This is a genomic window from Mycolicibacterium vulneris, assembly GCF_002104765.1.
Classification (GTDB): Bacteria; Actinomycetota; Actinomycetes; order Mycobacteriales; family Mycobacteriaceae; genus Mycobacterium; species Mycobacterium vulneris.
The window spans coordinates 115,344-171,678 of record NZ_NCXM01000001.1 but is presented as its reverse complement, the minus strand read 5'-3'; the positions used below and the strand labels follow the sequence as shown (position 1 = coordinate 171,678).

54 protein-coding genes and 1 pseudogene (2 of these 55 only partly in view) are annotated in these 56,335 nt (G+C 69.1%); 27 read left to right on the top strand and 28 right to left on the bottom strand.

The window, feature by feature from the left end:
• Together B8W69_RS00770 and B8W69_RS00765 are read left to right on the top strand one after the other, a co-directional pair.
• Positions 1-1,347, top strand: partial view of an MFS transporter gene (locus tag B8W69_RS00770; RefSeq protein ID WP_085288315.1) — the 3' portion only. Its footprint begins 3 nt before the window's first position; the window shows 1,347 of its 1,350 coding nt (coding positions 4-1,350); its start codon lies off the left edge, out of view; the stop codon is at positions 1,345-1,347.
• A 57-nt stretch (positions 1,348-1,404) separates the two neighbouring features.
• On the top strand, positions 1,405-2,763 hold the full coding sequence (locus B8W69_RS00765; RefSeq protein WP_085288063.1) for an amino acid permease: 1,359 nt from the start codon (positions 1,405-1,407) through the stop codon (positions 2,761-2,763).
• A 13-nt stretch (positions 2,764-2,776) separates the two neighbouring features.
• Here the strand turns inward: B8W69_RS00765 and B8W69_RS00760 are convergent, their stop codons facing one another.
• The 6 genes and pseudogenes from B8W69_RS00760 to B8W69_RS32150 form a co-directional block, all read right to left on the bottom strand.
• Positions 2,777-3,667 (bottom strand): SDR family oxidoreductase, encoded by an 891-nt coding sequence (locus B8W69_RS00760; RefSeq protein ID WP_439330575.1) that lies wholly within the window; start codon positions 3,665-3,667, stop codon positions 2,777-2,779.
• 52 nt (positions 3,668-3,719) lie between these two features.
• A pseudogene (locus tag B8W69_RS32155) lies at positions 3,720-3,890 on the bottom strand (SDR family oxidoreductase); the annotation flags it as partial.
• Between the two features lie 21 nt (positions 3,891-3,911).
• Positions 3,912-4,919: a ketopantoate reductase family protein gene (locus B8W69_RS00755; protein WP_500684392.1), complete on the bottom strand. Its 1,008-nt coding sequence runs from the start codon at positions 4,917-4,919 to the stop codon at positions 3,912-3,914.
• The gene (locus B8W69_RS00750; protein ID WP_165762526.1) at positions 4,826-6,013 is read right to left on the bottom strand and encodes an enolase C-terminal domain-like protein; all 1,188 of its coding nucleotides are present in this window, start codon (positions 6,011-6,013) and stop codon (positions 4,826-4,828) included. The genes B8W69_RS00755 and B8W69_RS00750 overlap by 94 nt, the downstream gene beginning before the upstream one ends.
• A gap of 10 nt (positions 6,014-6,023) precedes the next feature.
• The gene (locus B8W69_RS00745) at positions 6,024-6,419 is read right to left on the bottom strand and encodes a nitroreductase family deazaflavin-dependent oxidoreductase (protein WP_085288060.1); all 396 of its coding nucleotides are present in this window, start codon (positions 6,417-6,419) and stop codon (positions 6,024-6,026) included.
• 4 nt (positions 6,420-6,423) lie between these two features.
• Positions 6,424-6,732: a hypothetical protein gene (locus tag B8W69_RS32150; RefSeq protein ID WP_181447303.1), complete on the bottom strand. Its 309-nt coding sequence runs from the start codon at positions 6,730-6,732 to the stop codon at positions 6,424-6,426.
• 54 nt (positions 6,733-6,786) lie between these two features.
• On the opposite strand from B8W69_RS32150, the gene hemL reads away from it, so the two are divergent.
• The 7 genes from hemL to B8W69_RS00705 are packed head-to-tail and all read left to right on the top strand — an operon-like array spanning position 6,787 to position 14,223.
• Positions 6,787-8,136, top strand: coding sequence for a glutamate-1-semialdehyde 2,1-aminomutase (gene hemL / locus B8W69_RS00735; protein ID WP_085288059.1), 1,350 nt, complete (start codon positions 6,787-6,789; stop codon positions 8,134-8,136).
• Complete coding sequence (locus tag B8W69_RS00730) at positions 8,136-8,744, top strand: histidine phosphatase family protein (protein ID WP_085288058.1); 609 nt, start codon at positions 8,136-8,138, stop codon at positions 8,742-8,744. Before hemL ends, B8W69_RS00730 begins: the two co-directional genes overlap by 1 nt.
• 20 nt (positions 8,745-8,764) lie before the next feature.
• Entirely contained in the window at positions 8,765-9,379 is a 615-nt protein-coding gene (locus tag B8W69_RS00725) for a TlpA disulfide reductase family protein (RefSeq protein WP_085288057.1), read from the top strand.
• A 16-nt stretch (positions 9,380-9,395) separates the two neighbouring features.
• Positions 9,396-10,187, top strand: a complete 792-nt coding sequence (locus B8W69_RS00720) for a cytochrome c biogenesis CcdA family protein (RefSeq protein ID WP_085288056.1) — start codon at positions 9,396-9,398, stop codon at positions 10,185-10,187.
• 47 nt (positions 10,188-10,234) lie between these two features.
• Positions 10,235-11,866 carry a cytochrome c biogenesis protein ResB gene (locus B8W69_RS00715; protein WP_085288055.1) on the top strand — a complete coding sequence of 544 codons (1,632 nt, stop codon included), beginning with the start codon at positions 10,235-10,237 and terminating at the stop codon, positions 11,864-11,866.
• The gene (gene ccsB / locus B8W69_RS00710) at positions 11,863-12,846 is read left to right on the top strand and encodes a c-type cytochrome biogenesis protein CcsB (RefSeq protein ID WP_085288054.1); all 984 of its coding nucleotides are present in this window, start codon (positions 11,863-11,865) and stop codon (positions 12,844-12,846) included. Before B8W69_RS00715 ends, ccsB begins: the two co-directional genes overlap by 4 nt.
• 60 nt (positions 12,847-12,906) lie before the next feature.
• A complete protein-coding gene (locus B8W69_RS00705) occupies positions 12,907-14,223 on the top strand; it encodes a MinD/ParA family ATP-binding protein (RefSeq protein WP_085288053.1) in 1,317 nt (438 codons plus the stop codon).
• Positions 14,224-14,337: 114 nt separating this feature from the next.
• Here the strand turns inward: B8W69_RS00705 and B8W69_RS29710 are convergent, their stop codons facing one another.
• Positions 14,338-14,499, bottom strand: coding sequence for a hypothetical protein (locus B8W69_RS29710; RefSeq protein WP_085977768.1), 162 nt, complete (start codon positions 14,497-14,499; stop codon positions 14,338-14,340).
• Positions 14,500-14,545: 46 nt separating this feature from the next.
• On the opposite strand from B8W69_RS29710, the gene B8W69_RS00700 reads away from it, so the two are divergent.
• Positions 14,546-14,941 carry a DUF4229 domain-containing protein gene (locus B8W69_RS00700; RefSeq protein WP_085288052.1) on the top strand — a complete coding sequence of 132 codons (396 nt, stop codon included), beginning with the start codon at positions 14,546-14,548 and terminating at the stop codon, positions 14,939-14,941.
• Here B8W69_RS00700 and B8W69_RS00695 read toward each other — a convergent pair.
• Both B8W69_RS00695 and B8W69_RS00690 read right to left on the bottom strand, forming a co-directional pair.
• A complete protein-coding gene (locus B8W69_RS00695) occupies positions 14,938-15,945 on the bottom strand; it encodes a beta-ketoacyl-ACP synthase III (protein ID WP_085288051.1) in 1,008 nt (335 codons plus the stop codon). The two genes, B8W69_RS00700 and B8W69_RS00695, sit on opposite strands and share 4 nt — an antisense overlap.
• Positions 15,946-16,043: 98 nt before the next feature.
• Positions 16,044-16,916 (bottom strand): 1,4-dihydroxy-2-naphthoate polyprenyltransferase, encoded by an 873-nt coding sequence (locus B8W69_RS00690; protein ID WP_085288050.1) that lies wholly within the window; start codon positions 16,914-16,916, stop codon positions 16,044-16,046.
• An 84-nt stretch (positions 16,917-17,000) separates the two neighbouring features.
• Here B8W69_RS00690 and B8W69_RS00685 point away from each other — a divergent pair, with 84 nt between their 5' ends.
• A complete protein-coding gene (locus B8W69_RS00685) occupies positions 17,001-17,777 on the top strand; it encodes an S-methyl-5'-thioadenosine phosphorylase (protein ID WP_245843017.1) in 777 nt (258 codons plus the stop codon).
• Positions 17,774-18,802 (top strand): NAD-dependent epimerase/dehydratase family protein, encoded by a 1,029-nt coding sequence (locus tag B8W69_RS00680; protein ID WP_085288048.1) that lies wholly within the window; start codon positions 17,774-17,776, stop codon positions 18,800-18,802. Before B8W69_RS00685 ends, B8W69_RS00680 begins: the two co-directional genes overlap by 4 nt.
• On the opposite strand, the gene B8W69_RS00675 is transcribed toward B8W69_RS00680, so the two are convergent.
• Entirely contained in the window at positions 18,799-20,520 is a 1,722-nt protein-coding gene (locus tag B8W69_RS00675) for a DUF7937 domain-containing protein (protein WP_085288047.1), read from the bottom strand. The two genes, B8W69_RS00680 and B8W69_RS00675, sit on opposite strands and share 4 nt — an antisense overlap.
• Positions 20,521-20,831: 311 nt before the next feature.
• On the opposite strand from B8W69_RS00675, the gene B8W69_RS00670 reads away from it, so the two are divergent.
• The 3 genes from B8W69_RS00670 to B8W69_RS00660 are packed head-to-tail and all read left to right on the top strand — an operon-like array spanning position 20,832 to position 23,970.
• On the top strand, positions 20,832-22,646 hold the full coding sequence (locus tag B8W69_RS00670; protein WP_085288046.1) for a DUF7159 family protein: 1,815 nt from the start codon (positions 20,832-20,834) through the stop codon (positions 22,644-22,646).
• Positions 22,647-22,648: 2 nt separating this feature from the next.
• Positions 22,649-23,311 carry a glycosyltransferase family 2 protein gene (locus B8W69_RS00665; RefSeq protein WP_085288045.1) on the top strand — a complete coding sequence of 221 codons (663 nt, stop codon included), beginning with the start codon at positions 22,649-22,651 and terminating at the stop codon, positions 23,309-23,311.
• On the top strand, positions 23,308-23,970 hold the full coding sequence (locus tag B8W69_RS00660; RefSeq protein WP_085288044.1) for a TIGR04282 family arsenosugar biosynthesis glycosyltransferase: 663 nt from the start codon (positions 23,308-23,310) through the stop codon (positions 23,968-23,970). Before B8W69_RS00665 ends, B8W69_RS00660 begins: the two co-directional genes overlap by 4 nt.
• Positions 23,971-23,972: 2 nt before the next feature.
• On the opposite strand, the gene B8W69_RS00655 is transcribed toward B8W69_RS00660, so the two are convergent.
• The 10 genes from B8W69_RS00655 to B8W69_RS00610 form a co-directional block, all read right to left on the bottom strand.
• Entirely contained in the window at positions 23,973-25,334 is a 1,362-nt protein-coding gene (locus B8W69_RS00655; protein ID WP_085288043.1) for a hypothetical protein, read from the bottom strand.
• A gap of 35 nt (positions 25,335-25,369) precedes the next feature.
• Entirely contained in the window at positions 25,370-26,464 is a 1,095-nt protein-coding gene (menE, locus tag B8W69_RS00650; RefSeq protein ID WP_245843032.1) for an o-succinylbenzoate--CoA ligase, read from the bottom strand.
• A gap of 68 nt (positions 26,465-26,532) precedes the next feature.
• A complete protein-coding gene (locus B8W69_RS00645; protein WP_085288041.1) occupies positions 26,533-26,835 on the bottom strand; it encodes a DUF3349 domain-containing protein in 303 nt (100 codons plus the stop codon).
• A 56-nt stretch (positions 26,836-26,891) separates the two neighbouring features.
• Positions 26,892-27,191 (bottom strand): hypothetical protein, encoded by a 300-nt coding sequence (locus B8W69_RS00640; protein WP_065030047.1) that lies wholly within the window; start codon positions 27,189-27,191, stop codon positions 26,892-26,894.
• Positions 27,188-28,417 (bottom strand): inorganic phosphate transporter, encoded by a 1,230-nt coding sequence (locus B8W69_RS00635; RefSeq protein ID WP_085288040.1) that lies wholly within the window; start codon positions 28,415-28,417, stop codon positions 27,188-27,190. Before B8W69_RS00635 ends, B8W69_RS00640 begins: the two co-directional genes overlap by 4 nt.
• Positions 28,418-28,514: 97 nt before the next feature.
• Positions 28,515-28,922: a VOC family protein gene (locus B8W69_RS00630; protein WP_085288039.1), complete on the bottom strand. Its 408-nt coding sequence runs from the start codon at positions 28,920-28,922 to the stop codon at positions 28,515-28,517.
• Positions 28,923-28,948: 26 nt separating this feature from the next.
• Entirely contained in the window at positions 28,949-29,845 is an 897-nt protein-coding gene (locus B8W69_RS00625; RefSeq protein ID WP_085288038.1) for an SDR family oxidoreductase, read from the bottom strand.
• Positions 29,846-29,874: 29 nt separating this feature from the next.
• Entirely contained in the window at positions 29,875-30,777 is a 903-nt protein-coding gene (locus B8W69_RS00620) for a 1,4-dihydroxy-2-naphthoyl-CoA synthase (RefSeq protein WP_085288037.1), read from the bottom strand.
• 13 nt (positions 30,778-30,790) lie between these two features.
• Entirely contained in the window at positions 30,791-31,246 is a 456-nt protein-coding gene (locus B8W69_RS00615) for a nitroreductase family deazaflavin-dependent oxidoreductase (RefSeq protein ID WP_085288036.1), read from the bottom strand.
• Between the two features lie 14 nt (positions 31,247-31,260).
• A complete protein-coding gene (locus B8W69_RS00610) occupies positions 31,261-32,202 on the bottom strand; it encodes an aldo/keto reductase (protein WP_085288035.1) in 942 nt (313 codons plus the stop codon).
• Between the two features lie 85 nt (positions 32,203-32,287).
• Here B8W69_RS00610 and B8W69_RS00605 point away from each other — a divergent pair, with 85 nt between their 5' ends.
• Positions 32,288-32,827, top strand: coding sequence for a TetR/AcrR family transcriptional regulator (locus tag B8W69_RS00605; RefSeq protein WP_085288034.1), 540 nt, complete (start codon positions 32,288-32,290; stop codon positions 32,825-32,827).
• Here the strand turns inward: B8W69_RS00605 and fadD8 are convergent.
• Positions 32,824-34,434 carry a fatty-acid--CoA ligase FadD8 gene (gene fadD8 / locus B8W69_RS00600; RefSeq protein WP_085288033.1) on the bottom strand — a complete coding sequence of 537 codons (1,611 nt, stop codon included), beginning with the start codon at positions 34,432-34,434 and terminating at the stop codon, positions 32,824-32,826. The genes B8W69_RS00605 and fadD8 overlap by 4 nt on opposite strands.
• A 132-nt stretch (positions 34,435-34,566) precedes the next feature.
• On the opposite strand from fadD8, the gene B8W69_RS00595 reads away from it, so the two are divergent.
• Genes B8W69_RS00595 through B8W69_RS00570 form a run of 6 tightly spaced genes read left to right on the top strand, consistent with a single transcriptional unit; the run spans position 34,567 to position 41,400 of the window.
• Positions 34,567-36,171, top strand: coding sequence for an amidohydrolase (locus B8W69_RS00595; protein ID WP_085288032.1), 1,605 nt, complete (start codon positions 34,567-34,569; stop codon positions 36,169-36,171).
• A complete protein-coding gene (locus B8W69_RS00590) occupies positions 36,168-37,139 on the top strand; it encodes an o-succinylbenzoate synthase (RefSeq protein ID WP_085288031.1) in 972 nt (323 codons plus the stop codon). The genes B8W69_RS00595 and B8W69_RS00590 overlap by 4 nt, the downstream gene beginning before the upstream one ends.
• Positions 37,136-37,924 carry an alpha/beta fold hydrolase gene (locus B8W69_RS00585; protein WP_085288030.1) on the top strand — a complete coding sequence of 263 codons (789 nt, stop codon included), beginning with the start codon at positions 37,136-37,138 and terminating at the stop codon, positions 37,922-37,924. Before B8W69_RS00590 ends, B8W69_RS00585 begins: the two co-directional genes overlap by 4 nt.
• Positions 37,925-37,978: 54 nt before the next feature.
• Positions 37,979-39,625 carry a 2-succinyl-5-enolpyruvyl-6-hydroxy-3-cyclohexene-1-carboxylic-acid synthase gene (gene menD / locus B8W69_RS00580; RefSeq protein WP_085288029.1) on the top strand — a complete coding sequence of 549 codons (1,647 nt, stop codon included), beginning with the start codon at positions 37,979-37,981 and terminating at the stop codon, positions 39,623-39,625.
• Between the two features lie 11 nt (positions 39,626-39,636).
• A complete protein-coding gene (locus tag B8W69_RS00575; RefSeq protein ID WP_085288028.1) occupies positions 39,637-40,194 on the top strand; it encodes a DUF3592 domain-containing protein in 558 nt (185 codons plus the stop codon).
• Positions 40,195-40,245: 51 nt separating this feature from the next.
• Positions 40,246-41,400, top strand: coding sequence for a glycosyltransferase family 4 protein (locus tag B8W69_RS00570; RefSeq protein WP_085288027.1), 1,155 nt, complete (start codon positions 40,246-40,248; stop codon positions 41,398-41,400).
• Here B8W69_RS00570 and B8W69_RS00565 read toward each other — a convergent pair.
• Both B8W69_RS00565 and B8W69_RS00560 read right to left on the bottom strand, forming a co-directional pair.
• Positions 41,374-42,657, bottom strand: coding sequence for a cytochrome P450 (locus B8W69_RS00565; RefSeq protein WP_085288026.1), 1,284 nt, complete (start codon positions 42,655-42,657; stop codon positions 41,374-41,376). The genes B8W69_RS00570 and B8W69_RS00565 overlap by 27 nt on opposite strands.
• A 197-nt stretch (positions 42,658-42,854) precedes the next feature.
• Positions 42,855-44,342, bottom strand: coding sequence for an FAD-dependent oxidoreductase (locus B8W69_RS00560; protein WP_085288025.1), 1,488 nt, complete (start codon positions 44,340-44,342; stop codon positions 42,855-42,857).
• Between the two features lie 202 nt (positions 44,343-44,544).
• Between B8W69_RS00560 and B8W69_RS00555 the strand changes: the two genes are divergently transcribed.
• Positions 44,545-47,715, top strand: coding sequence for an ATP-binding protein (locus B8W69_RS00555; protein ID WP_085288024.1), 3,171 nt, complete (start codon positions 44,545-44,547; stop codon positions 47,713-47,715).
• A 42-nt stretch (positions 47,716-47,757) separates the two neighbouring features.
• Here the strand turns inward: B8W69_RS00555 and B8W69_RS00550 are convergent, their stop codons facing one another.
• The gene (locus tag B8W69_RS00550) at positions 47,758-47,949 is read right to left on the bottom strand and encodes a CsbD family protein (protein ID WP_085288023.1); all 192 of its coding nucleotides are present in this window, start codon (positions 47,947-47,949) and stop codon (positions 47,758-47,760) included.
• Between the two features lie 141 nt (positions 47,950-48,090).
• Between B8W69_RS00550 and B8W69_RS00545 the strand changes: the two genes are divergently transcribed.
• Positions 48,091-50,760: an ATP-binding protein gene (locus B8W69_RS00545; protein ID WP_342744661.1), complete on the top strand. Its 2,670-nt coding sequence runs from the start codon at positions 48,091-48,093 to the stop codon at positions 50,758-50,760.
• Here the strand turns inward: B8W69_RS00545 and B8W69_RS00540 are convergent.
• A complete protein-coding gene (locus tag B8W69_RS00540; RefSeq protein ID WP_085288022.1) occupies positions 50,757-51,581 on the bottom strand; it encodes an SDR family oxidoreductase in 825 nt (274 codons plus the stop codon). The two genes, B8W69_RS00545 and B8W69_RS00540, sit on opposite strands and share 4 nt — an antisense overlap.
• Positions 51,582-51,637: 56 nt before the next feature.
• On the opposite strand from B8W69_RS00540, the gene B8W69_RS00535 reads away from it, so the two are divergent.
• Positions 51,638-52,330, top strand: a complete 693-nt coding sequence (locus tag B8W69_RS00535; RefSeq protein WP_085288313.1) for a demethylmenaquinone methyltransferase — start codon at positions 51,638-51,640, stop codon at positions 52,328-52,330.
• A gap of 7 nt (positions 52,331-52,337) precedes the next feature.
• Here the strand turns inward: B8W69_RS00535 and B8W69_RS00530 are convergent, their stop codons facing one another.
• The gene (locus tag B8W69_RS00530; RefSeq protein ID WP_085288021.1) at positions 52,338-52,748 is read right to left on the bottom strand and encodes a DUF732 domain-containing protein; all 411 of its coding nucleotides are present in this window, start codon (positions 52,746-52,748) and stop codon (positions 52,338-52,340) included.
• A gap of 113 nt (positions 52,749-52,861) precedes the next feature.
• The gene (menJ, locus tag B8W69_RS00525) at positions 52,862-54,100 is read right to left on the bottom strand and encodes a menaquinone reductase MenJ (protein ID WP_085288020.1); all 1,239 of its coding nucleotides are present in this window, start codon (positions 54,098-54,100) and stop codon (positions 52,862-52,864) included.
• Between the two features lie 22 nt (positions 54,101-54,122).
• On the opposite strand from menJ, the gene grcC1 reads away from it, so the two are divergent.
• Together grcC1 and htpX are read left to right on the top strand one after the other, a co-directional pair.
• The gene (gene grcC1 / locus B8W69_RS00520) at positions 54,123-55,130 is read left to right on the top strand and encodes a nonaprenyl/(2E,6E)-farnesyl/geranylgeranyl diphosphat synthase (protein WP_085288312.1); all 1,008 of its coding nucleotides are present in this window, start codon (positions 54,123-54,125) and stop codon (positions 55,128-55,130) included.
• Positions 55,131-55,234: 104 nt separating this feature from the next.
• Positions 55,235-56,098, top strand: a complete 864-nt coding sequence (gene htpX / locus B8W69_RS00515; protein WP_085288019.1) for a zinc metalloprotease HtpX — start codon at positions 55,235-55,237, stop codon at positions 56,096-56,098.
• Between the two features lie 115 nt (positions 56,099-56,213).
• Here htpX and B8W69_RS00510 read toward each other — a convergent pair whose 3' ends face one another.
• Positions 56,214-56,335, bottom strand: the 3' portion of a protein-coding gene (locus B8W69_RS00510; RefSeq protein WP_085288018.1) for a SulP family inorganic anion transporter. The gene runs 1,399 nt beyond the window's last position; only the last 122 of its 1,521 coding nucleotides appear in the window; the start codon falls outside the window, past its right edge; it ends in the stop codon at positions 56,214-56,216.

Genomic DNA, 56,335 nt, shown 5'->3' with positions numbered 1-56,335 from the left:
GCAGCGACCTTGCCCGCCGCCGCGCCCGACGCCGGGATTGCGGTGCCCGACGCGGTCGACGAATCCGCCGAGCAGCAGCGCCGGCGGTTGCGCATCGTCGTCGCGGCGAGCCTGCTGGGCACCACGGTCGAGTGGTACGACTTCTTCCTGTACGCCACCGCGGCCGGCCTGGTGTTCAACAAGGTGTTCTTTCCCAACGAGACTTCTTTGGTGGGAACACTATTGGCGTTCGCGACCTTCGCCGTCGGGTTCGTCATGCGGCCCATCGGCGGCCTGGTGTTCGGCCACATCGGCGACCGGATCGGTCGCAAGCGCAGCCTGGCGCTGACCATGCTCATCATGGGCGGCGCGACGGCACTGATCGGGGTATTGCCCACGGCCGCGCAGATCGGCGCCTGGGCGCCGGTGCTGCTGCTGGTCCTGCGGGTACTGCAGGGTTTCGCGCTCGGCGGCGAGTGGGGCGGGGCGGTGCTGCTGGCCGTCGAACACAGCCCCGGTGACCGGCGCGGCCGCTTCGGGGCGATCCCGCAAATCGGTTTGGCGCTGGGCCTGGCCCTGGGCACCGGCATATTCGCTTCCCTGCAAGTCGTTTTGGGGCCGGCGCGGTTCCTCTCCTACGGCTGGCGCATCGGCTTCCTGCTGAGTCTGTTGCTGGTCGTGATCGGCATCCTGGTCCGGCTACGGGTCGACGAGACACCGGCGTTCCGCGAACTGCAGGACCTGCAGGCCGCGTCCACCGTGCCGATCCGCGACATCGTCCGTGAGCCGCGGTCGCGGCGCAACACCGTGCTGGGCCTGCTGTCGCGGTGGGCGGAGGGCTCGGCATTCAACACCTGGGGTGTTTTCGCCATCAGTTACGCCACGGGCGCCCTGGGGCTGAATCGGGTGTCGGTGCTGGTGGTGGTGACCATCGCCGCGCTGGTGATGGCGGTGCTACTGCCGGTGTCGGGCCGACTGACCGAGCGCTTCGGTGCGCGGCGGGTGTATCTGGCCGGCATCGCTTGCTACGGCCTGGCGGCCTTTCCGGCGTTCGCCCTTTTCGGCACCAAGGACCTGGTGTGGTTCGGGCTGGCGATGATCGTCGTGTTCGGCGCGGTGCACGCGCTGTTCTACGGCGCACAGGGCACGCTGTACTCCGCGCTGTATCCCACGAACACGCGCTACACGGGATTGTCGTTCGTCTACCAGGTCTCGGGCATCTACGCCTCCGGGGTCACCCCGATGATCTTGACCGCGCTGATAGCGCTCGGCGGCGCGCCGTGGCTGGCGTGCGGGTATCTGGTTGCGACAGCGGTCATCAGTGTGATCGCCACGGCCCTGATCCGCGATCGCGACCTGTACCTTTAGGCCACGCCGCTTGGCATCTGGGTCACCGATGTGCTGTGGTAACAAGCGTGGTCCGGAATGGCTAGCAATCCACAACTGCGCCAAGGACTGTCGCAGCGGCAGCTCAGCATGATCGCCCTCGGCGGCGTGATCGGCGCCGGCCTGTTCGTCGGGTCCGGTGTGGTGATCAAGGACACCGGCCCGGCCGCGTTCCTCACCTACGCCCTCTGCGGCCTGCTGATAGTCCTGGTGATGCGGATGCTGGGCGAGATGGCGGCCGCCAACCCGTCGACCGGATCGTTCGCCGACTACGCGGCCAAGGCCCTGGGCGGCTGGGCGGGATTCTCGGCCGCCTGGCTGTATTGGTACTTCTGGGTGATCGTGGTGGGCTTCGAGGCGGTCGCCGGGGGCAAGGTGCTCAACTACTGGTTCCATGCGCCGCTGTGGCTGCTGTCGCTGTGCCTGATGCTGTTGATGACCGCGACCAATCTGTTCTCGGTGTCGTCCTTCGGCGAATTCGAATTCTGGTTCGCCGGAATCAAAGTCGCGACGATCGTGATCTTTTTGGCGGTGGGGACGGCCTACGTCGTGGGATTGGTGCCGGGCCATCATGGCGGTCTGGCCAATTTGGGCGCGCACGGCGGATTCTTTCCGCACGGGGTCGGCGCGGTGTTCGCCGCCATCGTGGTGGTGATCTTCTCCATGGTGGGCGCCGAGATCGTCACCGTCGCGGCCGCCGAAAGCCGCCACCCCGAGCTCGCGGTGCAGAAGGCCACCCGGTCGGTCGTGGCCCGCATCGGGATCTTCTTCGTCGGTTCGGTCTTCCTGCTCGTGGTGCTGTTGCCCTGGGACTCCGTCGAACTCGGCGCCTCGCCGTACGTGGCCGCGCTCAAACACATGGGGCTTTCCGGCGCCGATCAGGTGATGAACGCCGTCGTCCTGACCGCGGTGCTGTCCTGCCTCAACTCCGGTCTCTACACCGCGTCGCGCATGCTGTTCGTGCTCGCCGAGCGGGGCGAGGCGCCGACGCGGCTGGTCAAACTGAGCGGGCGCGGCGTTCCCCACTTCGCGATCTTGTGTTCGTCGGCGGTCGGGTTCGGATGCGTCATCATGGCGCGGGTCGCGCCCAACACGGTGTTCCTCTTCCTGCTCAACTCATCCGGCGCCATCATATTGTTCGTCTATTGGCTGATCGCCCTGTCGCAGATCATCCTGCGCCGCCGCACACCGGCGGAAAAACTGACGGTGAAGATGTGGTTCTACCCGGTGCTGTCGATTCTCACGCTGACCGGAATCACCGCCGTGCTGGTGCAAATGGCGTTCGATCACACGGCGCGCAGCCAGCTCTGGCTCAGCCTGCTGTCCTGGGCGGTGGTGATCGGGCTGTACTTCCTCGCGCGATCGCGCGGCCGTGTCGGCGCGGTCTCGCGAGAATAGGTCTCTTTCCGGATTACCCCGCGTGCGCCCCGGTGCGCGTCCTCAGCAGGCCGAGCCGCTGCAGATCGGTGACGTAATTGTCGATCAGGGCCTCGGTCACGTGCGGGACGTCCTTATCGCTGCCGATGCCCGCGGATTGCACTGCCGCACAGAACTTATCGGCGGGCATGCCGGTGCCGTGCGTCGGCTCACCGGGCTTCGCATATTCATCAGCGGCAGCAGGGAGCTCTTGCGGCTTCTCCGGCAGCGCCTCCATCGCCTCGGTGAATCTGGCCAGCCACTGCCGGTAGTCGTCGATGCGCTCGATCTTGTGCCCGTCGGCGATGAGCCAGTCGACGAAGGTGTCCAGGGCGACGCCGTCGTCGTGGGTGTTGAGCACGTTGTAGGTGTGGTACCCCTGCCGGGCGCGGGCCTCGAGGGTGGTGATGGCCTCGGCGGTGAAATCGGCTGGCAGCCCGTCGTAATGGGCCCGCTGCGGGTTGCCGTACGCATCGAGTTGATAGAACGAGCGCGGTGCGATCCCGGTGGCGGCCAGGCTCAGGATCAGGCGAGTGAACATGTCGGGCACGTTGAGCTGGCCGGCGAAGTTGCTGTGCGCCAGGATCATGTCGGACCGGAACACCGCCACCGGCACCCCGCACAGGTCGTGGGCCTCGCGCAGCAGCACCTCGCGCGCCCATTTACTCGTCGCGTAGCCGCTGGCATACCACTCGTCGAGGGACCGCCACGGGCTCGCCGATCGCACGTCGACGTCCTCGCCGATGAAGTTGCCGTCCGGCAGCGCGGTCACCGCGACGGTGGAGATGTAGTTGATCGGCTTGAACCGCTTGGTGATTGCGAGTTTGACGATCTCGGCGGTGCCCACCACGTTGGGCCCGAACAGCTGGCTGTAGGGGCAGCACATGCTTGACCAGGGCGGCCGAATGTACGACGAGGTCCACCGACTCGGCGAGGCGCTGGTAGGTGGGCGTGTCCAGGCCGAGATTGGGCGCTCCCACGTCGCCGACGAGCACCCGCAGATTCTTGTCGGCCAATCGCCGGAAGCGCTCGGACAGTTCGGTGTCACCGCTGTCGATCGCGGCCTCGATGCGCTGACGCCCGGCGGTCGGGTCGGCGCCGCGGGCCACCGGGGCGCCGCGGCCGCCCAGTCAGCTCCATCGGCTTTCGATCGCTTTGATCAGCGCGGTCAGGGTCGCGTTCACCGGCGCCGCGACACCGACCCGGGCGCCCTGGCGCGGGACCGCGCCGTTGATGACGTCGATCTCGCTGACCCGGTGCGCCTCGTGGTCCAGCAGCGCCGACGGTTTGGCATAGGGCATCTGTGCGCCGAAGGCGCGCACGTGTTCGACCGCATCGGTGACGGCGACCGCGATGCCCGACGCTCGCGCGACCGTCCACGCCTCCGTCGCAGCAGCCTGGCTGACCGGTGCCACGTCCGGGTCGTTCATCACCTGGCCGACGGTCATGCCGGTCAGCGCGCACGGTGCGCTGTAGGCGGCGTTGCAGATCAGCTTCTCCCATTGCATGGCGGCGATGTCGGTGGCCGCGGCCGCATCGAATCCGGCGTCGCGCCAAGCCCGCGCGATCGACTCGACCGTGGCGAGCGGCAGCGACGAGTAGGCGCCGAACCGCATCGCTTTCATGGCGTTGTGGCGGACATGCCCGGGGGCCACGGTCGCCGCGCCGAATCCGCTGGCGATTCCGACCGCGACCCGCTCCTCGCCGACGATGCCCGCGACGGTGTCCGCCGATCCCAGGCCGTTCTGGATGGTCAGCACAGGGGTGGTGGCACCGAGCATCGAAAGGGCTTGTCGCGCAGCCATTGTCACGTCGGCCGCCTTCACGGCGAGCACGATCAGATCCATCGCCTCGTCCGGCGCGGTGGTGTTCGCCCGCAGCGGCACCACCCGGTCGTAGCCCGGACCGGTGACTCGCAGCCCGTGTTGGGCGATCTGATCGATGCCCGGCTGGTAGCGATCGACGGCCAGCACGTCGTTGCCCGCGGCGGCCAGCCTGGCGGCATAGATGGAACCCATTGCACCGCAGCCGATTACCGCGATCTTCATCCCCGCCCTCTCCCGTCGGTCAGCTCGACGATCAGTTCGGCCAGGCCGGTCTTCTGCTCGAGCCCGAAGCCCGCGGCGTCGGTCGGCCAGATCCGGCCCGCCGACAGCGCGCAGGCATCGGGGTAGCCGCCGAACGGCGCGAACACACCGGGGTAGGCCTCGCAGCCGCCCAGGCCCAGCCCCGCCGCGACGTGCAGGTTGATCAGATGACCGCCGTGCGGAAAGGCGAAGCGGCGGTCGAAGCCGTGACACGCCGCGACGTCGAGCATCCGGATGTATTCGGTCAACCCGTAGCTCAGGCCCGGATCCATCTGGAACACATCATGATTGGGTCGCATCCCGCCGTACCGCATCAGATTGGTCGCATCCGGCACCGAGAACAGGTTCTCGCCGGTGGCCACCGCACCGTCATAGCACTCCGTCACCGCCCGGTTCAGCGCGTAATCCAGAGGGTCGCCCGGCTCTTCGTACCAGCGCAGGCCGTAGGGGGCCAGCGCGCCCGCCCAACGGGTGGACTCGGCCCGGTCGAACCGGCCGTTCGCGTCGACCGCGACCCGTTTGGCGTCGCCGACGACGTCGATGACGGCCTCGATTCGCGCGAGGTCCTCGCCCAGCGCCGCGCCGCCGATCTTCATCTTGACCGCGTCATAACCCGCGTCGAGGTATCCCCGCATTTCCGCGCGCAGCGAATCGACCCCGCCGTCGGCGTAGTAGTAGCCGCCGGCGGCGTACACCGGAACCGACGCTGCGGGCTCTCGTCCGGCATGTCGGGCGATGGTCGCGCAGGCGGGCTCGTCGCGCAGTTTGGCGTTCAGGTCCCAGCAGGCCAGTTCGAGCGCGGCCGCGGCCGCCGCCCGGTCGCCATGTCCGCCGGGCTTCTCATCGGTGAGCGCGCACGCCAAAACCGCGGCGGGATCGACGTATCCGGACGCATCCAGCAGGGTGTCGGGGGACGCGGCCAGCACGCGCGGGACCATCCGGTCGCGCAGGATCCCGCTCTGGGCGAACCGGCCGATCGAATCGAAAGCCACGCCCACCACGGGCCGTCCGTGCCGGATCACGTCGGTGATCACCGCGACCAGCGAGACCGTGTGGTGGGCGAAGTTCACCACCGCATTGGCGGGCCCGCCGCGTCGGCCGCCGTCCAGGCTGACCGCTCGCTCGACGATCGCCGTGATCCGCATCACCGCGTGGTCAAGGGGTCTTCGTGAGCAATACCGCTTGCTCGAAGGGCAGCCGCGCGAAAACCGTTCGCACCCTGCGTGTTACGTGCGCCGCGGCCTCGTCCTTGGTGACCACGCGCGGATCGGCGATGCCGAAGTCCTTGCCCTTGCTGCGCAGCCGCCCGCCTCCCGCGGCCTTCAGGTTCTTCAGCCAATCCCGGTCGGGCCCATAGGTCAGCAATATGGCCACCCCGGGTTTGCCGTCGACATCGGTGCTGAACACGTTGACTGGTGTGCGGTACGGCTTGCCCGAGCGGCGCCCGACATGCTCGACGATCCCGAACGGCGGGAGCCAACCGGCCCACATCCGCTGAATCGGATTGGTGACGTGACGGTTGAAGCGGGCAAGTCCTTGTGGGAATTGCATACCGCTATCCAACTCGCATGCGCCGGGTGAGGACAACCCCGCAGCCGAACACGCCGAGCATTCTCACGAGCGCGATCAGGCGGCACATCGCCGCGGAGTGCAGCGCCATTATGAAGCCGGCGTTGCACACGAGCGGGCCGCCGAAGTCGAGGAACGTGTGGTCGTCGAGGGTCTCGGTGACTGTCGCGGCGCATCGGCGGGCGGCGGACAAAGAACACGAGGCCGCGCGCCGCAACTTCATCGCGGCCAGGAAGCCGGGGAGCAGGACGCCGATTAGCCCGGGCGCCGGGTCCCCGCCGCCCCCCTTTAGCACGTTCTGCTACACCCTGTAGTGGAAGGGTCCGCGCGGGCTGGGACACTAGTCGTCATGGGAAGCAGCGATCAGGCGACCGCGCACGCCACCGGGGCCGCGCGGGCCACGGCGGCCTCTGCGCGGTTGTTCCAGGATGCCTGCGCCGTCATTCCCGGTGGGGTGAACTCGCCGGTCCGCGCGTTCAGCGCGGTGGGCGGGACGCCGCCGTTCATCACCGAGGCGCGCGGGTGCCGGCTGACCGATGCCGACGGCAACCAGTACGTGGACCTGGTCTGCTCGTGGGGGCCGATGATCCTGGGTCACGCCCACCCTGCCGTCGTCGAGGCCGTCGGCAAGGCCGCCGCCTCGGGCCTGTCGTTCGGGGCGCCCACGCCGGCCGAGAGCGAGCTGGCCGCCGAGATGATCGCGCGGGTGGCGCCGGTCGAGCGGATCCGGCTGGTCAACTCCGGCACCGAGGCGACCATGAGCGCGGTGCGGCTGGCCCGCGGCTTCACCGGCCGCGCGAAGGTCATCAAGTTCTCCGGCTGCTACCACGGCCATGTCGACGCGCTGCTCGCCGACGCGGGCTCCGGGGTGGCGACGCTGGGCCTGCCGTCCTCGCCGGGAGTCACCGGCGCGACGGCGGCCGACACGATCGTGTTGCCCTACAACGACGTCGACGCCGTCCGACAGAGCTTCGCCCGGTTCGGCGACCAGATCGCGGCGGTGATCACCGAGGCCAGCCCGGGCAACATGGGCGTGGTCCCGCCCGCGCCCGGCTACAACGCGGCGCTGCGCGCGATCACCGCCGAGCACGGCGCGCTGCTGATCATCGACGAGGTGATGACCGGCTTCCGGGTCAGCCGGAGTGGTTGGTACGGGATCGATCCTGTCGAGGCCGACCTGTTCACCTTCGGCAAGGTGATGAGCGGCGGCCTGCCGGCCGCGGCGTTCGGCGGGCGGGCCGAGGTGATGGAACGGCTGGCACCGCTGGGCCCGGTGTATCAGGCCGGCACGCTGTCGGGCAACCCGGTGGCGATGGCGGCCGGACTGGCCACGTTGCGCAACGCCGACGCCGCCGCCTATGCCACGTTGGACACCAACGCCGATCGCCTGGCCGGGCTGTTCTCCGATGCGCTCACGAATGCCGGTGTGGCGCACCAGATTCCGCGAGCCGGCAACATGCTGAGCGTGTTCTTCTCCGAAACGCCGGTGACGGACTTCGCGTCCGCGCGGGCTACCCAGACGTGGCGGTATCCGCCGTTCTTCCACGCGCTGCTGGACGCGGGTGTCTACCCGCCGTGCAGCGCCTTCGAGGCGTGGTTCGTCTCCACCGCGCTCGACGACAGCGCGTTCGACCGGATCGCCGGCGCCCTGCCCGCTGCGGCCGGGGCCGCCGCGCAGGCCGAGGAGGGGAAGTCCTGATGGCCGAGCGCACCCGGGTGCACGTCGTGCGGCACGGCGAGGTCTACAACCCGAGCGGCATCCTCTACGGGCGCCTACCCGGCTTTTCACTCTCCGACAACGGCCGCGCCCAGGCCGCCGCGGTGGCCGACGCGCTGGCCGGCCGCGACATCGTCGCGGTGATCGCCTCGCCGCTGCAGCGGGCCCAGGAGACCGCCGCCCCCATCGCCGCCAAGCACGGCCTGGCCGTGGACACCGATCCGGACCTGATCGAATCGGCCAACTTTTTCGAGGGCAAACGAGTCAGCCCGGGCGACGGCGCCTGGCGCGACCCGCGGGTGTGGTGGCAACTGCGCAACCCCTTCCGGCCGTCCTGGGGTGAGCCGTACGCCGAGATCGCGACCCGGATGCAGACGGCCGTGGACAAAGCCCGCGCCCGCGGCGCCGGCCACGAGGTGGTGTGCGTCAGCCACCAACTCCCGGTGTGGACGCTGCGGCTGCACGTGACCGGCCGGCGACTGTGGCACGACCCGCGGCGGCGGGAATGCGGGCTCGCGTCGGTGACGACCCTGGTCTACGACGGCGACCGGCTGGCCGACGTCGAGTACAGCGAACCGGCGGCGCGTTGATCGGCTGGGGACGACAGGCGATGGCCGGGGCCGTGCTGGCGGCGCTGCTCCCCGGCCTGCTTGGCTGCTCCTCCGGGCACGACGCGGTCGCCCAGGGCGGGACCTTCGAATTCGTCTCGCCCGGCGGCAAGACCGACATCTACTACGACCCGCCGTCCCGGCGCGGCCGCCCCGGCCCGCTGGCCGGACCCGACCTGGCCGACCCCGCGCACACGCTGTCGCTGGACGACCCGATCTTCGCCGGCCGGGTCGTGGTCATCAACATCTGGGGGCAGTGGTGCGGGCCGTGCCGGGCCGAGGTCACCCAGCTGCAGCAGGTGTACGACGCCACCCGCGGCGCCGGGGTGTCCTTCCTGGGCATCGACGTCCGGGACAACAACCGGCAGGCCGCGCTGGACTTCGTCAACGACCGAGAGGTGACGTTCCCGTCCATCTACGACCCGGCGATGCGCACGATGATCGCGTTCGGCGGCAAATACCCCACCACCGTGATCCCGTCCACCCTCGTCCTGGACCGCCAGCATCGGGTCGCCGCGGTCTTTTTGCGCGAATTGCTGGCGACCGACCTCAAGCCGGTGGTGCAGCGGCTGGCCGGCGAGGCCTCGCCGACCCCGGCGGGCAGGGCGGCGCCGTGACGGGCTCGGGACCGCGATGACCGGATTCACCCAGATCGCCGCCGCCGGACCGCTTCTGGTGGCGCTCGGTGCGTGCCTGCTGGCCGGTCTGGTGTCGTTCGCCTCGCCGTGCGTGGTGCCGTTGGTGCCCGGCTACCTGTCGTACCTGGCCGCCGTCGTCGGCGTGGACGAACAGCCGCCGGAAGGCGCGAACTGTGCCTTTGCGCGCCCCGCGAGGTCCGCCCGCTGGCGGGTCGCGGGATCCGCGGCGTTGTTCGTCGCGGGGTTCACCACCGTGTTCGTGCTCGGCACCGTTGCCGTCCTCGGCATGACAACCACGCTGATCACCAACCAACTGCTGCTGCAGCGGGCCGGGGGAGTGCTGACCATCGTGATGGGGCTGGTGTTCGTCGGCCTCGTCCCGGCCCTGCAACGCCAGGCCCGGTTCAGTCCACGGCAGCTGAGCACGGTCGCCGGGGCGCCGGTGCTGGGCGCGGTGTTCGCGCTGGGCTGGACGCCGTGCCTGGGGCCGACGCTGGCCGGCGTGATCACCGTCGCCTCGGCCACCGACGGCGCCAGCGTGGCGCGCGGAATCGTGCTGGTGATCGCCTACTGCCTGGGCCTGGGCATCCCGTTCGTGCTGCTGGCGTTCGGCTCGGCGGGCGCGGTCGGCGGCCTGAGCTGGCTGCGCCGGCACACCCGGGCCATCCAGATCTTCGGCGGCGTCCTGCTGATCACGGTCGGGGCGCTGCTGGTCACCGGGGTGTGGAACGACTTCATCTCCTGGCTGCGCGACGCGTTCGTGTCCGACGTGAGGTTGCCGATTTGAGGCACCTATTCGCGTGGAGCCGCAACACCTGGCGCGCGCTGACCTCGATGGGCACCGCGCTGGTGCTGTTGTTCCTGCTCGCCCTGGGCGCGATACCGGGGGCGCTGCTGCCGCAGCGCAACCTCAACGCCGGCAAGGTCGACGACTACCTGAAGGCCCACCCGGTGATCGGGCCGTGGCTGGATCGGTTGCAGGCCTTCAACGTGTTCTCCAGCTTCTGGTTCACCGCCATCTACGTGCTGCTGTTCGTGTCGCTGGTCGGCTGCCTCACCCCGCGGATGATCGAGCACGTCCGCAGCCTGCGGTCGACCCCGGTGGCCGCCCCGCGCAACCTGGCCCGGCTGCCCAAGTACGCCAGTTACCAGGTCCAGGCCGGCCCCGACGAGCTGAACGCCCTGGCCAACACGCTCGCCGAACGGCTGCGCGGCTGGCGCACCGCCATCCGGCACCAGGACGGCGCCGAGCCGGCCGATGCCGAAGTCGCGGAGGTGTCCGCCGAGAAGGGCTACCTGCGCGAGTTCGGCAACATCGTCTTCCACTTCTCGCTGCTCGGCCTGCTGGTCGCGGTGGCCGTCGGCAAGCTGTTCGGCTACGAGGGCAACGTCATCGTCATCGCCGACGGCGGTCCCGGCTTCTGCTCGGCCTCGCCGGCCGCGTTCGACTCGTTCCGGGCCGGCAACACCGTCGACGGCACCTCGCTGCACCCGCTGTGTATCCGGGTCGACGACTTCGCGGCGCACTACCTACCGTCGGGGCAGGCCACCTCGTTCGCCGCGAACATCGACTACCAGTCCGGCGAGGATCTGACCGCCAACACCTGGCGGCACTACCGGCTGGAGGTCAACCACCCGCTGCGGCTCGGCGGCGACCGGGTGTACCTGCAGGGCCACGGCTACGCGCCCACCTTCAGCGTCACCTACCCGGACGGGCAGGTCCGCAGGGCGACCGTGCAGTGGCGACCCGACAACCCGCAGACCCTGCTCTCGTCGGGTGTGGTGCGCATCGACCCGCCCGCCGGCAGCTACCCCAACGCCGCGGAGCGCCGCAACCACGAGATCGCCATCCAGGGCCTGCTGGCCCCGACCGAGCAGCTCGAAGGCACGCTGTTGTCCTCGCGCTTCCCGGCGCTGGACGCCCCGGCGGTGGCCATCGACATCTACCGCGGCGACACCGGGCTGGACACCGGGCGGCCCCAGTCGCTGTTCACCCTGGACCCCCGCCTCATCGAGCAGCACCGGCTGACCAAGGAGAAGCGGGTCAACCTGCGCGCGGGCCAGTCGGTCCGGATCGACCAGGGGCCGGCGGCCGGCACCGTGATCCGCTTCGACGGCGCCGTCCCGTTCGTCAACCTGCAGGTCTCGCACGACCCGGGCCAGACCTGGGTGCTGGTCTTCGCGATCACGATGATGGGCGGTCTGGTGGTGTCGCTGCTGGTGCGCCGCCGCCGGGTGTGGGTCCGTCTGACGCCGGACGCCGGCGGGTCGCCCGGTACGGTGAACGTCGAACTGGGTGGCCTGGCGCGCACCGACAACTCCGGTTGGGGCGACGAGTTCGAGCGGCTGTCCGAGCGGCTGGTTCTCGGCGACTCCGGCGCCGCTCGCGCCAACACACCCACCGCGTCGGACGGCGACGCGACACCCGCAGCGTCCAAGAGGAGTCCTGAGGTGGACGTCAAATGAATACCGTTCACGTCAACATCGAGCTGGCGCGCTATTCCGACTGGGCGTTCACGTCGGCCGTGGTGGCCCTCGTCATCGCGCTGCTGCTGCTGGCCTTCGAGCTGGCCTACGCCGGCGGGCGCCGCGCGGATCAGCGCGCCCGGGTGCTGGCCGGTGCCGTCAGCGCCGACTCCGTCACCCCCGGCGTCGTGGAAGAGGCGAGCCAGCGCCCGGTCGACGAGCGTGTCGGCCGGGCCGGGCTGTCCGTGGTGTACCTGGGTATCGGGCTGCTGCTGGCCTGCCTGGTGCTGCGCGGCCTGGCCACCCTGCGCGTGCCCTGGGGCAACATGTACGAATTCATCAACCTGACCTGCCTGTGCGGGTTGATCGCCGGGGCGGTCGTGCTGCGCCGCCCGCAATACCGCCCGCTGTGGGTGTTCCTGCTGCTGCCGGTCCTGATCCTGCTCACGGTGTCCGGACGCTGGCTGTACACCAACGCCGCGCCGGTGATGCCCGCGCTGCAGTCCTACTGGCTGCCCATCCACGTGTCGGTGGTCAGCCTGGGATCGGGCGTCTTCCTGGTCGCCGGCATCGCCAGCATCCTGTTCCTGCTGCGGACGTCACCGCTAGGAGACCCCGACCGCACCGAGCACAGCGCGTTAAGCCGGCTGGTGCAGCGGTTCCCCGACGCGCAGACCCTGGACCGCATCGCATATCGGACGACGATTTTCGCCTTTCCGGTGTTCGGTTTCGGCGTCATTTTCGGGGCCATCTGGGCCGAAGAGGCCTGGGGCAGATATTGGGGCTGGGATCCCAAAGAGACTGTGTCATTTGTCGCCTGGGTGATCTACGCCGCGTATCTGCACGCCAGGTCGACGGCGGGATGGCGGGACAGAAAAGCCGCCTGGATCAATGTCGCAGGGTTTGTGGCCATGGTCTTCAATTTGTTCTTCGTTAACCTGGTCACTGTGGGCCTGCATTCTTATGCGGGCGTCGGGTGACGGTGCACAACCGGCCCGGATAACGCACAACACGGGAAAAGCACAACAAGGGGGAGTGCAGTGACCGAGCATCCGACGTCGGGCGTGGGGTCGCCCGAACAACCGACCACGCAGATACCTCCACAGCCAGCGTCGGCGGCGGACCAGCAGGAGGGCGCGGAGCCGAGGGCCCACTCGGGTGGCGACGACGCACCCACCCGCGCCTTCGCCGGATTCCGCACCGAACGCCGCGTCCCCGGACCCGAGCGCCAGCAGGCCGCGCCGCCCACGGCGCCCAGGCCCGGTGGCATGCCGCCGTGGGACCCCACGCCCATGACCGGCATCCCACGCGTCGACCCGACCGCGTATGGCGCCTACTACGACGGTCAGGATGCGCCGCCCACTCAGCTGCGGGGGGCCCCGCACCAGCAGCGTCCCGAGCACCTGCCGCACACGCCGTACCCGGAGCTGTCCACCGGCATGCTGCTGCGCCCGGTCGCCCCGCCGCCATCGGATGGCTGGCGATTGCTGCTGTTCAAGCTGTCCGGCGGCCTGATCAACCTGGGCGAGAGCCCGCGGGCCACCCGGTACAACAACCTGGTCGCCCAGGTGAACCGGCCCCTGCGGGGTTCCTACCGGGTGGCGTTCCTGTCGCTCAAGGGCGGCGTCGGCAAGACCACGATCGCCGCGACGCTGGGCGCCACCTTCGCCTCCATCCGCGGTGACCGGGTGGTAGCCGTGGACGCCAACCCCGACCGCGGCACGCTGAGCCAGAAGATCCCGCTGGAGACGGCGGCGACGGTGCGCCAGCTGCTGCACGACGCCGGCACCATCGAGCGCTACAGCGACGTGCGCCGCTACACCTCCAAGGGGCCGAGCGGTCTCGAGGTGTTGGCCTCCGAAACGGATCCCGGCATCTCGGACGCGTTCAGCGCCGAGGACTACGCGCGGATCCTGGACATCCTGGAACGGTTCTACGGTCTGGTGCTCACCGACTGCGGGCCCGGCCTGCTGCACTCGGTGATGAGCTCGGTGCTGGACAAGGCCGACGCACTGGTCGTGGTCAGCTCGGCGTCCATCGACGGCGCGCGCAGCGCCTCGGCGACGCTGGACTGGCTGGACGCCCACGGTCACGAGGACCTGGTCCGCAATTCCATCGCGGTGATCAATGGGGTGAAGCCCCGCCCGGGCAAGGTCGACATGAACAAGGTGATCGACCACTTCTCCCGGCGCTGCCGCGCGGTCCAGCTGGTGCCGTTCGACCCGCACCTGGAAGAGGGCGCCGAGATCGAACTGGACCGGCTGCGCCGCGGGACGCGCGAAGCGCTCACCGAGTTGGCCGCCATCGTCGCCGACGGGTTCCCCGGCGACCAGCACAACCCGGGAGTGCTCGGCTAGCCAGCCCGGCGGTCGCAAGCGCGGCGAAGCCGGGCGCGGTGGGCCGCCGCCATCGAGTCAGCGCGGCGGTCGCAAGCGCGGCGAAGCCGGGCGCGGTGGGCCGCCGCCATCGAGCTAGCGCGGGTTGTTGTCGCCGTGACCCAACCGCCGCAAGAAGTCTGGATCGTCGTCGGGTCCGATGACGCGCGTCTTCGGCCGGTGGGCCTGCGACCGCGCCGCACGCCAGCCGACGTAGATCAGCGTCCCCAAAATCACGACGAGCAGCAGGTAGAGCACCAAACACCTCCTTGGGGCGAATATACCCGCGCCGTAGGCTCAGGCTGTGTCACAAGAAGCTAGCGACGACAGCACCGGCGGCACGGAGAACCACGCCGATGACGAGGGCACCGCGCAACGAACCGGAAGCCGGGTCACCGTCCACGTTGCCGCGTACATGGCGGCGCGGGTGCTGCTGGCGGCGGCGCTCACCGGCGTGATCTGCGGTGTCGCGCGCCTGGCGGGCATCACGCAGTTCCCGATCGTGGTGGCCGTGCTGTTCGCCTTGATCATCGCGATGCCGCTGGGCATCTGGATGTTCGCCCCGCTGCGCCGCCGCGCCACCGCCGCGCTCGCGATCGCCGGGGAGCGACGCCGCCGGGAGCGCGAACTGCTCCAGGCCCGACTGCACGGGGACCCCGCTCCCGACGAGGGCGGGGACCAAGAATCAGGGCGCGGTTAGCCGTTCGGCAGCCGCACGACCTGGGCGGCGTAGCTCAGGCCCGCGCCGTAACCGAGCAGCAGGGCCAGATCGCCGGCCTTGGCCGCGCCGGTTGCCAGCGCTTCGGCCATGGCCAGGGGGATGGACGCGGCCGAGGTGTTTCCGGTGTGCTCGATGTCGTTGGCGACGACCGCATCCGGGCGCAGATCGAGGCTCTTGGCCAGCACCTCGTTGATCCGGCTGTTGGCCTGGTGCGGCAGGAACACGTCGATCTCGTCGGGCCGGACGCCCGCGGCGTCCATCGCCTGCCGGCCCACCTTGCCCATCTCGAACGCCGCCCAACGGAAGACGGCGCTGCCCTCCAGCCGCAGAAACGGGCGTGGGCCGGTGGGATTCTCCAGGTAGTCGAGCCAGTCGATGTCCTGGCGGATGGCGTTGGCCTGGTTGCCGTCGCTGCCCCAGACGGTCGGGCCGATGCCCTGGTCAGGTGTCTCGCCGACCACCACGCCGGCGGCGCCGTCGGCGAAGATGAAGCAGTTGCTGCGGTCCTGCATGTCGATGGTGGGGGACAGTTTCTCCGAGCCCAGGACCAGCACCTTGGCGGCGGTCCCACCGCGAATCATGTCGGCCGCGACGCCGAGCGCGTAGCCGAACCCGGCGCATCCGGCCGAGATGTCGAACGCGGGCACCCCGGTGGCGCTTAGTGCCGCCGCGACCGCCGGGGCGCACGCGGGGGTCTGCAGCAGGTGGGTGCTGGTGGCGACGATGACGCAATCGATGTCGGATGCCTGCAGTGCGGCCTTGGCAATCGCCTCCCGTCCGGCCTCGGTGGCCATGGAGGCGGCGGATTCGTCGCGCGCGGCGAATCGGCGGGTTTTGATCCCGGTCCGCGAGTAGATCCATTCGTCGGACGAGTCGATGTTCTCGCAGAGCTCGTCGTTGGTGACGACCCGTTCGGGCCGGTATGACCCCACGCTGAGCAAGCCGATGTTGTTGGGCCCGCTGGTCGCGGCAATCTGCTTCATTGCGGTCCTTCGCTATCGCCCGAGCCGACGCAAAAGTACCCCAAACGGGGCGCCCTCGGAGGCCTTTGCCTGCACTATAGGCAACCCGCGCCCGGCCCTTAGGTAGCCAGCGCCAACGCCGCGGCCACCGCGACCGCCCACACCACCATCGCCAGCCCGGTATCGCGCAGCACGGGGATCAGCTCCGGGCCGCCGCGACCCGATCGGACCGGGGCCGCCGCCCGCAGGGCCAGCGGCGTCGCCACCAATCCGGCGGCGCACCACGGGGTTGCCAGCATCAGCACCAGTGTCAACACGCCGGCGGTCCCCAGCAGCGCCTGGTACAGGATCCGGGTGCGGGCGTCGCCCAGCCGCACCGCCAGCGTGACCTTTCCCGAGTGCGCGTCGGTCGGGATGTCCCGCAGGTTGTTGGCCACCAGCACAGACGACGACAGCGCCCCGATCGACACCGCCAGCACCAGGCCCACCCAGTCGATCCGCAGCGCCTGGGTGTACTGGGTGCCCAGCACCGCGACGAGCCCGAAGAACAGGAACACCGCGACCTCGCCAAAACCGGCGTAGCCGTAGGGTTTCGACCCGCCGGTGTAGAGCCACGCCCCGGCGATGCAGGCCGCTCCCACCGCGATCAGCCACGGCGCGCTGAACAGCGCCAGCGCGAGCCCGGCGAGCGCGCCGACGGTCAGGCTGGCGACCGCGGCGGCCAGCACCGCCCGCGGCGCGGCCAGCCGCGAGCCGACCAGGCGCACCGGGCCGGCCCGGTCGTCGTCGGTGCCGCGGATGCCGTCGGAGTAGTCGTTGGCGTAGTTGACGCCGATGGTCAGCGCGAGCGCGACGGCCAGCGCCAGCATCGCCTTCCACCACACCGCGGAATGCAGCCACGCGGCCGCACCGGTCCCTGCGACAACCGGCGCCACCGCGTTGGGCAACGTCCGCGGCCGCGCACCGGAAACCCACTGCCCGAAATTGGCCACACGAACATCCTGCCAGGATGCGGGGCGTCGATCCCCGGGCCCCGCACCCGCGATCACGCCGGCCGCATGCACCACAATGGTCGGATGCTCGGAGTCATCGGCGGCAGCGGCTTCTACACCTTCTTCGGATCCGACTCCCGCGACGTCGCCGTCGACACCCCGTACGGGCCGCCCAGCGCCCCGGTCACCGTCGGCGCCGTCGGCGACCACGAGGTGGCGTTCCTGCCCCGCCACGGCGCCAAGCACGAATTCTCCGCGCACACCGTGCCGTATCGCGCCAACATGTGGGCGCTGCGCACGCTCGGCGTGCGGCGGGTGCTCGCGCCGTGCGCGGTCGGCAGCCTCATGCCCGAACTTGGGCCGGGCACCGTCGTGGTGCCCGACCAGCTCGTCGACCGCACCCGGGGCCGCGCCGACACCTACTTCGACTCCGGCGGCATCCACGTCGACTTCGCCGACCCGTACTGCCCGACGCTGCGGGAGGCGGTGACCGGCCTGCCCGACGTGGTTGACGGCGGCACCATGGTGGTGATCCAGGGGCCGCGCTTTTCCACCCGCGCCGAGAGCCGGTGGTTCGCCTCCGCCGGGTTCTCGTTGGTCAACATGACCGGCTATCCGGAGGCGGCGCTGGCCCGCGAGCTCGAAATGTGCTATGCGGCAATCGCTTTGGTGACCGACCTGGATGCCGGTGTGAGCGCTGGGGAGGGCGTGAAGACCGTCGACGTGTTCGCCGAATTCGAGAAGAACATCAATGTGTTCAAAACCCTGGTCGGCCGGGCCATCGGCCGGATCGCCGCCGACCGCACCTGCACGCACTGCCTGCCGCACGCCGGGGTCACCCTGCCCATCGAGCTGCCGTGAGGGTGCTGCTGACCGGGGCGGCCGGCTTCATCGGTTCGCGGGTGGATGCCGCGCTGCGCGCTGTGGGTCACGACGTGGTAGCCGTCGACGCGTTGCTGCCCGCCGCACACGGCCCAAACCCGGTGCTGCCGCAGGGATGTCACCGCGTCGACGTGCGCGATGCCGACGCGCTCGCCCCGCTGCTGGCCGGCGTGGACGTGGTGTGCCATCAGGCGGCGATGGTGGGGGCGGGTGTGGACGCCGCCGACGCCCCCGCCTACGGCGGGCACAACGACCTGGCCACCACGGTCCTGCTGGCGCAGATGTTCGCCGCCGGGGTGCGGCGCCTGGTGCTGGCTTCGTCGATGGTGGTGTACGGCCAGGGGCGCTATCAGTGCGAACAACACGGACCCGTGGATCCGCTGCCGCGGCGCCGCGCGGACCTCGACGCCGGGATCTTCGAGCACCGGTGCCCGGACGGCGGGGAGGAGCTGCAGTGGCGCCTCGTCGACGAGGACGCCTGCCTGCGGCCCCGAAGCCTGTACGCCGCCAGCAAGACGGCCCAGGAGCATTACGCGCTGGCCTGGTCGGAGGCCACCGGTGGTTCGGTGGTGGCGCTGCGCTACCACAACGTCTACGGCCCCGGCATGCCGCGCGACACCCCCTACTCCGGGGTGGCGGCGATCTTCCGGTCGGCGCTGGAAAAAGGTGACCCGCCAAAGGTTTTCGAGGACGGCGGGCAGATGCGCGACTTCGTCCACGTCGACGACGTGGCCGCCGCCAACGTCGCGGCGGCACAGTTGAGCGAGGGTTTCACCGCGGTCAATGTCTGCTCGGGACAACCTATTTCGATCGCGGAGGTGGCCGGCGTGCTGTGCGACGCGCGCGGCGCTTCGTTGTCCCCGGTGGTCACCGGGCAGTACCGCAGCGGCGACGTGCGCCACATCGTCGCCGACCCGTCGCGGGCCGCCCAGGTGCTCGGTTTCCGGGCGGCGGTCGCACCGGGCGATGGGCTGCGCGAGTTCGCGTTCGCGCCCCTTCGCTAACCCTGCGGGGGGCGGTAGATCTGCGGCTTCTGCGCGGGCATCTGGCGCGTGCCGGAGTCGTCGCCGCGGAAGATCCTGGGCCCATTGGCCAGCGGCGGTATCTCCGTGGTGGGCGGTTCGTGGTCCCCGCCGGGGACGCCGGCCGGGATGCGGGTGGTCGCCGCGGCCGACGGGACCGCGCCGTGGCCCACCGGGACCCGGGTGGTGGTTGCCGCCGCATTCGCCGCCGCGGCGCGCCTGCGGGCGGCGCGACGGGCGAGCCGTCGACCGCTCAGATGCCCGGTGACGATGGCCGCCACCAGGATGCCCAGGGCCAGGCCGCACAGCGTCACGTCGAAGGTGCTGGTGATCTGCTGGGCCAGGTTGTTGCCGTAGACCGGATGCAGCGCAGGCGAATTGGGCGAGTCTTCGAACCGTGGCGCCAGCTCGAGGCCGACGACGACGCGGGCGACGCTGAGCGTGGCGACCAGCCCGCACAGCGACGTGACCATTCTCGCCGAGAGGGTGGCCAGCCTGTGGCGCAGCCAGATCGCCAGCACCGCGGTGGCCAGATCGAACGCGGCCAGCACGATGCTGGAGTACCGGGAGAACGGGTAGTTCAGGATCACGCCGACGACGAGGTCGGTGATCCGCATCGCCATTGACCCCACGGACCAAACGGCGATGAGCAGCAAGCCATTTCGGATCATCCCGCGCCACGCGGACTCCTCCGTCGGTGAGGTGTTCCGGTGACCGAACAGGGCCCGCGGCGCGAATAGCGCCGCGCCGGCCGCCCACGCCAGGTAGCCCTCGAACCCGACACCGGCGGTGGACGTGTTCTGCGCGATGCCGTGGAACGCGTCGATGTCACGACCGACGGGCAGGAACCACACCAGGACCCCGGCGGCCAGCGTCGACGCGCCGAGCGCGACGGTCGTCAGCTGGCTCTCCCGCGCGCTGCGCAGCAGCCACCGCGAGGCGACCAGCACAGCGATCAGCGCCACCACGCCGTACACCACAGCGGTCACGATCACGGCGATGTTCTGCTTGCCGAATTCCTCGGCGCCGCCGGTGCTTTGCAGCGCGTACCGCAGCCGCCAGTACAGGTTGAAACCGAAGCTGAGCACCGCCGCGAGCATCGACAGCGAGCCGATGACCCGCGCCGACCTGTGCCACCCGGTGGACTCGTCCCCGGCCGGAACCGGTCCGGCAAGCGCGCCTGCCGGCACCGCCTGGGCGCTCAACAGCGAGCCGGCGATCCCGGCCCAGGCGCCCGGCCCGACTCCGCCCGGCACGTTGACGGTGCCACCGAAGCGGACGGTCTCGTACGCGTCGAACACGACGAAGGCCAGCACCAGCAGCAGGTAGGGGACATTGAGCGCCAGGCGAAGCCGGGCGGCCCGCCGGGGGTTGAACCGTGCGCCGGCCGACCGCCACGAACCGGCGACCACGACTGGGACGACGGCCAGCACCGTCACCGCGATCAACACCCCGAACAGGATCGTGCTGCTGCCCGGGATCCCGACGCCGAAGTAGAGGTTCCACGGCAGGAACACCGCGAGGACCAGCAGCGCCACCGCGGTCAGGTCACCGACGACGTGCCGGTGCCGCTGCGTTCCGGCGGCCGCCGGTACCCCGCCGCCCGTGGCGTGCGGGCGGATGATGCGCGGCGCCGGTGCCTGCTGCGTCTGACCGCGGATGGGACCGGTCGGCGTCTCGTCGCTGCTCTGGCTCACCATGCCCCCCGGGATTCAAGGACGGATATTCTTGGCGCAGTTTCGGGTGTTCGGCGAGGGATTACCCCGCCGGGTGCAATGCACTGCTCGGTTGCGAACATATTCTCCGTTCGGATGCCGTGGCAGTGGCTGTGACCGGCTGCTGGGGCGGAGATGATTCCGCGGTGAGGCGTCCTGTCGTTCGAAAAGCTGGTTACGCTGCGCTAGTAGACGAAGCTTGTCGCCTGAATGATCGATACTGCCAACGGTATCGCAAGTGTAATGATGCCGGGACATTGCTGGTTGCGGGGTAGCCGGCGTGAAGGAGAACCGGGATGGACGTCGTTTTGGGGGTTGCGGTCACCGGACCCGTCGCACGCTTGGCCCTGGTCGGGTCGGGCGCGCAGGGGGGCGGCGTGATCGACCAATCCGTCGTCGACCTCGCTGACAATCCGATCGGGACGCTGACCGAGACCGTGGTCGGCACGAACCGGCTGCTGGCCGGCGAGAACCACCGGCTGGTCGGCACCCGGCTGTGCTGGACCGACCATCCCGCCGCCGACCGGCTGCGGCGGGCGCTGGAGGACTCGGGCGTGCACAACGTCGCGGTGCTCTCCGAATCGCAGGCGGTGGCCGCCCTGATGCGCGCGGCCGGCCGCCCCGGCGCGGCGCTGGTGATGGACGACGCGACGGCGACGCTGTCGATGGTGGGGTCCGACAACGGCGATCCCGACGCGCCGCCGACCGTGCTGGCCAGCCAGCCGCTGGCGGGCGCGGCGAGCGGCGATGCGACGGCGGCGTTCCACACCATGATGGCGAACCTGAGCGCCCACCCCGACGCCCCGCAGGACGTGTATCTGCTCGGGGCGTCGCCCGATCTGCACCGGGTCGCCGACGAGCTCCGCGACGCGTCGACGATGCGGGTGCGGGTCGCCGAGGATCCCACCTTTGCGCTCGCCCGCGGCGCCGCGATCGCCGCCGCGCCTGCGGCGGTGCTGGGGGCCGGGGGTGCGACGGCCATGGCGCCGGCGATCGGGCTGACCGGCGACGAGACCGCCATGGCCCCGGCGGCCGGGGATGCCACCGCGATGGCGCCGGCGTTCGGGGATGCCACCGCCGCGGCCCCGGCGGCGGGGCTCACCGGGGATGAGACCACCGTCGTGCCGGCATCGGAATTCGCCGATCCGAACGCCGAAGACCACCAGCTGGCCTATTCGATGGCCGACGAGGGCGAGCAGTACCCGGGCGAATTCGACGAGTACGACCCCGAATTCGACGACTACGAGTACGGCGACGCCGACGAGGAGGCGCCGACGAAGCTGTCGCGACGATCGCTGGTGATCGGCAACGCCGTCGTGGCCTTCGCGGTCATCGGATTGGCGTCGCTGGCCACTGCGATCGCGGTCGCCGTTGAACCGACCGCCAGCCGCCAGCCGGTGGTGGGCGTCCAGAACGGCACCCCGGGCAAGTTCATGCCGATCCTGCCGAGCCAGCAGCAGGCGCCGCTGCCCCCGCCCCCGGCCGACGCGCCCAACGCCGGATTCCAGGGCGGCACCGTGCCGGCTCCCAACAACGTCCCGGCCCCCCAGCAGGTCGCGCCCCCGTCGGGAGGCGGCGTGCCCGCAGGCCCCGCGCCCGAGGCGCCGGTCAATCCCGGTGTCGTGCCCAATCCCGGTCCGGGCTGGGCTCCCCGCCCGAATCCCATTGTGCCGGTGCCGATCCCGATTCCCATCCCGATCCCGGGGTGGGGGCCGAACTATCCGCCGTACAACCCTCCCTACAACCCTCCCTACAACCCCCCATACAACCCGCCTTACACGCCGCCGACGACTACGCCCTATTCACCGCCGACCACCACGTACCAGCCGCCGACGACGACGTATTCGCCTCCGACGACGACGTATTCGCCGCCGAGCACCACGCACGAGCCGCCGACGACGACGTATTCGCCTCCGACGACGACGTATTCGCCGCCGAGCACCACGCATCAGCCGCCGACGAGCACCTATTCGCCGCCGAGCACCCGGGAAACCACCCAGGCGCCGCCGCCGACGCACACCCAGCAGACCGTGCCGCCGACGCATTCGCAGCCGGTCTATCCGCAGCAGCCGATATACCCGCAGGAGCCACACCCCCACCGCGGGTTCTGAGCGTGCCCGACCCCGGCGGTCTGGTGACGGTGGTCCTGCCCTGCCTCAACGAAGAGGAGTCGCTGCCCGCGGTACTGGCCGCGATCCCCGCCGGCTACCGGGCATTGGTGGTGGACAACAACAGCACCGACGACACCGCCGGGGTCGCGAGCCGGCACGGCGCCCGAGTCGTCGCCGAACCGCGGGCCGGGTACGGCTCGGCCGTCCACGCGGGCGTGCTGGCCGCGACCACCCCGATCGTGGCGGTCATCGACGCCGACGGCTCGATGGACTGCGGCGATCTGCCCCGGCTGGTCGCCGAGCTCGAGCGGGGCGCTGACCTGGTGACCGGCCGGCGCCGGCCGGTACCCGGGCTGCACTGGCCATGGGTGGCCCGGGCGGGCACCGTCGTCATGAGCTGGCGGCTGCGCACCCGGCACGGCCTGCCGGTGCACGACATCGCGCCGATGCGAGTGGCCCGGCGCGAAGCGCTGCTGCAACTGGGCGTCGTCGACCGGCGTTCGGGATATCCGCTGGAATTGCTGGTGCGTGCCGCGGCCGCCGGCTGGCGCGTCGTCGAACTCGACGTCAGCTACGGCCCGCGAACGGGCGGCAAGTCAAAGGTGAGCGGTTCGCTGCGGGGCAGCATCACCGCGATCCTCGACTTCTGGAAGGTGATTTCATGAGCGCGCTGCCGGTGACCCTGCTGGTGGTCGCCAAGGCGCCCGAGCCGGGCCGGGCGAAGACGCGGCTCGCGGCGACCGTCGGCGACCGCGTCGCCGCCGACATCGCCGCCGCCGCACTGCTTGACACGCTCGACGCGGTGGCCGCCGCCCCGGTGACCGAGCGGGTGGTCGCCCTCACCGGCGACCTGGACGCCGCGGCCAACGCCGCCGAGATCCGGCAGCGGCTGGCGTCGTTCACCGTGATCGCCCAGCGCGGTGCGGATTTCGCGGCCCGGCTCGCCAACGCGCACGCCGATGCGGCCGGCGGGTTTCCGGTGCTGCAGATCGGCATGGACACCCCCCAGGTGACTGCGGACCTGTTGGCCGGATGCGCGCGCCGGCTGCTCGAGACGCAGGCCGTCTTCGGGCCGGCCCAGGACGGTGGCTGGTGGGTGCTCGGCGTGGGGGAGCCCGCGATGGCGCAATGCCTGCGCACCGTGCCGATGTCCGCGGCCGAAACCGGCGAGCTGACCTTGAAGACATTGCGCGACAGCGGTATTGACGTGGTGACGGTTGAGGCGCTGGCCGATGTGGACTTCGTCGACGACATCGCGGTGGTGCGCGACGCCTGCGCACCCACCAGCCGCTTCGCGCGCGTCACCCGCGCGGCCGGCCTGTAGCGCTACCAGTTCGTCAGGATGATCGTGTTGAGCGCCAGCGCGCCGACGGCGTTGAGCGCCAACCAGATCCGGTGTGAACGCACCGGAAGGAGTGCGGCCGCGGCGGTGAGCCAGATGGTGAACGGCAGCCAGATGCGTTCCACCTCGGCCTTGCTGAGCATGCTCAGGTCGGCGAAAACGATGGCGGCCAGCATGCCCAACAGCAGGAGATGAAAGCCGGAGCGCCGCCGGATGGCGGCCCAGTCGAACACCCTGCTGATTCCGGCGACGCCGCCCAACCCGATCGCGCACACCACGCACGCCAGGTTGGCCCAGCTCCAATACTGGAACGGCCGGAATTTGGCGATGCCCTGCCAATAGCGTTGCTGCACAAGGATATAGCCGTCGAACCAGAAGAACCCCGCGACGGCGAAGGCGACCGCCACCGCGATCGCGGCCAGCGCCGCCGGGCCCAGGGCCCGCAGGATCGCCCGCCAGTCCGCCCAGCCGTTGCCCGGCCGCTGGGCGGAGGCCAGCACCGCCAACGCCGGCAACCCCATCAGCATCAGGCCGTAGTTACAGAACACCCCCCAGCCCAGCAGCAGCCCCGCGCCCGCGGCCGTCAGCGCGGGGAAGCGGACCGGGCGGTGCACCGCCACGGCCAGCAGCGCGATGCCCCAGGCCGCCACCCCGGCGAAGTAGCCGTCGGCCGACACCGCCACCCAGATCGCCGTCGGCGCCAGGGCGACGAACGGGGCGACGCGCCGCGCGGTCGGCTCGTCGGCCAGCGCGCGCACGGCGATCATCACCGCGGCCGCTGCGCTCGAGCCGGCCAGCAGGCACAGCAGCCCGGCCCAGGCGCCGCCGTGCAGGCCGAGCCGGTCCAGCCAGACGAACGTCAGCAGCGCGCCGGGTGGATGCCCGGACACGTGGGTGGTCCACGAGTTCGGCTGGTAGTCCACGATCCGGCTCGCGAACGTGCGCAGCGTCGCACCGATGTCGGTGATGCGCGGCACCTGCGACAGGTATTCGTCACGGGTGGTCAGCCGGCCGGCGAAGCCGCGCTGCCAGCCGTCGATCATCGCCAGCGCGAACGCCCACCCGCACGCGATGGCCCAGCTGCCCAGCGTCAGTGCGCGCCACGAAAGGCGTTGCGCCAGAATCGGTCCCCACGCGACAACGGCGATCGCCAGGGCGATGGCCGGCCCGGTTCCCCAGCCGGCGTGGATCAGCCATTCGCCGAAGATCGGTGCGGCGCCGGCGTGGGTGGCGAACTTCTCGGCACCGACGTCCAGACGCGGCCGCACCCCTAGGTTCATCCGCGGCAACACGAACGCCGCCGCCACCAACACCACCCCGACCGTGACCGCTACCGCCTCGCGCACTGCCTCCCGTCGAGCGATCCTCACGGACGAACAGCCTATTGATCGCTCGCGCCGCCGAATCGGCGCACCAACGCCGCCCGGTCGACCTTGCCGATGCCGCGGCGCGGCAGGGCGTCGACGATGTGCAGCTCGCGCGGCGCGGCGGTGGCGTCCAGGGTGCGGGTCACCTGCGCGCGCAGCGCGTCCAGGGTCGGCGCGGCGGACCCGTCGCGCACCACGACCGCGGCGACCACCCGCTGCCCCAGCCGGTCGTCGGCCACCCCGAACACCGCGCAATCGCTCACGGCCGGATGGGTGCACAGCGCCGCCTCGACCGGCTGCGGCAGCACGGTCAGCCCGCCCGTGCTGATCGCGTCGTCGGCGCGGCCCAGGACGGTCAGCACACCCGCGTCGCTGACGGCGCCGAGGTCGTCGGTCGCAAACCAGCCCGGCTCGGCGAACGGATCCGGGTCAACCGGGTTGCGGTAACCCTTGGCCAGCGTCGCGCCGCCGATGACGATGCGCCCGTCGACCGTGCGCAGCCGTACCCCGTCCAGCGGGACGCCGTCGTACACGCAGCCCCCGGCGGTCTCGCTCATCCCGTAGGTGCGGACCACGGTGATGCCCGCCCCGGCCGCATCGTCGAGAACCGGTCGTGGCGCGGGTCCGCCGCCGAGCAGGACGGCGTCCAGTTCGGCGAGGGCGGCCGTGGCGGCCGGGTCGCCGAGCGCCTTGGCCAGCTGCGCGGCAATTAGCGAGGTGTAGCGCCGCCCCGAGCCCAATGCCCTTATCGCACCGGGCAATTCAACGACATCAAACCCCTTGGAGGGGTTAGTGACGTCCATCTCGACCGGTGTGGAGCCGGCGAGCAGGCTGCGCACCAAGACCTGCACCCCGGCGATGTGGTGGGGTGGCAGCGCGAGCAGCCAGCGGCCCGGCCCGCCGAGGCGGTCATGGGTGGCCGCCGCGCTGGCCATCAGGGCGGCGCCGGTCAGCAACGCGCCCTTGGGAATTCCGGTGGTTCCCGACGTCGCCGCGACCAGGGCCACGTCGTCGTCGATGGCCTCTCCGACGCGCAGCCCCACCCGCAGCGCATCCGACTCGCGATCGTCGGCCAGGGCGACCAGTGCGGGGTCGCGCCCGTCCAGCACCCGTTCCAGCGCGGGCAACAGCGACGAGGCCGCCGATCCCGGCGGGAGGTGCAGGGCGCGCAGTACCGCTATGCCCGGTCCCCGGCCTCGTCGGCGTCATCGAAGGGCCAGCCCTGGGCCGCCAACCGCACCCGCACCCGCTCGATGTCGGCGGGTGACGGCAGTTCGTCGGTGATCTGCGTGATCAGCACTCCGATGTCGACGTCGTCGAACTCGCCGCGCCGGACCAGCTCGGAGGCCACATCCTTCACGTCGTCGTTGGACATCCGCCGGGCCAGCAGCGCGAGCACAGGGAAGGTGTCGGTCGGCGGCACGCCCTCTGGGTATCCCGCGCGGAGCCAGGAGACGATCGAATTCAGGAATCCATTCATGCTGTGACAACACCCCCCGGTGTTTGGCTTAGCACATCCGTGGGCATCAATCGATGCTACTTGGCTTTGGCTCCGAGGAACGGGTAGCCGGTGTGATGCGCGATGAAGTCACGTGAGATGTACGCCAGCGCGAAGGCGATCACCAGGATCACCACCGCATAGATCGCCCAGGCGACGGCCAGCAGCGCCGGGTTCTTCTGCGGCGAGCCGCCATCGGTGCTGACCTGTCCTGCGCCGATCGCCTGGAAACGCAGCCCCAGGGCGAACAGCCCCGGTAGCGCGGCGCCGGCCAGCATCGAGAAGAGCAGGATCTTGAGGGAGGCCTGGTAGTTGAACCAGTCGCTGAAGTGACTCATCGCGCGTTCGCCTTAATGGTCGGGTCGTCGGAGCCGTACCGAGGCGGCGTGGGTCCGGTATCCGTGGGCGGCCCTTGGGCGTCCGTGCCCTCGAGCCCGCTGGTCAGATCGCCCTTCCACTCGGCGTTGACATTGTTGTGGTCGACCTTGACCTTGCGCGACCGGATGTAGATGGTCGCGGAGACCGCAATCAGCAGCGCGAAGCCCACGATGGCACCCGGGTAGCCGCCGATCAGGTGCACGATCCAGTAGGTGAGCGCACCGACCAGCCCGGCCAGCGGGAGCGTGACCAGCCACGCGACACCCATGCGGCCGGCGACCCCCCAGCGGACCTCGCCGCCGGGCTTGCCCAGCCCGCTGCCCAGCACCGAGCCGGTGCAGACCTGGGTGGTCGACAGCGCGTAGCCGAAGTGGGCGGAGAGCAAAATCACCGCGGCCGAAGAGGATTCGGCCGCCATGCCCTGCGGCGACTGGATCTCCACCAGGCCCTTGCCCAGGGTGCGGATGATCCGCCAGCCGCCCAGATACGTGCCGAGTGCCATCGACAGCGCACAACCGACGATGACCCACAGCGGCGGCATGGAAGCGGTCTTGCTGACCGAGCCGTAGGACATCAGCGCAAGGAAGATGATGCCCATCGTCTTCTGCGCGTCGTTGGTGCCGTGCGCCAGCGAAACCAGCGACGCCGAGCCCCACTGCCCGTACCGGAAGCCGGCCTCGGTGCGCTTAGCCGGGATGCCGCGGGTGATCCGGTAGACCAGCCAGGTCGCGAGCGCGCCGACCGCGATGGCCAGGATCGCCGACACGACCGCCGGGATGATCGCCTTGGACACCACGCCCTTCCAGATCACCCCGTGTGCACCGACGGCGGCGATGGTGGCGCCGACGATGCCGCCGATCAAGGCGTGCGACGAACTCGAGGGGATGCCGAGGAGCCAGGTCAGCAGGTTCCACACGATGCCGCCGACGAGGCCGGCGAACACCAGCTCCAGCGTCACGATGTGCCCGTCGATCAAGCCCTTGGCGATCGTCGCGGCGACGGCGGTGGACATGAACGCACCCACGAGGTTCAGCACCGCGGACAGCGCGACCGCTACTTTCGGCTTGAGCGCACCACTGGCGATCGAGGTCGCCATCGCGTTGCCCGTGTCATGGAAGCCATTCGTGAAATCGAAAGCCAATGCCGTGATTACGACAATGATCAAGAGGAACAATTGGATGTTCACAGCGCCTGATTCTGGTGGTAGGAGGTTTCCATTGTCGAATGCTGGTAGAGGCGAATTCCGGGTATACCTTGAACCGTCGCCAGATGTTACCTCTCAGTTAACCGGTGTTTCTCTGTTGTTCACCTCGGGTGTCACGCCGTAACGGGTGCTCCGGCGGCACTTCGACGAAAATGAGCGTGAGGCCATCCGGATCGGTCACATGCATCTCTTTCAAGCCCCATGGTTCCTGGCGAGCTTCGCGCGCGATCGGCACCCCGCGGCCCGCCAATTCGGCTTGGGTGGCCTCGATGTCGCGGACCTGTAGCCACAGCGCGCCGGGGAAGGCGGCCTGCGAGGGATCGGGCGCGCCGTAACCGGCCAGCTCCAGCAAGGACTGGCCCGCGAAAAAGACTGTGCCAGCGCCGTAGTCGCGCCAAATCGCCAGCCCGATCTCGTCGCGGTAGAAGGCTAGCGAGCGCTGATAGTCCGACGGCCGCAGCAGCATCCGACTGGCCAGGATCTCCATGAAAGCGTGTCTACCACGTGGCCCGGTCAGCCATCGGTCTTGCGGTTGGGCTGGATGCTCTGGCGCTGCATCACGGCGTTGACCCAGCGCGGGCCGAAGGTGTCCAGCGCCTTGGCGGCGATCGCCATCCGCGGTGCGATGCGGACCGGGCGGGTGCGGGCGGCGGTGATCATCCACTCGCCGGCCTCCTCCGACGTCAGCGCCGGCATCCCCTCGTAGGCCTTGGTCGGGGCGATCATCGGGGTGGCCACCAGCGGGTAGTACAGCGTGGTGGAGTGCACGCCCTTGTCGCCCCACTCGGTTTCCACCACTCGGCTGACGGTCGACAGCGCGGCCTTCGAGGCGTTGTACAGCGCGAACAGCGGCGAGGCCTCCGACAGCACGCCCCACGTCGAGACGTTGATGATGTGGCCGTCGCCGCGCTCGATCATCCCGGGGGCGAGGCCGCGGATCAGCCGCAGCGGCGCGTAGTAGTTGAGCACCATGGTGCGCTCGACGTCGTGCCAGCGTTCCAGCGACTCGGCGAGTGGCCGGCGGATGGACCGGCCGGCGTTGTTGATCAGGATGTCGATTCCGCCGAGACGCTTTTCCACGTCGGCGACCAGCGCGTCGACGGCGTCCATGTCCGAGACGTCGCACGGGATCGACAGCGCTTCGCCGCCGGCGCCGGTGATCCGCTCGGCCAGCGCGTCAAGCAGATCCTGGCGACGAGCGACGACGACCACCGTGGCGCCCGCCCGGGCGAACTGTTCGGCCGCGGCCTCGCCGATCCCCGACGAGGCCCCGGTGAGCAGGATGCGCTTGCCGGCCAGCTCGATCGGCTTGATCAGCGGACGGTTGACCAATACTTGCGGCGCCATGGGGGGTCGCATGGTCGCCAGCACGAACTGGTCGGCGATCCGGCGGAGGGGGCTCTTGCTCACTGACGGGAGTCTAGGCGGGCGCGGGCACCTCAGAAGTACCGGGGAAAGCGGCTCCAGTCCGGGTTCCGCTTCTCCAGGAAGGCGTCGCGGCCCTCGACGGCCTCGTCGGTCATGTACGCCAGCCGGGTGGCCTCGCCCGCGAACAGCTGCTGACCCACCAGGCCATCATCGAGCAGGTTGAACGCGAACTTCAGCATCCGTTGCGCCTGAGGGGATTTGGCGTTGATCTCGCGCGCCCATTCGATGGCCTCCGATTCCAGCTCCGCATGGTCGACGACGGCGTTGACCGCGCCCATGCGATGCATCTGCTCGGCGGTGTAGGGGCGGCCCAGGAAGAAGATCTCGCGGGCGAACTTCTGGCCGACCTGGCGGGCCAGGTACGCGCTGCCGTAGCCGCCGTCGAAGCTGCCGACGTCGGCGTCAGTCTGCTTGAAGCGGGCGTGCTCGCGGCTGGCCAGGGTGAGGTCGCAGACCACGTGCAGGCTGTGCCCGCCGCCGGCCGCCCACCCGTTGACCAGACAGATGACCACCTTGGGCATGAACCGGATCAGCCGCTGGACCTCGAGGATGTGCAGCCGGCCGGCGCGGGCGGTGTCGACGGTGTCGGCGGTGTCGCCGCTCGCGTACTGGTAGCCGCTGCGCCCGCGGATGCGTTGATCCCCGCCCGAGCAGAACGCCCAGCCGCCGTCCTTGGGCGACGGTCCGTTGCCGGTGAGCAACACCACGCCTACGTCGGGGGACATCCGGGCGTGGTCGAGTACTCGGTAGAGCTCGTCGACGGTGTGCGGCCGAAACGCGTTGCGCACCTCGGGCCGGTCGAACGCCACCCGCACCGTGGCGTCGTCGACGTGCCGGTGATAGGTGATGTCGGTCAGGTCGCCGAACCCGTCCACGGGTCGCCAGGCCTGCGCATCAAAGGGGTTGTCACTCAATCTTTTTGAACTCCTATGCCGGGTCCAGCCGGAATACCGGACACACGCCGGCCAGCACCTCGAACTCCTCGGGGCGGCCGTCGGTGACCAACCCAGAGCGTTTCATGAAGCCGACGCCGGTGGGCACCTCGGTGGGGAACGCCCGCAGCAACGGCCGCGCCGCGTCGGCGGGCAACTCCACCATCCGCACTCGCTCGGACTGCCGGCCGCGGGCCAGCGTCACATACTCGGCGGCGCGGACGTTGCGGATCCAATCCGCACCCGGGAATCCGCCCACCACATACCGCTTGCCGTCCACCGTCATCGGCGTCACCGGCGTCGACCGGGGCGTCCCGGACTTGCGTCCGGGCACGGTCAGCACCACCGGGCTTTCACCGCCGAAGCTCAGGCCGAGCCGCGACATCCGGATGAAGACTTTGTTCGCCGGCTTGAGCCACCACGGTGGTTTCAGCCCGTCGGGCGTACCCATGCCTGACACAGTAGTCAGCTCTGTGGCGCCTCCAGGAAGGGTCCGACACCATGCGCCCAGGGATCGGCGCCCGGCGTGGCGACCGCGTCCAGCCGGGCGATCGCCTCGGTGCTCAGCGTGACACCGGCCGCGCTGACGTTCTCCTCGAGGTGGGCGATAGACCGGGTGCCGGGGATCAGCAACGTGTTCGGCGTGTGGGTCAACAGCCAGGCCAGCCCGACCTGGGCGCCGGTGACGCCCAGATCGCCGGCGATGTCGGCGATCACCGGGTTGTCGGCGACCTTCGGGAACCCCGGGAAAGCCGAGCCGAGCGGGAAGTACGGCACCCACGCGATGCCCTCGGCCGCGCACAACTCGAGCGCCGCCTCCTGAGAGCGGTCCAACACGCTGTAGGCGTTCTGCACGCAGACGATTCCGGCGGGCAGCGCGCGCCGCACGGTCTCGAGGGGCACGGCGCTGATCCCGATCCCGCCGATCTTGCCCTCGTCGCGCAGCGCGATCATCTCGGCGAGTTGGTCATCGAGGTCGACGATCTGGTCGCCCTCGGCGGCCAGGCCGGGACCGAGGTCGAGGCGGCGCAGGTTGACCACCGGGATCTGGTCCAGGCCGAGATGGCGCAGGTCGTCTTCGACGGCCGCGCGCAGTTCGGCCGGCCGTTGGGCGGCGGCCAGCGGAATCGGTTGTTCGCCGGTGTAGCGCGCGCCGACCTTGCTGACGATGACGAGGTCGTCGGGGTAGGGGGCCAGCGCCGCGCGGATCCGGCGGTTTACCTCGCCGGGGCCGTAGAACGACGCGGTGTCGATGTGGTTGACGCCGAGTTCGACGGCACGGCGCAGCACTGTGGCCGCGTCCTCGACCGTCGGCGCCTCGAACAGCTGCATGGCGCCGTAGCCCATGCGGGCAACGGGCGCCGTGCCGATGCTGCCGGTACCGCCGGGCTGTGGTTTGTCGGTCATGATGCTCCTCGGCTCGTGACACACTGGAGAAATGCGGAGGACCCTCCGCTTCGGTCAGCGTAGCAGAAACGGAGGAACCTCCGCTTTGGTCGGACGATCGGATGCGCGTCGCAATCGCGAACGGCTACTGGAGGCGGCCACCGCGGCGTTCACCGCGCACGGCGGATCGGTGTCGCTGGAGTCGATCGCCCGCGACGCCGGGGTCGGAATCGGCACGCTCTACCGCCATTTCCCGAACCGGGAAGCCCTGGTCGAAGCGATCTATCGGGCCGAGCTCGCCGAGGTGGCCGCGGCCGCCGAGCAGCTGCTCAAGCGGCATCCGCCCAAGGTCGCGCTGCGTCACTGGATGGACCGGTATGCGAGCTTCGTCGCCGCCAAGCGCGGAATGGCCGAGTCCCTGCACGCGATCTTCGACTCGGGCGCTCTTGCGCCCAGCCAGACGCGCGACAGCATCGTCGGCGCCGTCGAAATGCTGTTACAGGCGGGCGCCGACGACGCGAGCCTGCGCGCCGACGTGCAGGCCGAGGACGTGGTGTCCAGCCTGATCGGCATCTTCATCGCCAGCGGCTCGCCGGAGCAGACCGGCCGCATGCTCGACCTGCTCGTGGCGGGCGTCGCGGCCTAGCCCACGGAGCGGGCGGCGCCCTCCCAGAACTGCGCACGCACGGCCTTCTTGTCCGGCTTGCCCAGCCCGGTCAACGGCAGCGAGTCGGCCAGCACCACGCGCTTGGGCGACTGCACCGAACCCTTGCGGTCCTTGACCGCCGCCTGGATCTCGGCGGTCATCTTCTCGATCGCGGCGTCGTCGCGGGGCGCGTCGGAGCGCAGCACCACCACCGCGGTGACGGCCTCGCCCCACTTCTCGTCCGGCGCCCCGACCACGCACACCTGCGCGATGGCCGGGTGCTCGGCGACGACGTCCTCGACCTCGCGCGGGAACACGTTGAAACCGCCGGTGACGATCATGTCCTTGACCCGGTCGACGATGAAGTAAAAGCCGTCCTCGTCCTCGCGGGCCATGTCGCCGGTGTGCAGCCAGCCGTCCTTGAACGTCTCGGCCGTCGCCTCGGGCAGGTTCCAGTAACCGCCGGCCAAAAGCGGTCCACTGACACAGATTTCACCCGGCTCGCCCTGCGGCACCGGCTTGCCGTCCTCACCGAGCAGGGCCACCCGCGCGAAAAGCGTTGGGCGCCCGCAGGATGTCAGCCGCTTCTCGTCGTGCTCGCCCTTGGCCAGGTAGGTGATGGCCATCGGCGCCTCGGACTGCCCGTAGTTCTGGGCGAAGATCTGGCCGAACCGGCGGATCGCCTCGGCCAGCCGCACCGGGTTGATCGCCGACGCGCCGTAATAGACGGTCTGCAGCGACGACAGGTCGCGGGTGTGCGAATCCGGGTGGTCCATCAGCGCATACAGCATCGACGGCACCAGGAACGTGGCCGTAATGCGCTTCTCCTCAATGGTTTTCAGCACGTCGGCCGGATCGAACTTGGGCAGCACATGCATCTCGCCGCCCTTGATCAAGGTGGGCAGGAAATACGCCGCCCCGGCGTGCGACAGCGGGGTGATCATCAGGAACCGCGGTTCCTCCGGCCACTCCCACTCGCTGAGCTGGATCTGGGTCATCGAGGAGATCGACTGCGCTGTGCCCATCACGCCCTTGGGCTTGCCGGTGGTGCCGCCGGTGTAGGTCAGGCCGATGACCTGATCGGGCGGCAGGTCCGCGGCGGTCAGCGGCTGCGGGTCGTACTTGGCCGCCTCGGCCGCCAGATCCACCACCTGTCCCTTCAAGCCGCTGAGCGCCTCGGGCACCGGGCCGATGGTGAGAATCTGCTTGAGCCCGGGCACCTTCTCCAGCAACGCCAGCGCGCGCTCGACGAACATCGGGTTGGGGTCGATGATCAGCGAGCTGATGCCGGCGTCGTTGAGCACGTAGGCGTGGTCGTCCAGCGAGCCCAGCGGGTGCAGGGCGGTGCGCCGGTAGCCCCGGGTCTGCCCGGCGCCGATGATCAACAGCACCTCGGGACGGTTGAGCGACAGCAGGCCCACCGCGACGCCGGTGCCCGCGCCCAGCGCCTCGAACGCCTGGATGTACTGGCTGATCCGCTCGGCCATCTGACCACCGGTCAGCGTGGTGTCACCGAGGAACAGCACCGGCTTGGTCTTGTGGCGCTTGAGCGCGCCCACGAGCAGGTGGCCGTTATGGGTCGGGTTGCGCAACAGGTCGTCACTCATGTGGCAAGACTAGAACGTGTTGCAATTTGGGTCAGCCGCACCCTGTTCAACATCGGCAATCAGGGCCTGACCCGTGGTGACCCGCTTCGACCGGCTCCGCCGCTCTTGCGATCGCCACTACGATTCCTCCCCATGGGGCAGGCAGATCTCGTCGTCACCGGAAACATCCTCACCGTCGACGAGGCGCGGCCCACCGCCGAGGCGCTCGCCGTCGCCGAGGGCAAGATCATCGCCGTCGGAACCCGCGCCGAGGTCGCCGCATTCGCCGGCCCGGACACCCAGACCGTCGACGTCGGTGGCGGCTGCGTCATGCCGGGATTCGTTGAGGCACATGGGCATCCGTTGATGGAGGCGGTCGCCCTATCGGACCGCATCGTCGACATCCGCCCGGTCACCCTGCGCAATGCGGACGACGTCGTCGCGGCGATCCACCGCGAGGTCGCCCGGCGGGGATTCGACGGCGCCTACCTCAACGGCTGGGATGCGCTGCTGCAGAGCGGCCTTCCGGAACCGACGCTGAGCTGGCTCGACGACATCGCGCCGGACAGCCCGCTGGTCATCCTGCACAACTCCGGGCACAAGGCCTACTTCAACTCGCGCGCCGCCAAGCTGCACGGGCTGAACCGCGACACCCCCGACCCCAAGGGCGCCAAGTACGGCCGCGACGCCAGCGGCGAACTCGACGGCACCGCCGAGGAGACCGGCGCGGTGTTCCCGTTGCTGGGCGGGGCCATCGACTTCGCCGACTACCCGCAGATGCTGCTCGCCGAATGCGCCCGGCTCAACCGCGCCGGCCTGACCACCTGCTCGGAGATGGCCTTCGACCCGAACTTCCGGCCGGTGGTCGAGCAACTGCGCGAGCGGCTCACGGTGCGGTTGCGCACCTACGAGATCTCCAATCCGCAGATGTCCACCGCCGCCACCCCCGGGCAGGGCGACGACATCCTGCGTCAGGTCGGCATCAAGATCTGGGTCGACGGGTCACCCTGGATCGGCAACATCGACCTCTCGTTCCCGTACCTGGACACCGAGGCCACCCGGATCATCGGCGTCGTGCCGGGCTCCTGCGGCTGCGCCAACTACACCGCCGAGCAGCTGCACGAGATCGTCGGCGCCTACTTCCCGCTAGGCTGGCCGATGGCCTGCCACGTGCAGGGCGACGCCGGCGTGGACACCATCCTCGACGTCTACGAAGAGGCCCTCAAGCGGCACCCTCGCGACGACCACCGGCTGCGGCTCGAACACGTCGGCGCCATCCGGCCCGAGCAGCTGCAGCGCGCCCACGATCTCGGCGTCACCTGCAGCATCTTCGTCGACCAGATCCACTACTGGGGCGACGTCATCGTCGACGGGCTGTTCGGCGAGGAACGCGGAACCCGTTGGATGCCGGCCGGATCCGCGGTGGCCACCGGGATGCGCATCTCGCTGCACAACGACCCGCCGGTCACGCCCGAGGAGCCGCTGCGCAACATCAGCGTGGCCGTGACCCGCACCGCGCCGAGCGGCCGGGTGCTCGGCCCTGAGGAACGGCTGACCGTCGAGCAAGCGATCCGCGCGCAAACCATCGACGCGGCCTGGCAGCTGTTCTCCGACGACGTGATCGGCTCGCTGGAGGTCGGCAAGTACGCCGATCTGGTGGTGCTGTCGGCCGACCCGCGAATCGTGCCGCCCGAGCAGATCGCCGCCCTCGAGGTACGGGCGACGTATCTGGCGGGTCGCCAGGTCTACAGCGCGTGACGCCGACGCTCGAGGACCTGCTCGACCGCCTGCACGTGGTGGCGCTGCCCATGCGGGTGCGGTTTCGCGGCATCACCACCCGCGAGGTCGCGCTGATCGACGGCCCGGCGGGCTGGGGCGAATTCGGGGCGTTCGTCGAATACGAGCCGCGCGAGGCCGCGCACTGGCTGGCGTCGGGCATCGCGGCCGCCTACCGGGAGCCGCCGCCGACCCGCCGCGACCGCATCCCCATCAACGCGACGGTGCCGGCGGTGCCCGCCGCCCAGGTGGCCGAGGTGCTGTCCCGGTTTCCCGGGGCCGGGACGGCCAAGGTGAAGGTCGCCGAGCGCGGGCAGACGCTGGCCGACGACGTCGCGCGGGTCAACGCCGTGCGCGAGCTGATTCCGACCGTGCGGGTGGACGCCAACGGCGGCTGGAGCGTGGGGGAGGCGGCCGCGGCGGCCGCCGCGCTGACCGCCGACGGCCCGCTGGAATACCTCGAACAACCCTGCGCGACGGTCGGCGAGCTCGCCGAGCTGCGCCGCCGGGTCGATGTACCGATCGCCGCCGACGAAAGCATCCGCAAGGCCGAGGATCCGCTGGCCGTGGTCCACGCCGGCGCCGCCGACATCGCGGTGCTCAAAGTCGCTCCGCTGGGCGGGATTTCGGCCATGCTCGAAATCGCGGCACAGATCGACGTCCCGGTCGTGGTGTCCAGCGCGCTGGATTCGGCGGTGGGCATCGCCGCCGGGCTGACCGCCGCGGCGGCATTACCGCAACTGCGTCATGCCTGCGGGCTGGGCACCGGCGGGCTGTTCGTCGAGGACGTCGCCGAGACCGCCGCGCCGGTCGATGGCTGCCTGCCGGTGGGCCCGGTCACGCCCGACCCGGCGCGGCTGCACGCGTTGGCGGCACCGCCCGAGCGTTGGCAGTGGTGGATCGACCGGGTCAAGGCCTGCCATCGGTTGCTTGTACCGTCGACCGAGTGATCAACCTGGCTTACGACGACCGCGGATCCGGTGAGCCCGTGGTCTTTATCGCCGGCCACGGCGGCGCCGGACGGACCTGGCACCCCTACCAAGTACCCGCGTTCCTGGCGGCCGGATACCGCGTCATCACCTTCGACAACCGTGGGATCGGCGCCACGGAGAACGCGGGCGGCTTCTCCACCCAGACCATGGTCGCCGACACCGCGGCCCTGATCGAGGGCCTGAACGCGGCCCCGGCCCGCATCGTCGGGATGTCGATGGGCGCGTTCATCGCCCAGGAACTCATGCTGGCCCGGCCGGAGCTGGTCACCTCGGCGGTGCTGATGGGCACCCGCGGCCGCATGGACCGGGCCCGGCAGTTCTTCCGCGACGCCGAGGCCGAGCTGGCCGACGCCGGTGTCGCGATGCCCGCCGCGTACGAAGCGAAAATCCGCCTGCTGGAAAACTTCTCCCGCAAGACGCTCAACGACGACACCGCCATCGCCGACTGGATCGCGATGTTCTCCACCTGGCCCGTCAAGTCCACTCCCGGCATGCGCGCCCAGCTGGATGTGGCGCCGTACACCAGCCGATTGACCGCCTACCGCAGCATCGCGACCCCGGCGCTGGTCATCGGCTTCTCCGACGACGTGCTCACCCCGCCGTATCTGGGCCGCGAGGTCGCCGACGCGCTGCCCAACGGCCGCTACGTGCAGATTCCCGACACCGGTCACCTCGGCTTCTTCGAGCGGCCGGACGCCGTCAACGCCACCATGCTCAAGTTCTTCGGCGACGCCAAGGGCTGAGCGCGGTTCACCAGCGCTGACAGCGGTTGGCGGAGCCTGTGACAGGCTGTAGGAGTGAACCCCTCGACGACACAGGCTCGCGTCGTCGTCGACGAGCTGATTCGCGGCGGCGTCCGCGACGTGGTGCTTTGCCCCGGTTCGCGGAACGCCCCGCTGGCCTTCGCGTTGCAGGACGCCGACCGCTCCGGCCGCATCCGCCTGCACGTCCGCATCGACGAACGCACCGCCGGCTATCTGGCCATCGGCCTGGCCATCGCCGCCGGCGCGCCGGTCTGCGTCGCCATGACGTCCGGCACCGCCGTCGCCAACCTCGGCCCGGCGGTGATCGAGGCCAACTACGCCCGGGTGCCGCTGATCGTGCTCTCGGCCAACCGGCCCTACGAGCTGCTGGGCACCGGGGCCAACCAGACCATGGAGCAGCTGGGCTACTTCGGCACCCAGGTCCGGGCCACCATCAGCCTCGGACTGGCCGAGGACGCCCCCGAGCGGCTGGATGCCCTCAACGCCACCTGGCGGTCGGCCACCTGCCGAGTGCTGGTCGCCGCCACCGGATCCCGCACCGCCAACGCCGGCCCCGTGCAGTTCGACATCCCGCTGCGCGAGCCCCTGGTGCCGGATCCCGAACCTCAAGCGCCGACGCCGCCGGGCCGCCCGGGCGGGCGGCCGTGGACCTACACGCCGCCGGTCAGCTTCGACCAGCCGCTGGACATCGACCTGTCACCCGACACGGTCGTCATCGCCGGGCACGGTGCGGGTGTGCAGCCCAGCCTGGCGCAGCTGCCGACCGTCGCCGAGCCGACGGCGCCCGCCCCGGCCAACCCGCTGCACCCGCTGGCGCTGCCGCTGCTGCGGCCCAAGCAGGTGATCATGCTCGGCCGCCCCACCCTGCACCGGCCGGTGTCGGCGCTACTGGCCGACCCGCAGGTGCCGGTGTTCGCGCTGACCACCGGGCCGCGCTGGCCGGACGTCTCGGGGAATTCGCAGGCCACCGGGACGCGGGCGGTCACCACCGGCGCGCCCGACCCGGCGTGGCTGCGGCGCTGCGCGGAGACCAACCGGCACGCGCTGGCCGCCGTCCGCAGCCAGCTCGCGGCGCACCCGCTGACCACCGGCCTGCACGTCGCGGCGGCCGTGGCCGACTCGCTGGAGCCCGGCGATCAGCTGGTGCTCGGGGCATCCAACCCGGTCCGCGACGCGGCGCTGGTCGGCCTGGACACCCGCGGCATCCGGGTGCGGTCCAACCGCGGTGTCGCGGGCATCGACGGGACGGTCTCCACGGCCATCGGGGCGGCGCTGGCCCACGAACGCGACGGCGGTCCGGACGGCCCGGCGCGCACCGTCGCGCTGATCGGGGACCTGACGTTCGTGCACGACAGCTCCGGGTTGCTGATCGGCCCCACCGAGCCCACGCCGCGCCGGCTGGCGATCGTGGTCTCCAACGACAACGGCGGCGGCATCTTCGAACTGCTCGAGCAGGGCGACCCGCGGTTCTCCGACGTGTCGTCACGGGTGTTCGGCACCCCGCACGACGTCGACGTGGGCGCGCTGTGCCGCGCCTACCACGTCGAGAGCCGCCAGATCGAGGTCGGCGAATTGCCCACGGCCCTCGACGAATCCGGGCCCGGGATGCGGGTGCTGGAGGTCAAGGCGGACCGGTCGTCGCTGCGCCAGTTGCACGCCGCCATCAAGGCCGCGCTGTGAGGCGCACCTAGATGGCGGTATCTCCAAAAGTTCTGCTGCGCATCCTGATTCATGGGCGTAGTGATCATCGGCCGAAAACGCGGGCGCGGATTGCGTTGCGGTGGGCCCGGATTGCGGTGCTGATCGTGACCGGCCTGGTCACACTGCAGTCAGTGCTGCTGGTGGCCGGCGCCTGGCGCGACGACATCGCGATCACCCACAACATGGGTGTCGCGCAGGCCGAGGTGCTCAGCGCCGGGCCGCGCCGCTCCACGATCGAATTCGTCACCCCCGAGCGGGTCACCTATCGCCCCGAGCTCGGTGTGCTCTATCCGTCCCATCTGGCGACCGGGATGCGCATCTACGTCGAGTACAACAAGAACGACCCGAACCTGGTGCGCGTGCAGCATCGCAACGCCGGGCTGGCGGTCATCCCGGCGGGATCCATCGCGGTGGTGGGCTGGCTGGCCGCGGCGGCGATCCTGGTCGCGTTGGCGCTGCTGGACAAGTGGCTGGACCGTCGCGACGAGCGCGGCGACGCACCGGCCAGCCCGGCCGCAAAAAGTGTCGGACCTGCAAATTTCGCGTGACGTATACACACAGGCAACCTTGTCGACAGCCGACGCTGACAAGGTAGTGATGTGCGCGTTGCTATCGTCGCGGAATCCTTCCTCCCCGAAGTCAACGGTGTCAGCAACTCGGTGATCCGGGTGCTCGAGCATCTGCGCCGGACGGGTCACGAAGCCCTCGTCATCGCCCCCGACACGCCTCCCAGCCAGCCCCGGGCCGATCGCATCTACGACGGGATCCGCGTTCACCGGGTGCCGTCGCGGATGTTCCCCAAGGTGACCACCCTGCCGCTCGGCGTGCCGACACCCCGGCTGGTGAAGGTGTTGCGTGGATTCGATCCGCACGTGGTGCATCTGGCTTCGCCGGCGCTGCTGGGCTACGGCGGGGTGCGGGCGGCGCGGTGGCTGGGGGTGCCGACGGTGGCGGTGTATCAGACCGACGTCCCGGGCTTCGCGGCGAGCTACGGCATTCCGATGACCGCGCGGGCCGCCTGGGCCTGGTTCCGCCATCTGCACGGTCTCGCCGACCGTACTCTGGCGCCATCCAGCGTTACAATGGAATCGCTTGTCGCTCAACGTTTTCCGCGGGTGCACCGGTGGGCGCGCGGCGTCGACGTGCTGCGGTTCGCGCCGTCCGCGCGCAACCAGGCGCTGCGCGCACAGTGGTCGCCGCGGGGCAAGCCGATCGTCGGATTCGTGGGTCGGCTCGCGCCGGAGAAACATGTCGAGCGACTCATCGGGCTGGCCGCCGGCGGCGCGGTTCAGGTCGTCATCGTGGGCGACGGTGTCGACCGCGACAAGCTGCAATCGGCAATGCCGACAGCGGTTTTCACGGGTGCGCTATACGGCGACGAACTCGCCGCGGCGTACGCCAGCATGGACGTGTTCGTGCATCCCGGTGAGCACGAGACGTTTTGTCAGGTCGTGCAAGAAGCGCTGGCGTCGGGGTTGCCGGTGATTGCCCCCGACGCCGGCGGCCCACGTGACCTCGTCACTCCGTGGCGAACCGGTCTGCTGTTGGCCGTCAACGAGTTCGAGTCCCGGCTGCCTGACGCGGTCGCACACCTGACCTCCGAACGGTCGCGTTACGCGCTGGCCGCCCGGCGCAGCGTGATCGGCCGGAGTTGGCCGGTCATCTGCGACGAACTCCTCGGCCACTACGAGGCGGTGCTGTCGCCGTTCGTTCGACGCCAACTAGTGTCAACCCGTCACGCGCTGGGGGAATGAGCGAGGGCCGTCGCGTTGCGGTTCCACGGGGTCGAATTCGATTGGCAGCGTGGTCGGTCCGCTCAGCCCGGTGAGGGGCTTCCACGGAGCGGGGCCGGTGCGACGGGCGTTGGGCATGCGCTGCGTCATGATCGCCGAAGCTTCGGCGAGTTCGAGTCGGGCCAGGTTGGCGCCCAGGCAATAGTGCATACCGGCGCCGAACGTCTGCATCGCCGGGGCCCCCGTGCGGGTGATGTCGAGGCGGTCGGGGTCGTCGTAAACGGCGGGATCGCGGTTGGCCGCGGCGGTGTTCGCGATAACCAGTGTGCCCGCGGGGATTACCACTCCGGCGACCTCGGCGTCCTCGAGGGCGATGCGCAGGGTGGCGCCCGCGACCGGTGAATGCCGCATGGTCTCTTCAACCGCGTTGGCCGCGAGCTCGGGATGCTCGGCCAGCAGGGCCCACTGGTCGGGACGGTCGCACAACACCTGCACCGAGGCGGCCAGCTGGTTGCGGGTGGTGTCGGTGCCGGCCACCAGCAGGCCCGCCGCCAGCATCCGCAGCTCGTCGGCGTTCAGGCGATCGCCGTCGTCCTCGGCACGGATCAGGTCAGAGATCAGGTCGTCGGTCAGCCTGTGGCGTCGCTGCGCCACCATGTCGTCGATGTAGGCGTCGAGTTCATCCCACGCGGCCAAGATGGTCCGCTGGTGGTCCGCGACCTCCCAGCTGAAGGCCTTGAAGATGTCGTCTGTCCACTCCGAGAACAGCTTCCAATCCTCTGCCGGGGCGCCCAGAAGCGCACAGATGATCGGGATCGGGTATTGACGGGCGATGTCGGCGACCACCTCGCAGCGCCCGGTTGCGGTGTGGCGGTCCACCAGTTCGGTGATCACCTCGACGATCGTCGCGTGCAGTCGCGCGGTGGCCCGTGGTGTGAAGGCTTTGGACACCAGCCGGCGCAAACGGTGGTGGGCGGTCCCGTCGAGACTGATCAGGTTCGTGGCGATTCGCTCCCACAATGGGCCGGTGGTGATGCCCTGGGAGGCAAGGAACATGCCCTGTGGTACGCGAAATCGCGGATCGCGCAGTACCGTTCGAACCAGCTCATAGGTCAGCAACTCCGGACCGTGGGGGCCGATCGCGATCGAGGTCTGCTGGCGCGCCTGGCGGATGATCTCGTGGGCCTCGTCGAGGCTCTGGCAATGCTCATAGTTGATCGCCGGAAGGCCGGCATCAAAGACGTTCGGGCAGATCGACGTGTCAACAGTGATGGTCATGGTGGTGCCCCATAGGTCGTCGGTTATGTGCTTGCACCACCAAGTTTTATCGGCGCGAGGACCCACCACATGCGTAGCCGACTACCTGTCTTGCACGCTTTTTCGCATGGCCCGTATGCGGGTGCCATGCCACCGGCGCGCGCTCGCGCAGCGCATGATGATCGCGTCTTCGCTCACTGTCTGCCGCCGTGTGGTGACTACGCCTTGGCGCCGGGTACGCGCTCCGCGCCAAGTGGGCCGCAACGGATTTGGAATCGGTCCCGGACTGTGTCGAGAACACGGCGCTGGCGCTCGCGTTCCCGGTGATGCGTGAGCATGAACCGTGCCAGGCCCGGCAGGCGGCGCGGTAGTGGGTACCACTTGTCGAAGTCGAGGCCGTTCTGGTTGAACACGCGACTGGGGACGTTGTCGTAGATCAGGCTGAGGTTGTGCTGGACGAGCGCGAAGAGTACGTACGGAAATGCCATGGGTGCCTTCTGTCGCAGTGCCTGCCAATCGATTTCGTAGAGCGGGACCTCACTGAGCTTGTCCAAGAACATCAGGTGCCCCAGGAAATAGCCCATGAACGCAGGCAAGTGCAGTATCGCCGACCGCACGTTGATGGAAACGACTGCGCCACTGGGCGAAACGTACGGCTCGTACGCGTATTCGTCGGGGAATTTGACGTATCCCGTGCAGTTGATGACCCAGCTGCCCGGTTGGATCGTCTTGGTCGATCCGCTCCGAAACACCAACTCGGTCGTGCCATTGCGGTCGACTGCATCCTCGAAATAGTCCATGACGAGATCGTTCAACCCGGCGGAGATCGTGCGGTTCTCGGCCTCGGACAGCACACCCAGCACGAAGTTGTCTGCCTGGGGGGTCAGGAACGTGCCATGGGTGGCGCGGTACCAATCTTGCACTTGTGATTCGTTCGTGCCGTCATACCGGCGACTCAGCTGCGTGGCGACGCCGCTTGGCGGTGTGCCCGTCCACCATCGCCGGGTGCCCCTCGGCAACAGGGTGTCGCGGTTGGAGAAGAAGGTGCCGCGGCCGGCGACGAGGTTGACTTCGCGTCCGGGGCAGGTGGTGATCAGTGAGTGTGCGGTGTCCATCGCGGTCTTTCCGCCGCCGATGATCCACACCGGCGCATCGCTTTCCCTGATGTCACCCGCCCGGACGTCGCAGTAGTCGGGTGACACCGAATGGACACGTGTGCTGGAGATGTTGAGCGGTTCGTTCGGCGTGATGCCCAGGCCATAGGCTTTGATCAATCGTTTGGCCTCGACGACGAGCCTCCGGCCGTCGGCAGCACTGGCGGTGACCCGCACGATTCCGTTCGCTTCTACTTCCGACTCGAAGTTCCAGCCGAAGTACTCGTCGACCTGGACGCGCTCCCTGATCACGTCGACGCAGTGCTGAAAATGGTCGAGTACCTCGCCCTTGGTAGCCAGGTAGCTGCGGTCCTTGCCGAGCGTCCACTCGATGTTGCCCGCGGTGAACATGGGGTGCGGTTGGTGCAGCCGGACATAGGGGTAGACGTCGACCCACATGCCGCCGATGCGTGGCCGACGATCGATCAGGATCACCTTGTGGTCGCGGGACAGGTATCGGCTGGCGGCGAACAGCGCGTTCAGCCCGGCGATGCCGGCTCCGACGATGCAAACGTCGCAGGTTTCCACCGGCGGGTACTGGGGTGCGGACATCGGACCGCCTTTCCTCGCAGAGGTCCCAATTATGTGTGCACACGGCGCTGCCGGGAATGAGTAATCGACTACTCGATTGATGCCGACTATCGTCCGCGGCGGTTTGCTGGATCTCGCCCGGCTGGTTAGCCAACAGCGCCTCGTGGGGCCCGCAACCGGCCTATCCTGGGAGAGCCGGGGGTCGGGAGTGGCGGAGGGTCGGATGGCGGCCATAGCAGCGTGCCGGACGTGTGGCACCACGCCGCTAGAGAACGCCCGGTTTTGCCACGGATGTGGTTCCCCAGCCCACGACGGCGAAACCCGGGCCGAGTACAAGCAGGTGACGGTCCTGTTCGCCGATGTTGTTCATTCAATGGACATTGCCGCGACCGTCGGCGCGGAGCGGCTGCGAGAGATCATGGCCGACCTCGTCGGCCGTAGTGCCGCAGTTGTCGAACGCTACGGCGGCACCGTGGACAAGTTCACCGGTGACGGGATCATGGCGGTGTTCGGCGCGCCGGCAGCGTTGGAGGATCATGCTGTTCGTGCCTGTATGGCGGCCTTGGGTATCCAGGAGGAGGCGAAGCGGCTTGCCGTCGACGTCCGAGAGCGCGACGGTCTGGATCTCCAATTGCGGGTCGGCCTGAATTCTGGTGAGGTGATCGCCGGTGAGATCGGTTCAGGCTCTTTCGGTTACACCGCGGTCGGTGAACAAGTCGGTATGGCTCAGCGGATGGAATCGATTGCTCCGCGGGGTGGCGTGATGCTCAGCGCGTCGACCGCCCGACTTGTCGAGAAGGCGGCGACTCTCGGCGAATCAGCGCTTGTTCAGCTCAAGGGTGTGGATGAGCCGGTGCCCGCCCGTCGGCTGTTGGGCATGGGGGAAGGCCATCGCGTTGCCGGGCGTGCTGAGTCGAAATTGGTCGGGCGGCGATGGGAAATGTCCGCTGTCGAGGGCTTATTGGAGCGGGCCATCGACGGACACGGCGCTGTGGTGGGTGTGGTGGGGCCCCCTGGTATCGGCAAGAGCCGTCTGGTGCGCGAGGTTGCGGCGATGGCCGCTCAGCGCGACCTGCAGGTGTACGCCGCGTTCTGCGAGTCGCATACCGGCCAGGTCCCTTTCCATGTCGTCTCGCGGTTGCTGCGTGAGGCAACCGGCGTCGAAGGACTTGAGCCGCAAACCGCCCGCGCAGTGATAAGGCGCCAGGCGTTCTCCGACGCCGAGCCGGAGGACCTCGTGCTCTTCGAGGATCTGCTGGGGATCAGGGATTCGGACGCACCACCTCCCCGAATCGATCCCGACGCACGCCGAAGGCGCCTGACCGCCATGGTCAATTCCGCGACTTTGGCCAATCGGACTCCGGCGGTCTATGTCATCGAAGATGCCCATTGGATCGACGGGTCCAGCGAATCAATGCTCGCCGACTTCCTTACTGTGGTCCCGCGGACCCCGCTGCTGACGATCGTCACGTACCGACCCGAGTACCGAGGTGCGTTGGCCCGGGTGCCCGGGGCGCAAACCATAGCCCTCGCGCCGTTGAGGGACAGCGAGACTGCCGCCCTCGTCTTCGAACTGCTCGGGCCGGACCCCACGGTCGGCGAGCTGGGTCGCAAGATCGCCGAACGGGCCTCCGGTACACCGTTTTTCGTTGAGGAGATCGTCCGTGAATTGACAGAACGGGGTGTCCTGCAAGGAACGCTCGGGGGATATGTCTCCACGGCGGAGGCCGCCGAGGTGAAAGTCCCTGCCACACTGCAAGCAACGATCGCCGCGCGCATTGATCGGCTTTCGCCGGAGTCGAAGCGCAGCTTGAGCGCGGCCGCGGTGATCGGGTCGCGGTTTAGCCTCGACCTGCTGACTGTGCTGGTCGCCGAGCCGGTGGTGTCGGATTTGGTGGCGGGCCAGCTCATCGATCAGGTCAGGTTCACTCGACAACCGGAGTATGTGTTTCACCATCCGTTGATCCGCGCGGTGGCATACGAGTCGCAGCTCAAATCGGATCGTGCCGAGTTGCACCGGCGGCTGGCTGCCGCGATCGAAGAACGCACTCCGGCCTCGGCCGACGAGAACGCTGCGCTGATCGCCGAACACCTCGAAGCGGCGGGCGATCTGCGCGCCGCTTACGCCTGGCGTATGCGCGCCGGGGCCTGGTCGGCCACTCGGGATATTCGCGCGGCGTGGGTGAGTTGGGATCGCGCCCGCCAGATCGCCGACGCGCTGTCCGACGATGACCCGGATCGCATCTCGATGCGGATCGCAGCCCGGACTATGTTGTGCGGCAACGGCTGGCGAGTGGATTGGGACATCTCCAAGCGGCTGGACGAGTTGCGGGAACTATGCACCGCAGCCGGGGATAAGGCGTCCTTGGCGATTGGGATGGTCGGGCTGGTGCCTGAGCACTACATCCACGGCCGAGTAAGGGAAGCGTCCCAGGTGGCTTCCGAACTCACGGTGCTGGTCGAGTCGATCGGCGACCCGACGTTGCTGATCGGATTCGTCTCCACGATTCCACCCAGCAAGTTCGGCACTGGTGAGATGCGAGAGACGCTTCGTTATTCGCAGACCGTCATCGACTTGGCTCACGGTGATCCGACCAAGGGCAATCTCATTATCGGCGCACCGTTGGCATTCGCCTTGGCGATGCGTGGCACTGCCCGGTATGCCCTGGGGGACGCTCGGTGGCGGGGGGACTTCGACCGGGCCGTCGAAATGGCGCGCGGGGCCGACTCGTTTTCCCGTGCCATGGTCAGCATGTTCGCCTACGCGGGGGCGATGGAGATGGGGGTGGCGTTGGTTGATGACGCTGCATTGCGCGACATCGAGGAGGCGCTGGGGATCACCGAGCAATCGGGCGATGATCTTGTGCTCGGGGTCATCTCGCTGACGATGGGGATCGCGCTGATGCATCGGGAATCCTCAGCTGACCGCGAGCGTGGGTTGAAGGTACTGGGGAAAGTCCGCGAATTGTGCCGGAGCGGGCGGTTTTATCTGAGTGAGGTAAGGGCCGTCGACATGTACACCGCCCGAGAAACGGCACGCCGGGGCGACCGTGAGGGCGCGTTACCGGTGCTGCGCGCTGCGGTCGAGGAGGTGTTGCGTTCGGGGCAGTTCGGCCACAGTGATCCAGGCACCGCCGCCTTAGTCGAGACATTGCTGGAGGTCGGCGGCGAGGGTGAGATAGCCGAAGCCCAGGCAGCGATTGAGCGGCTAGCCGCCGCTCCAGCCGAAGATGGGCTGGTGATATGTGAAGTCTGGCTGTTGCGAATGTGGGCATTGCTGGCGCGGGCACGTGGCGATGAGACCCGCTATTGCGAATACCGGGATCGCTATCGCGACATGGCGACATCACTGGGCTTCGAGGGACACATGAAGTGGGCCGCCGCGCTGCCGTGATGCATGACGGGATGAATCGCCATCCCGCGAGGGGTTCGTCGGTTAGACCTGTCGGCGCCGGCGGGGCCGAAACGCGTCTTTGACCTTTTCGCCGGCATCTCTCAAATGGGCCGCCCGCTGGTCCGCCCTGCCCTCAGCTTCCAACGCCGGGTCGTTGGTGACGCGGCCGGTTGCCGCCTTGAGCTTGCCCGTGACCAGCCGCACCTTGTTTCGGGCCTTATTCGCGCCGCTCATAGCGTGTCCTTCAATTCGGTTTCAAGTGGTACGACAGCGCTTACCCCTTTTCCTGCCGAGCCACGCTGGCTGACCCGCGGCCTCCAAAAGTCATTTGCGCTTTGCTGGGTGGTCGTGGGCTCCTTGTGAAATCCTGTGAGCGTGTCCGCGGTACCCACCCCCTCGGGGGTGGTGACGTTTCTATTCACCGACATCGAGGGTTCGACCCGGCGGTGGGAATCAGACGCGGATGCAATGCGGAAGGCTCTTGCCGCACATGACGAGGTGTTGCGCAAGGCGGTTGAGTCGCACGACGGTTTCATGTTCAAGCACACCGGCGACGGGGTGTGTGCCGCTTTCGCCTCGCCAAGGTCGGCGGTGGGTGCTGCCGTGGTGGCGCAGCTGGCGCTGGAGTTGCCGGTGCGGATGGGGATTGCCACCGGTGAGGCCGAGCTAAGCGAGGGCGATTACTTCGGTGCGGTGCTCAACCGGGCGGCGCGGGTGATGGCTGCCGGGCACGGCGGTCAGATCCTTCTGGCCGAGTCGACGGCGGGTCTGCTCAGCGAAGTAGACCTTGTCGATATGGGGCCGCGACGGTTGCGGGACCTGCCGATGCCGGTCCGGGTGTTTCAGGTCCAAGCACCCGGCCTGCGGACAGAATTTCCGCCGCTTCGGGCGCTCGATACGAGTGCGGGAAATCTGCGATTGGCAACCAGCAGCTTCATCGGACGCGAGTCCGAACTCGACGAGGTGCGAACAGCGGTGAAAGCGCATCGGTTGGTGACGCTGACCGGGGTGGGTGGTGTCGGCAAGACCCGGTTGGCGTTGGAGGTCGCGAGGCGCCTCGTCGACGAATTTCCGGACGGAGTCTGGGTTTTCGAATTGGCCGCGGTCACCGATCCGGCGGCGGTGCCCGGCGCCGTCGCGGCGGCTATGGGCGTCGCCCAGCAGCCGGGAAAAACCGTGAGCGAATCGCTGGCCGCCGCAATGGATGGCACCATCCGGTTGTTGGTGATCGACAATTGCGAACATCTGCGGGAGGCTGCGGCCGACCTGATCGACGCGATTTTGGCGGAATCGGCCACGGTGCGGATTTTGGCAACCAGCCGCGAGGGACTGAGGGTCGCCGACGAGCAAGCGTGGCTGGTGCCCTCACTGGAAGTCGGCGCAGGCACCGACTCTGCTGCGGTGGCCCTGTTCGTCGAACGCGCCCGAGGTGAGGCCTCGCAATTCTCGGTGGCCGCACCTGATGACTTGGCGGCCGTGGTTGAGATCTGTCGACGTTTAGACGGGATCCCATTGGCCATCGAGTTGGCGGCTTCCCGCATGGCGTCGATGACCGCAGGCGAGGTGCGGGATCGTCTCGATCAGCGATTCCGTCTGCTGGTGGGCTCGCGACGCGCCTTGGAACGCCACCACACCCTGCGCCACGCCGTCGCCTGGTCTTTCGAGCTTCTCGACGACACCGAAAAGGTGCTGCTGGAGCGGTGTTCGGTGTTCGCCGGTGGATTCGACCTGCAAAGCGCTTGCGCGGTAGCAGGATTCGAGGACTGGGACGATATTACCGTCCTTAATTTGCTCGACGCATTGGTGCGCAAGTCGCTGCTGGTCGCCGACCGGTCAGCGGGACGTACCCGGTATTCGATGCTGGAGACCATCCGCCAGTTTGCCGAGGAACAACTCGTCGCCCGCGGTGAAGCATCCGGGATCCGGGCAGCCCACGCCCGCCACTTCGCTGCAAAAGAAGCCGACATCATGGCCCTGTGGGACAGCCCCCGCCAGCGTGAGGCCTACGACTGGTTCACCACCGAGCTGGCCAACTTGCGCACCGCCTTTCGCTGGGCCGCCGACCAAGCCGACCTCGACAGCGCGACGGCTCTCGCCTTCTATGCGACACTCCTCGGCTTGCTGACCGAGCAGTACGAGCCCGCCGGGTGGGCCGAGGAGATCATCGAATCGGTACGACGGATGAACCACCGGCGGCTTGCGCAGCTGTACGTCGTCGCCGCGCAGTGCCACGCTGTGGGGCGGTCGGACGACGCCGTCGGTTATCTCGATGCCAGTCTCCAGTTGACCGACAGCGGCCATTTCGACGAGGTTCCCTACGAGTTGCAAATTTCGACCGGAATTGTGTACAGCCATGCCGGTCAGAGCGAGCGATGGGTTGACTTGTGTAGCCTTGTGATTGGACAACAGCCAGGTCCTCAAACGATCGCCCGCGCAAGTCTGGTTATGGCGTTCTACTTCTTAGGTAAAGGCGATGAAGCGCGGGCGGTATCGCAGGGCCTGCTCGCCGCTGCGGACGCCACTCGCAATCCGTTTACGGCCTGCTTCGCGCTATTGGCGCATGGACTTGCCTACCACGACGTTGACCCCGCGGCGGCATATGACGCGCTACGCCGATCCCTGATGCTCGCCCAGGAGAGCGGCAACCGGCAGATGGAATCGGCGTCAGCGTCATCGGTGTTGCTGGTTGCGGCTACCCACCGTGATCCCATCGAATGTTTCGAAACTCTGACGGTTTTGATCGGCCGCTATTACGACACCGGCAACACGGCCCTGATAAAGAACCCGCTGGCAATACTCGTATCCCTGTTGGATCGGCTCGGACACCCCGAACAGGCCGCCATCATCAGCGGGTTCGCTGAAAGTCTCTTCACGCGAGTAAGTTACCCGCAACTCATCCCGACGATCACCCACCTGCGCGATGTCCTCGGCGCCCACGTTTACGAATCGCTCGCACGCGAAGGTCAGACGATGACCACCGCCGACACGGTGGCGTACGCGTACGACCAAATCGACCAGGCCCGAGCAGAACTGAACGAGGTCTAGCCCTGCGCCAGCTCCGCGACGGGCTGCCATTCCTCCCAGTTGCGCAGCCGGCTCTCGTAGTCGGCCTTGGCGGTTTCCAGCGGGGAAGCACCGAAAAAGACTCGCAGCGGCGGCTTTTCGGCGTCGACCACCTTGAGCAGCGCGGCGGCGGACGCCGACGGGTCGCCCGGGCTGGCCCACCGGCGGCTGCGCTCGGCCTGGACGGCGGCGCGGACGTCGTCGTAGGCCGGAATCGGATCAGCGTGCTTGGCGGAGTCCCCGGCCCAGTCGGTGTCGAAACCGCCCGGCTCGATCAGCGTGACGTGCACGCCGAACGGCGCGACCTCCTGCGCCAGCGCCTGCGAGAAGCCCTCCAGCGCCCACTTCGACGCGTGATACATGCCGACCAACGGGAACGCGGTGATGCCCCCGATCGAGGACACCTGGATGATGTGGCCGCTGCCCTGCTCGCGCAGATAGGGCAGCGCGGCCTGCGTGATCCACAGTGCCCCAAAGACATTGGTCTCGATCTGGTCGCGTGCGTCCTGCTCGGAGAGCTCCTCGACAAACCCGAATTGCCCGAATCCGGCGTTGTTCACCACGATGTCGAGCCGCCCGAAGTGGTCGTGCGCCTGCTTGACCGCCGCGAAGTCGGCCGCCCGGTCGGTGACGTCGAGCCGAATCGGCAGCAGCGCGTCGCCGTACTTCTGCGCCAGATCGTCCAGGGAGGCCGTGTTGCGCGCCGTGGCGGCGACCTTGTCGCCGCGCTCCAGCGCCGCGATCGTCCACGCCCGTCCAAAACCTCGCGATGTACCGGTGATAAACCAAACTTTTTCAGTCACGCCCTCCTACAACGCCGTCGGCGCCGCCTCATTCCGCAACGGGTAGCGTCTCTGTGGTGAGTCGTGCCGAGTTGGACAAGGATCCCCGGGATGTCGCGTCGATGTTCGACGGCGTCGCCCGCCGGTACGACCTGACCAACACCGTGCTGTCGATGGGCCAGGACCGGTACTGGCGCAAGGCCACCCGGTCGGCGCTGGCCATCGGGCCCGGTCAGAAGGTGCTGGACCTCGCGGCGGGCACCGCGGTGTCCACCGTGGAGCTGGAAAAGTCCGGGGCGTGGTGTGTGGCCGCCGACTTCTCGGTCGGCATGCTGGCGGCGGGTGCGGCGCGCGACGTTCCGAAGGTCGCCGGCGATGCCACCAGGCTGCCGTTCGGCGACGACGTATTCGATGCCGTGACAATCAGTTTCGGGCTGCGCAACGTCGTCGACACCCAGGCCGGGCTGCGCGAGATGGCCCGCGTCACACGCCCAGGCGGCCGGTTGGTGGTGTGCGAGTTCTCGACGCCCAGCAACGGGCTGTTCGCCACCGTCTACAAGGAGTACTTGATGCGGGCGCTGCCGCGGGTGGCGCGGGCGGTGTCCAGCAATCCCGAGGCGTACGTGTACCTCGCGGAATCGATCAGGGCGTGGCCCGATCAGGCGGGGCTGGCGCAGCAGATAACCCTGGCCGGCTGGACCGGGGTGCGCTGGCGCAATCTGACCGGCGGCATCGTCGCGCTACACGCGGGGTACAAACCGTTGCACTGAAGAAGTTCTAGTGATTGCCGGCGGCTTGCACGAAGCCGACCTGATCCGGGCAGTAGTGGTCGACGGCTGCGCCGAGGAACTGGAACGCCTGGCCCTGAGTGGTGCCGCGCGGCAGGTTGCGCTGGATGAAAGTGGCCGACTTGTACGCGTCGCCGTCCACGCCCCTGCCAATGCGGTCGCAAGTGATCTTGCCCAGCCACGCGAGCTGGTCCTGCGGCTGGTAGATGCCGAAGCCGTTGACGGTGTTCTTGAACGGCGCGTCGTAGTCGCTCGGGGGCGACGGCGTGCGCGGGGTGGGGTACGGCGCCGTGGGCGGCGGATCCGCCTGCGCCGGCACGGAGAGCTGTACCGGCATGGCCAGCGCGGCCAGAGCGATTGCAGCAGCGGCTCCGATAGTAGCCAGGCTCGTTCCCTTCATTAGCTGGACTATACACGCCTCGCTGGGGGTGCGCGGACGAAAGCCCATCGCCGATCGACGGCCCCGCTGGGAGCCGCGGAACGCGCCGACCTGCGGCGATACCGGATCCTCGGTCAGCTGAACGGCGTGCGGCGGTCGAGCAGCCGGGACAGCCGGCCGCCGCCGCGCCAAGCGCGCGCCACCCAGTCCGCGTCGTCGTCGGTGACCAGGTTGGCCATCACCCGCACGGCGATGGTCATCAGCGTCGTCGAGCGCATCGCGATCGGTCCGGTCGACGGCAGAAACCGCTGGAACGTCAGCAGCAGCGCCAGCCGGCGCGCCACCGAGAAGCCACGTCCGTAGTGCTGCTGCAGTAGCGACGGCCACACCTGCGACAGGTCGGGGCAGTCCAGCAGCGCCGCGGCCAGCCGCCCGGTCTCGAGCCCGTAGTCAATGCCTTCGCCGTTGAGTGGGTTCACGCAGGCCGCGGCGTCGCCGATCAGCATCCAGTTGGCGCCGGCCACTCCCGACACCGCGCCGCCCATCGGCAGCAGCGCCGAGGCCACCGCCCGGGGGTGGCCGGTGAAGCCCCACTCGTCGCGGCGCAGGTCGGTGTAGTAGTCGATCAGCGGACGCAGCGCCAGGTCGGCGGGCCGTTTCGACGTCGACAACGCGCCGACGCCGATGTTCACCTCTCCGTTGCCGAGCGGGAAGATCCAGCCATAGCCGGGCAGCACTTTGTCCTTGGAGCCGTCGGGTGAGCGCAGTTCCAGATGCGACGTCAGCCACGGGTCGTCGGCGCGCGCAGTGGTCAGATACCCGCGCGCGGCGACGCCGTACACCGTTTCCTGGTGCCAGCGCCGGCCCAGCTTGCGGCCCAGCGACGAACGCGCGCCGTCGGCCACGATCAAGTGGCGGCAGCTCACCTCGGTGCCGTCAGCCAGCGTCACCGACGTCACCCGACCCGATGAACCATGTTGCGCCGCAACGGCCTTGGTCCCGAGCAGCATCCGCGCACCGGAATCCTCGGCGACCTTGCGGATCCGGTCGTCCAGCTCGAAGCGGGCCACCGCGCTGCCCGTCGACGGGAACGACGGGCCGGGCCAATCAACCTCCACCTCGCCGCCGAACCCGCTCATCCGCAGTCCCCGATGCCGGATGCGGGTGTCCAGCCAGTCGCGCAGCCCCAGGCGTTCCAGCTCGGCGACCGCGCGTGGGGTCAGCCCGTCGCCGCAGGCCTTGTCGCGGGGAAAGCTCGCCGAATCGATGACCAGTACGTCATTGCCCGCGCGAGCGGCCCAGGCCGCCGCCGCCGAACCGGCGGGCCCTGCGCCGACGACCACCACTTGGGCTCGGGTCGCTGCCGTCTTCATGCACACCAGTATGTTTGGTCCCGTGAGTACTCCGGCGACGGTGGTGGCGGGCGTTGACTTCGGTGACCCCGCCTTCGCGGCGACTGTGCGGGACGGTGTCGGCCGCATCGAGCAGCTCATGGAAGCGGAATTTCGCAGCGCCGACGACATCATGACCGAGTCGCTGACGCACCTGTTCAAGGCCGGCGGCAAGCGGTTCCGGCCGCTGTTCACGGTGCTGTCGGCGCAGATCGGGCCCGACCCGGACAGCGTGGACGTGACCATCGCCGGCGCGGTCATCGAGCTGGTGCACCTGGCCACGCTCTACCACGACGACGTGATGGACGAGGCCGAGGTTCGTCGTGGCACCCCCACCGCCAACGTGCGCTGGGGCAACAACGTCGCGATCCTGGCCGGCGACTACCTGTTTGCCACCGCCTCCCGGTTGGTCTCCCGGCTGGGCCCCGAGGCGGTGCGGCTGATCGCCGAGACGTTCGCCCAGCTGGTGACGGGGCAGATGCGTGAGACGCGCGGGTTCGTCGAGGGATCCGACCCTATCGAGCACTACCTGAAAGTGGTGTACGAGAAGACCGCGTGCCTGATCGCCGCCGCGGGCCGGTTCGGTGCCATGTTCTCGGGTGCCGACGCCGATCAGGTGGAGCGGCTGAGCCGCCTCGGCGGCATCGTGGGCACCGCCTTCCAGATCTCCGACGACATCATCGACATCGACAGCGACTCCCACGAGTCCGGCAAGCTGCCCGGCACCGACGTTCGCGAAGGCGTGCACACCTTGCCCATGGTCTACGCGCTGCGCGAACCAGGCCCCGAGGCCGCGCGGCTGCGTGAGCTGCTGGTCGGACCCATCGACGACGACGAGGCGGTGGCCGAGGCGCTGGCGTTGTTGCGGGCATCGCCGGGCATGACCAAGGCCAAGCACTCGCTGCAGGAATACGCGGCGCAGGCCCACCAGGAGCTGGCCCTGCTGCCGGACGTGCCCGGCCGCCACGCCTTGCAGACGCTGGTCGACTACACCATCAGCCGGCACGGCTAGCGCCGCATCCAAGCGCCCTGTGGAACCAACGGGGCCATCTCGCGCGTTCAATGAGCTGTAATCGGCTATAACGCGTGCACCCGAGTGTTCCAAGGAGGACACCGATGACCTGGCATCCGCATCACAACACGTTCAAGACGTTCGCGTTGTTGGTTGGCATGTCCGCGTTGATCGTGTTCGTCGGCTCGCTGTTCGGCAGGACCGCGATGTTCCTCGCGGTGTTGTTCGCCATCGGCATGAACGTCTACACGTACTACAACAGCGACAAGCTGGCGCTCCGGGCGATGCGGGCGCAGCCGGTCTCGGAGGTGCAGGCGCCGGCGATGTACCGGATCGTGCGTGAGCTGGCTACCGCCGCGCACCAGCCGATGCCCCGGCTGTACATCAGCGACACCAATGCGCCCAACGCGTTCGCGACCGGGCGCAACCCCCGCAACGCGGCGGTCTGCTGCACCACCGGCATTCTGGACATCCTCACCGAGCGCGAGCTGCGCGCCGTGCTGGGGCACGAGCTTTCGCACGTCTACAACCGCGACATCCTGATCTCGTGCATCGCCGGGGCGCTGGCGTCGGTGATCACCGCGCTGGCCAACATAGCCATGTTCGCAGGCATGTTCGGCGGTAACGACCGCGATGGCGAGAATCCCTTTGCGCTGCTGCTGGTTTCGTTGCTCGGTCCGATCGCGGCGACCGTGGTGCGGTTGGCGGTATCGCGGTCACGCGAATACCAGGCGGACGAATCGGGCGCGGTGCTGACCGGTGACCCGCTGGCACTGGCGTCGGCCCTGCGCAAGATTTCCGGCGGGGTCCAGGCGGCCCCGCTGCCGCCGGAGCCCCAGCTGGCCAGCCAGGCACACCTGATGATCGCCAACCCGTTCCGGGCGGGCGAGCGGATCGGGTCGCTGTTTTCGACGCACCCGCCGATCGAGGATCGTATCCGCCGGCTGGAGGAAATGGCCGGGCGCTAGCCCGAGTTCGCAGGTGTGCGGCAAGCGCTTGCACATCCGCATCGACGTCGACTGATCGTTGCCACGGCGCTCGTCCTCGGAGACCGTGCCCCCTTACGGTCAAGCCGGAGGCCTATTACGCTGCTGCCTCGGGCCTGTGCGCATCGACCAGCGGTTCGTCCGCGTCGCGATGCCCCGTCTCGATCACGCCCTGGATGCGGACCGTCCCGCCCGTCGCCTCATGCTGTTGCTGCCAGT

Excerpts from the sequence above, each read along its gene's own strand:
- B8W69_RS00765 (WP_085288063.1), top strand. The coding sequence starts at position 1,405 with ATGGCTAGCAATCCACAACTGCGCCAAGGACTGTCGCAGCGGCAGCTC.
- B8W69_RS00760 (WP_439330575.1), bottom strand. The coding sequence starts at position 3,667 with ATGTGCTGCCCCTACAGCCAGCTGTTCGGGCCCAACGTGGTGGGCACC.
- B8W69_RS00750 (WP_165762526.1), bottom strand. The coding sequence starts at position 6,013 with ATGCGGATCACGGCGATCGTCGAGCGAGCGGTCAGCCTGGACGGCGGC.
- B8W69_RS00745 (WP_085288060.1), bottom strand. The coding sequence starts at position 6,419 with ATGCAATTCCCACAAGGACTTGCCCGCTTCAACCGTCACGTCACCAAT.
- hemL (WP_085288059.1), top strand. The coding sequence starts at position 6,787 with ATGGGAAGCAGCGATCAGGCGACCGCGCACGCCACCGGGGCCGCGCGG.
- B8W69_RS00730 (WP_085288058.1), top strand. The coding sequence starts at position 8,136 with ATGGCCGAGCGCACCCGGGTGCACGTCGTGCGGCACGGCGAGGTCTAC.
- B8W69_RS00725 (WP_085288057.1), top strand. The coding sequence starts at position 8,765 with ATGGCCGGGGCCGTGCTGGCGGCGCTGCTCCCCGGCCTGCTTGGCTGC.
- B8W69_RS00720 (WP_085288056.1), top strand. The coding sequence starts at position 9,396 with ATGACCGGATTCACCCAGATCGCCGCCGCCGGACCGCTTCTGGTGGCG.
- B8W69_RS00715 (WP_085288055.1), top strand. The coding sequence starts at position 10,235 with ATGGGCACCGCGCTGGTGCTGTTGTTCCTGCTCGCCCTGGGCGCGATA.
- ccsB (WP_085288054.1), top strand. The coding sequence starts at position 11,863 with ATGAATACCGTTCACGTCAACATCGAGCTGGCGCGCTATTCCGACTGG.
- B8W69_RS00695 (WP_085288051.1), bottom strand. The coding sequence starts at position 15,945 with ATGAAGCAGATTGCCGCGACCAGCGGGCCCAACAACATCGGCTTGCTC.
- B8W69_RS00685 (WP_245843017.1), top strand. The coding sequence starts at position 17,001 with ATGCTCGGAGTCATCGGCGGCAGCGGCTTCTACACCTTCTTCGGATCC.
- B8W69_RS00675 (WP_085288047.1), bottom strand. The coding sequence starts at position 20,520 with ATGGTGAGCCAGAGCAGCGACGAGACGCCGACCGGTCCCATCCGCGGT.
- B8W69_RS00670 (WP_085288046.1), top strand. The coding sequence starts at position 20,832 with ATGGACGTCGTTTTGGGGGTTGCGGTCACCGGACCCGTCGCACGCTTG.
- B8W69_RS00660 (WP_085288044.1), top strand. The coding sequence starts at position 23,308 with ATGAGCGCGCTGCCGGTGACCCTGCTGGTGGTCGCCAAGGCGCCCGAG.
- B8W69_RS00645 (WP_085288041.1), bottom strand. The coding sequence starts at position 26,835 with ATGAATGGATTCCTGAATTCGATCGTCTCCTGGCTCCGCGCGGGATAC.
- B8W69_RS00640 (WP_065030047.1), bottom strand. The coding sequence starts at position 27,191 with ATGAGTCACTTCAGCGACTGGTTCAACTACCAGGCCTCCCTCAAGATC.
- B8W69_RS00630 (WP_085288039.1), bottom strand. The coding sequence starts at position 28,922 with ATGGAGATCCTGGCCAGTCGGATGCTGCTGCGGCCGTCGGACTATCAG.
- B8W69_RS00615 (WP_085288036.1), bottom strand. The coding sequence starts at position 31,246 with ATGGGTACGCCCGACGGGCTGAAACCACCGTGGTGGCTCAAGCCGGCG.
- B8W69_RS00610 (WP_085288035.1), bottom strand. The coding sequence starts at position 32,202 with ATGACCGACAAACCACAGCCCGGCGGTACCGGCAGCATCGGCACGGCG.
- fadD8 (WP_085288033.1), bottom strand. The coding sequence starts at position 34,434 with ATGAGTGACGACCTGTTGCGCAACCCGACCCATAACGGCCACCTGCTC.
- B8W69_RS00595 (WP_085288032.1), top strand. The coding sequence starts at position 34,567 with ATGGGGCAGGCAGATCTCGTCGTCACCGGAAACATCCTCACCGTCGAC.
- B8W69_RS00575 (WP_085288028.1), top strand. The coding sequence starts at position 39,637 with ATGGCGGTATCTCCAAAAGTTCTGCTGCGCATCCTGATTCATGGGCGT.
- B8W69_RS00565 (WP_085288026.1), bottom strand. The coding sequence starts at position 42,657 with ATGACCATCACTGTTGACACGTCGATCTGCCCGAACGTCTTTGATGCC.
- B8W69_RS00560 (WP_085288025.1), bottom strand. The coding sequence starts at position 44,342 with ATGTCCGCACCCCAGTACCCGCCGGTGGAAACCTGCGACGTTTGCATC.
- B8W69_RS00555 (WP_085288024.1), top strand. The coding sequence starts at position 44,545 with ATGGCGGCCATAGCAGCGTGCCGGACGTGTGGCACCACGCCGCTAGAG.
- B8W69_RS00550 (WP_085288023.1), bottom strand. The coding sequence starts at position 47,949 with ATGAGCGGCGCGAATAAGGCCCGAAACAAGGTGCGGCTGGTCACGGGC.
- B8W69_RS00530 (WP_085288021.1), bottom strand. The coding sequence starts at position 52,748 with ATGAAGGGAACGAGCCTGGCTACTATCGGAGCCGCTGCTGCAATCGCT.
- menJ (WP_085288020.1), bottom strand. The coding sequence starts at position 54,100 with ATGAAGACGGCAGCGACCCGAGCCCAAGTGGTGGTCGTCGGCGCAGGG.
- htpX (WP_085288019.1), top strand. The coding sequence starts at position 55,235 with ATGACCTGGCATCCGCATCACAACACGTTCAAGACGTTCGCGTTGTTG.